This is a genomic window from Pseudomonas sp. TE31087 (assembly GCF_057284075.1).
Map to the genome: position 1 here is coordinate 286,896 of NZ_JBXVNN010000001.1, position 57,516 is coordinate 344,411.

Here is a 57,516-nt window from a genome sequence, read left to right on the forward strand (position 1 = left end):
GGGTTCATCCAGTCAATTCATAGCCAGTCGGCTAACTACCACTTCGCATTTCTTGATCTTGATCTTGATCTTGATCTTGATCTTGATCTTGATCTTGATCTTGATCTTGATCTTGATCTTGATCTTGATCTTGATCTTGATCTTGATCTTGATCTTGATCTTGATCTTGATCTTGATCTTGATCTTGCTTCTAAGTGCACAATAGTTCAGGCGCCGCCAATTGCGACTTCAGTAGGCCGAGCGGAGTTCTTGCGAAGGGAGGTGACGGGCATGGATGCCCGTCAAGCGCTGCGCCCCAGGATGGGGCGTTCAGCGCGATCCTCCCGGGAGCAAGAACGGAGCGAGGGGACCCCGGAGCGAAGCGTAGGGGCCGGATGAATGGAGCGAGGATTTTTTGGTTCCTTTTTGATCCTTCAAAAAGGGACCCGCCGTAAGGGCGGAAAGGTGACTTTGCGTCACCATCGCAAATGAATGCGCATATAACTTTCAAAACTCATGCTCTAAAAGTCAAAGTCAAAGTCAAAGTCAAAGTCAAAGTCAAAGTCAAAGTCAAAGTCAAAGTCAAAGTCAAAGTCAAAGTCGGCTAGTGCTGGTTTTAATAGTTGTAAGTGCATTTATTTGTGATGTCGACGCATAGTCACCTTTTCGCCCTTACGGCGAGTTCCTTTTTGAAGGATCAAAAAGGAACCAAAAAATCCTCGCTCCATTCATCCGGCCCTCCGCTACGCTCCGGGTCCCCTCACTCCGGCCTTGCTCCCGGGAGGACCGCGCTGCAGGGCCCATCCTGGGCCCCAGCGCTTGACGGGCATCCATGCCCGTCACCTCCCTCCGCAAGGCCTGCGTTCGGCCTCCTGAAGTCGCGAAGGTACGGGCGGCGCCTGGGCTGGCGCAGCTGTCGCTAGCTGGGTGTGGCGCTAGACTCTCGATCGGCAACGGCAACGGCAACGGCAACGGCAACGGCAACGGCAACGGCAACGGCGGGCAGCGTCACCACTCTGTGCGTTCGTCGGCGCGCCGACTCAAACATCGATCGTTTCTCTGTCACGCAACTGTATTGTTGACTATCCTGCGATCTGTCCCAGTACACTTCGCAACTGTTACGGTATTCTGCCTCGGCAGTGAGTCGCACAAGAACAACGATCCCGTCCGCGCTTCGAGAACACGCCATGACCAACCTGCTGCTGTACCAGCGTATCGCCCAGCAACTGGCCGACGACATCCGCCGGGGTGTCTACCAGCCGGGCGAACGGGTGCCGTCGGTACGCAAGATGAGTGCCCAGCTCAATGTCAGCCACGCCACCGTGCTGCAGGCCTATGCCAATCTCGAGGACCAGGGCCTGATCCGTGCCCGGCCGCAGTCGGGCTACTATGTCCACCAGACTCCGGCGCTGACGGCGCAGACCCCGGATATCGCCCGGGTCGAGCGCCCCGGGCTGGTCACCCGAGCGAGCATTATCCAGCAGGTACTGGTTGAGGCGCGCCGCGATGGCGTCTTTCCCTTCGGCGCGGCGGTGCCCCATGTTGACTACTTGCCCGTGCGCGCCCTGCACCAGCAGTTGGCCAAGGTGACGCGCTTCCATAGCCCGCGTGCCTTCAGCTACATGTTCAGCCCCGGCTTCGAGCCGCTGCGCCGGCAGATCGCCATCCGCATGCGTGATGCTGGTGTACTGGTCGATCCCCGTGAAGTGGTGGTGACTCATGGTTGCGTCGATGCCCTGCAGATGTCGCTGCGGGTCCTGACCCGGCCGGGCGACCTGATCGCCGCCGAATCGCCTACCTACTATGGGCTGCTGCAGCTGGCGGACCTGCTCGGGCTCAAGGTCATCGAAATCCCCAGCGATCCCTCCACCGGCATCAGCCTGGAGGCCCTGCAACTGGCCGCCAACCAGTGGTCGATCAAGGCCCTGGTGCTGACGGCGCGGTTGAGCAACCCGCTGGGTGGCACCATTCCCGAAGAGCGGCAGAAACAGTTGCTGCGCCTGGCCTCGGATTTCGACATCCAGATTGTCGAGGATGATATCTACGGCGAGCTGATGTTCGAGCAAGGGCGCACCAAGTCGCTCAAGGCGTTCGATCGGCTGGACCGGGTGATCTACTGTTCGAGCTTCTCCAAGACCTTGTCGCCGGGGGTGCGGGTCGGCTGGATGATCGCCGGGCGCTATCAGGACGAGATCCAGCGACTGCAGACCTTCACCACCCACTCGGCGTGCAGCGTCACGCAGATGGCGGTGGCCGCCTACCTGGAGAATGGTGGCTACGATCGGCATTTGCGCTTCATCCGACAGGAATACCGCAAGAACCTCAGCGCTTACCAGCTGGCGGTGCAGCAGCACTTCCCGGAAGGCACGCAGATGACCCGGCCAACCGGTGGCTTCATTCTCTGGGTCAGTCTGCCGGGGCGGGTCAATACCCAGGAACTGCATGTGCGGGCGCTGGAGCAGGGCATCAGCATCGCCCCCGGGCTGATCTTCAGCAATACCGAGCAGTTCAACCACTGTATCCGGCTCAATTGCGGCATTCCCTGGAATCGCGAGGCCGAGCGTGCGGTGATGACGCTGGGGCTGCTGGCCCAGCAATTGTGCCGGGAATCGAACGGCATGCTGTTGTAGGCTTGTCAGACGAGTCGGGAACAGGGAGCATACGCGTTTTACAGCTTGCGCTCCTGGTACCCATGAACCTGCTTCGTCCTCTCGTCATCGCCCTGTGTCTCGCCTTGTCCTGGCTGTCGGTCGGTGCGGTGCAGGCTGCCGAACCGGCGGCCAAGGCGCAGGGTGTGCACAAGCCAGTGAACAAGGCATCCACCAAGGCCCCTGCCAAACCGCAGGCCAAGCCGGTAACCAAGGCGAAGCCCAAACCCAAACCGAAGGCCAGGGCTGTCAGCAAGGCCGTCGCCAAGCCGCTGCCCCAGCCGAAGATCGACCTGAGCCTGCCCAAGGACATGGTCAAGCATCTCGAGCCGGATCTTGGCGACGGGCCGGTGGTGCGCAAGCCGCTGCTGCCCTCGATGTTCCCCACCAAGCCCGAATCCGACAGCAGTCCGTTCCAGCTCAACGGCCGGCTGATCAGCAACGAAATGCAGTTGCAGTTGCGCAACGACAGTCGGCGGGATGTGGAAGGCGCGGCCATCGAATTCGAATTCCGCAACTGACTGCCGGGTCACGGCTGATTTCATCCGTCCGGCAATTTCAAACATATGTTTGAGCGGTTAGTATCCAGGGACGTTCGTCCCGTTTTGCTCCTGGGAGTCCTGTTGTCATGAAATGCCGCGAGGGCTGTGGTGCCTGCTGCATCGCCCCGTCCATCAGTTCGCCGATCCCCGGTATGCCGCAGGGCAAGCCGGCCGGCGAACGCTGCCTGCACCTGAATGTCGAAAACCTCTGTGCGCTGTTCGGCAAGCCCGAGCGGCCGCAGGTGTGTGGCGGCTTCAAGGCGGAAGCGGACATCTGTGGCAACGATCGTGACGAGGCCATCCGCATCATCGGGTGGCTGGAGCAGATGACGGCGGCGTGACAGGTTGGATCTTCGACAACAAGGAACAAGATGATGAGATCGATCAAAGGTATTGCACTGCTGTGTGGCATGGGCGTCCTGCTGGCACCGACGGCCTGGGCCGAGAACTGGCAGGTGGCCAAGGACGAGGAGGGGATCAAGGTTTCCCTCAGCGAGGTGGCCGGCTCGAAGTACAAGGCCTATCGCGGCGTGACTGTGATCAAGGCGCCGCTGGCCAAGGTCAAGGCGCTGCAGGAAGACGTGGCGGGGGCCTGTGCCTGGATCCACGAGTGCAAGTCGCAGAAGCTGCTCAAGAGCGAAGGTGACCAGAGCTGGACCTACACCCAGTTCAACACGCCCTGGCCGGTGACCCCGCGGGATTCGATCCTGCATGTGACCACGGTCCAGGAGGTTGATGGCAGTCTGACCCGCAAGCTTAAGGAAGAGCCGACGTATCTGCCGGAGGAAAAGGGCTTCGTGCGTGTCGCCCAGGTGGAAGGCTTCTGGAAGCTGGTGCCCAAGGGTGACAGCACTGAGGTGACCTACCAGGTGCACACCGAGCCGGGTGGCAGCGTGCCGTCGTGGCTGGCCAACAAGTTCGTGGTCGATGCGCCGTTCAATACCCTGAAGGGATTGAAGGAGCGCGCCGAGAAGAACTAAAGGCTGGCGTGTTCCCTGTGTAGGAGCGGCCTTGTGTCGCGAAAGGGCCGCGCAGCGGCCCCAGGATCTCGAGTCGGTCTCAAGATCGTCGGGGCCGCTGCGCGGCCCTTTCGCGACACAAGGCCGCTCCTACAGAGAAGCGGATCGTGTACCGGAACAATAAAAAAGGCTGCCCGAGGGCAGCCTTTTTGCGTTCAGCCAAGAGGCTTACTTGCGGTCCTTCAGCTCAACGATGTCGCGCTGCTCGTAGCCGGTGTACAGCTGGCGCGGACGGCCGATCTTGTACGGGCTGGAGAGCATTTCCTTCCAGTGCGAGATCCAGCCCACGGTGCGTGCCAGGGCGAAGATCACGGTGAACATGCTGGTCGGAATGCCGATGGCCTTGAGGATGATGCCCGAGTAGAAGTCGACGTTCGGGTACAGTGAGCGCTCGACGAAGTACGGATCGGTCAGGGCGATCTCTTCCAGGCGCATGGCCAGTTCGAGTTGCGGATCGTTCTTGATGCCGAGTTCGCTGAGGACTTCGTCGCAGGTCTGCTTCATCACGGTGGCGCGCGGGTCGCGGTTCTTGTACACGCGGTGACCGAAGCCCATGAGCTTGAACGGGTCGTTCTTGTCCTTGGCCTTGGCGATGAACTTGTCGATGTTCGAGACATCGCCGATTTCATCGAGCATGGTCAGTACCGCTTCGTTCGCACCGCCGTGGGCCGGGCCCCACAGTGCGGCGATGCCGGCGGCGATACAGGCGAACGGGTTGGCGCCCGAGGAGCCCGCCAGGCGCACGGTGGAGGTGGAGGCGTTCTGCTCGTGGTCGGCGTGGAGGATGAAGATCCGGTCCATTGCCTTGGCCAGCACCGGGCTGATCGGTTTGATCTCGCACGGGGTGTTGAACATCATGTGCAGGAAGTTCTCCGCGTACGACAGGTCGTTGCGCGGGTACATCATGGGCTGGCCCATGGAGTACTTGTAGACCATCGCGGCCAGGGTCGGCATCTTGGCGACCAGGCGCACCGCGGAGATTTCGCGGTGCTGCGGGTTATTGATGTCCAGCGAGTCGTGATAGAACGCCGACAGGGCGCCGACCACACCGCACATCACCGCCATCGGGTGGGCGTCGCGGCGGAAGCCGTTGAAGAACGACTTCAACTGCTCGTGAACCATGGTGTGGTTCTTCACGGTGCTGACGAACTGGGCCTTCTGCTCGGCATTCGGCAGTTCGCCGTTGAGCAGCAGGTAGCAGGTCTCGAGGTAGTCCGACTGTTCGGCGAGCTGTTCGATCGGGTAGCCGCGGTGCAGCAGGATGCCCTTGTCGCCGTCAATATAGGTGATCTTCGACTCGCACGAGGCGGTCGCCATGAAGCCGGGGTCGAAGGTGAAGTGGCCGGATGCCCCCAACCCGCGGACGTCGATAACATCGGGACCAACGGTGCCGGTTAAAATGGGCAGCTCGACGGGGGCAGCGCCCTCGATGATCAACTGCGCTTTTTTGTCAGCCATGTGGCCTCCTATTAATGCTTGAAATCATCAGACAGACCCCCCACGCAGGGCCCGCACCACTATAGAGGGATAAATTCGAATGTCAATTTGCCTAAAGGCTGGTTGAAACGCCCCTTGAAGCCTGGTTTTTCACGAAATTCTCGCCCGTTTACGCCTTTTGTTCACTAAAGGCAATGCGCTATTTGGGCGAGCCCCTCACGTTGTCATAAGCAGCCTAACTGTCTATACTCGGCAGCCGACTCCCAGGGGCTTTCAAGCCCGCCCTGCTGGGTGTCGTCGCTCTCCTGGGTGGTGGGTACCTGACCAGTACACTTACCAACAACTTTGCCCTGTTAGCTAGGGGCTCTTCAGTGTGAAAAAAGCCGTGAAAAGCCAACGACCTGTAAACCTAGACCTAAGGACCATCAAACTCCCGATCACCGCGTACACGTCCATTCTTCACCGTATCTCCGGCGTCATCCTGTTCCTCGGCCTTGCCATCATGCTTTACGCACTGGGCAAGTCGCTGGGTAGCGAGGAAGGCTTTGCCGAGGTGAAGGCGTGTCTGACCAGTCCGCTGGCCAAACTGGTGACCTGGGGCCTGCTGTCCGGCCTGCTGTATCACCTCGTGGCAGGTGTGCGCCACCTGATCATGGACATGGGCATCGGTGAGACGCTGGAAGGCGGCAAGCTGGGCTCGAAAATCGTGATCGTCATCTCCGTGGTGCTGATCGTTCTGGCAGGAGTTTGGGTATGGTAACTAACGTCACGAACCTGTCGCGTTCGGGCCTCTACGACTGGATGGCGCAGCGCGTCTCGGCGGTCGTTCTCGCGGCTTACTTCATCTTCCTGATCGGCTACCTCGCCGCCCACCCGGGCATCGACTACGCCCAGTGGCACGCTCTGTTCACCAACAACGCGATGCGCATCTTCAGTCTGCTGGCCCTCGTTGCCCTGGGCGCCCACGCCTGGGTCGGCATGTGGACCATTGCCACCGACTACCTGACGCCGATGGCGTTCGGCAAGTCGGCGACTGCGATTCGTTTCCTGTTCCAGGCGGTATGCGGCGTAGCGATGTTCGCTTACTTCGTCTGGGGTGTGCAGATTCTCTGGGGTATCTGATTCATGGCTAACATTCCTACGATTTCCTTCGACGCCATCATTATCGGTGGCGGCGGCGCTGGCATGCGCGCAGCGCTGCAGCTGGCTCAAGGCGGCCACAAGACTGCCGTAGTCACCAAGGTGTTCCCGACCCGTTCGCACACCGTTTCCGCCCAGGGCGGCATCACCTGCGCCATCGCTTCGGCCGACCCGAATGACGACTGGCGCTGGCACATGTACGACACCGTCAAGGGTTCCGACTACATCGGTGACCAGGACGCGATCGAATACATGTGTCAGGAAGGCCCGGCCGCGGTCTTCGAGCTGGACCACATGGGTCTGCCGTTCTCGCGTACCGAGACCGGTCGCATCTATCAGCGTCCGTTCGGTGGCCAGTCCAAGGACTTCGGTAAAGGTGGCCAGGCCGCCCGTACCTGCGCCGCTTCCGACCGTACCGGTCACGCGCTGCTGCACACCCTGTACCAGGGCAACCTGAAGGCAGGCACCACCTTCCTCAACGAGTACTACGCCGTCGACCTGGTGAAGAACCAGGACGGCGCCTTCGTCGGTGTGATCGCGATCTGCATCGAAACCGGCGAAACCATGTACATCAAGTCCAAGGCCACCGTGCTGGCGACTGGTGGTGCGGGCCGTATCTACGCCTCCACCACCAACGCCCTGATCAATACCGGCGACGGTATCGGCATGGCGCTGCGTGCCGGTGTACCGGTGCAGGACATCGAGATGTGGCAGTTCCACCCGACCGGCATCGCCGGCGCCGGTGTACTGGTAACCGAAGGTTGCCGTGGTGAAGGTGGCTACCTGATCAACGCCCACGGCGAGCGCTTCATGGAGCGTTATGCGCCGAACGCGAAAGACCTGGCTGGCCGCGACGTGGTTGCCCGTTCCATGGTCAAAGAGATCATCGCCGGCAACGGCGTGGGCCCGAACAAGGACCACGTGCTGCTGAAGCTGGATCACCTGGGCGAGGAAGTGCTGCACAGCCGCCTGCCAGGTATCTGCGAGCTGTCCAAGACCTTCGCCCACGTCGACCCTGTGGTCGCGCCGGTCCCGGTCGTTCCGACCTGCCACTACATGATGGGCGGCGTTGCCACCAACATTCATGGCCAGGCCATCACCATGGACGCCGAAGGCAAGGACCACATCATTCCGGGCCTGTTCGCGGTCGGTGAAGTGGCGTGCGTATCGGTCCATGGCGCCAACCGCCTGGGCGGCAACTCGCTGCTCGACCTGGTGGTGTTCGGCCGTGCCGCCGGCCTGCACCTGGAAAAGGCGCTGACCGAAGGCGTCGAGTACCGCGATGCCAGCGACACCGACGTCGATGTTGCCCTGAACCGCCTGAACAAGCTCAATGAGCGTACCAGCGGTGAAGACGTGGCAAGCCTGAAGCGCGAACTGCAGAGCTGCATGCAGAACTACTTCGGTGTATTCCGTACCGGCGAATACATGCAGAAGGGTATCGAGCAGCTGGCTGGCCTGCGTGACCGCATCGCCAACGTCAAGATCAACGACAAGTCCCAGGCCTTCAACACCGCGCGTATCGAAGCGCTGGAGCTGCAGAACCTGCTGGAAGTCGCCGAAGCGACCGCCATTGCCGCTGAAGCCCGTAAAGAGTCCCGCGGCGCGCACGCCCGTGAAGACTTCGAAGACCGTGACGACGAGAACTGGCTGTGCCACACCCTGTACTACCCGGGTGAGAAGCGCGTTGCCAAGCGTGGCGTCAACTTTGCGCCGAAGACAGTTCCTGCCTTCGAACCAAAAGTCCGGACTTACTAAGGGTGGCTGCTATGTTGAAAGTCGAAGTTTATCGTTACAACCCCGACACCGACTCGGCGCCCAAGATGGAGTCGTTCGACGTCGATACCGGCGGCAAGGACCTGATGGTTCTGGACGTGCTGGCGCTGATCAAGGAAAAGGACGAGGGCTTCTCGTACCGTCGCTCCTGCCGTGAAGGCGTGTGCGGTTCCGATGGCATGAACATGAACGGCAAGAACGGCCTGGCCTGCATCACCCCGCTGTCGGGTGTGGTCAAGGGCAACAAGCTGGTCCTGCGTCCGCTGCCTGGCCTGCCGGTCATTCGTGACCTGGTGGTCGATATGAGCATCTTCTACAAGCAGTACGAGAAGGTGAAGCCTTTCCTGCAGAACGACACGCCGGCCCCGGCCATCGAGCGTCTGCAGTCGCCGGAAGATCGCGACAAGCTGGACGGTCTGTACGAGTGCATCCTGTGCGCCTGCTGCTCGACCTCCTGCCCGTCGTTCTGGTGGAACCCGGACAAGTTCCTGGGCCCCGCCGCACTGCTGCAGGCCTACCGCTTCCTGGCCGACAGCCGTGACACCAAGACTCAGGAGCGCCTGGCGTCCCTGGATGACCCGTTCAGCGTATTCCGCTGCCGCGGGATCATGAACTGCGTGAACGTTTGCCCGAAAGGTCTGAATCCGACCAAGGCAATCGGCCACGTACGTAACATGCTGCTGCAAAGCGGCACCTGATTCAAAGCGTTGTACCTGCAGTAAGCCGAGGTGCGGGTGGTGAGCCCGCACTGAGGTAAAACCCGAGCAAGGGCCCAAAAAGCCCGCGCTCATTACCTATGAAGATATGAGACCAGCAGGGGCTTCCGGGCTGGTACCCGGAAAATCAGCAGGATCCAGGTGGCGTGGTTCAGTCGCTGTGTTCGGACTTTTCCAGGTTTGCTGTGGCTCTCGCCGATCAGTCCCCTAACCGAGGGTGACCAAGCATGCAAGAAAGCGTGATGCAGCGCATGTGGGATAGCGCCCACCTTTCAGGTGGTAACGCTGCATATGTGGAAGAGCTTTATGAGCTCTACCTGCACGACCCTAACGCTGTGCCAGAAGAGTGGCGCACTTACTTCCAGAAGTTGCCCGCCGACGGCAGCACCGCTACCGATGTATCGCACTCGACGATCCGCGACCATTTCGTACTGCTGGCAAAGAACCAGCGCCGCGCCCAACCGGTATCCGCCGGGAGCGTGAGCAGTGAACACGAGAAGAAGCAGGTTGAAGTGCTGCGACTGATCCAGGCCTATCGTATGCGCGGCCATCAGGCTGCCAAGCTCGACCCGTTGGGGTTGTGGCAGCGTCCTGCGCCCGTAGACCTGTCGATCAATCACTACGGCTTGACCAATGCCGATCTTGATACGACCTTCCGTGCCGGCGACCTGTTCATCGGCAAAGAGGAAGCGAGCCTACGCGAAATCTTCGAAGCGCTGCAGAAGACATATTGTCGCACCATTGGCGCCGAGTTCACCCACATCGTCGATTCCGAGCAGCGCAGCTGGTTCCAGCAGCGCCTGGAAAGCGTACGTGGCCGTCCGGAATTCTCCGCCGACGTGCAGGCTCACCTGCTCGAGCGCGTCACGGCCGGTGAGGGCCTGGAGAAGTACCTGGGCACCAAGTACCCGGGCACCAAGCGCTTCGGCCTCGAGGGTGGCGAAAGCCTGATCCCGATGCTGGACGAAATGATCCAGCGCTCCGGCTCCTACGGCACCAAGGAAGTCGTGATCGGCATGGCCCACCGTGGCCGCCTGAACGTGCTCGTCAACACCTTCGGCAAGAACCCGCGCGAGCTGTTCGACGAGTTCGAAGGCAAGAAGATGAACGAGCTGGGCTCCGGTGACGTGAAGTATCACCAGGGCTTCTCCTCCAACGTGATGACTCCCGGTGGCGAAGTCCACCTGGCCATGGCGTTCAACCCCTCCCACCTGGAAATCGTCTCGCCAGTGGTGGAGGGTTCGGTTCGCGCCCGCCAGGATCGCCGCAACGACACCGTTGGCGACAAGGTTCTGCCGATCTCCATCCACGGTGACGCAGCATTCGCCGGCCAGGGTGTGGTCATGGAAACCTTCCAGATGTCGCAGACCCGCGGTTTCAAGACCGGCGGCACCGTGCACATCGTGATCAACAACCAGGTCGGTTTCACCATCAGCAACCCGCTGGACGCGCGCTCCACCGAGTACGCCACCGACGTTGCCAAGATGATCCAGGCGCCGATCCTGCACGTGAACGGCGACGATCCGGAAGCGGTGATGTTCGTCACCCAGCTGGCCATCGACTACCGCATGCAGTTCAAGCGTGACGTGGTCATCGACCTGGTCTGCTACCGTCGTCGCGGCCACAACGAGGCCGACGAGCCGAACGGCACCCAGCCTTTGATGTACCAGCAGATCAGCAAGCAGCGCACCACCCGTGAGCTGTACGCCGAGCAGCTGATCAGCGCCGGTCGCATCGACGCCGAGCGCGCCCAGGCCAAGATCGACGAGTACCGCAACGCCCTGGACAATGGCCTGCACGTGGTCAAGAGCCTGGTCAAGGAGCCGAACCGCGAGCTGTTCGTCGACTGGCGTCCGTACCTGGGCCATGCCTGGACCGCGCGTCACGACACCCGCTTCGACCTCAAGACCCTGCAGGAGCTGTCGGCCAAGCTGCTCGAGCTGCCTGAAGGTTTCGTCGTCCAGCGCCAGGTCGCGAAGATCTACGAAGATCGCCAGAAGATGCAGGCCGGTGGCTTGCCGATCAACTGGGGTTATGCAGAGACCATGGCCTACGCCACCCTGCAGTTCGAAGGTCACCCGATCCGCATGACCGGCCAGGACATCGGCCGTGGTACCTTCTCGCACCGTCACGCGGTGCTGCACAACCAGAAGGACGCCAGCACCTACGTGCCGCTGAAGAACCTGTTCCCGGGCCAGCCGCGTTTCGACCTGTACGACTCCTTCCTCTCGGAAGAAGCGGTACTGGCCTTCGAATACGGCTACTCGACCACCACGCCGAACGCGCTGGTGATCTGGGAAGCCCAGTTCGGCGACTTCGCCAACGGTGCGCAAGTGGTGATCGACCAGTTCATCACCAGTGGCGAGCACAAGTGGGGCCGCCTGTGCGGTCTGACCATGCTGCTGCCGCACGGCTATGAAGGCCAGGGTCCGGAGCACTCCTCCGCGCGTCTGGAGCGCTACCTGCAGCTGTGCGCCGAGCACAACATCCAGGTTTGCGTGCCAACCACCCCGGCACAGATCTACCACCTGCTGCGTCGCCAGGTCATCCGTCCGCTGCGCAAGCCGCTGGTCGTGCTGACGCCGAAGTCGCTGCTGCGCCACAAGCTGGCCATCTCGACCCTGGAAGACCTGGCCGATGGCTCGTTCCAGACCGTGATCCCGGAAATCGACACCCTGGATCCTGCCAAGGTCGAGCGCCTGGTCCTGTGCGGTGGCAAGGTCTACTACGATCTGCTGGAAAAACGCCGTGCCGAAGGCCGCGAAGATATCGCCATCGTGCGTATCGAGCAGCTGTATCCGTTCCCTGAGGACGACCTGGTCGAGATCCTCGCGCCTTACACCAACCTCAAGCATGCAGTGTGGTGTCAGGAAGAGCCGATGAACCAGGGCGCCTGGTACAGCAGCCAGCACCACATGCGCCGTATCCTGGGCCGCCACAACAAGGCGCTGGTCCTGGAATACGCCGGTCGCGACGCTTCTGCCGCGCCAGCTTGTGGTTACGCATCGAAGCACGCCGAACAGCAGGAAAAACTGCTGCAAGACGCCTTCACTGTCTAACGCCTTCGCGCACCTGAAACCGAATTTAAGGAAACACAGATAATGGCTATCGAGATCAAAGCCCCAACCTTCCCGGAATCGGTTGCCGATGGCACCGTTGCCACCTGGCACAAGCAGCCGGGCGACGCCGTCAAGCGTGACGAGCTGATCGTCGACATCGAGACCGACAAGGTCGTCCTGGAAGTCCTGGCCACCGCCGACGGCGTGCTGGGCGCCATCGTCAAGGGCGAGGGCGACACCGTCCTGTCCGACGAAGTCCTGGGCTCGATCGTTGAAGGTGGCGCCGCCGCCGCAGCTCCGGCTGCCGCGCCTGCCGCTGCTGCGCCGGCCGCCGCTGCCGCCGACGCTGGCGAAGACGACCCGGTTGCCGCTCCAGCCGCGCGCAAGCTGGCTGAAGAGAACGGCATCGACCTGGCTACCGTTGCCGGCACCGGCAAGGGCGGTCGCATCACCAAGGAAGACGTCGTCGCCGCCGTCGCCAACAAGAAGTCGGCCCCTGCCGCTGCACCGGCTGCCAAGCCGGCCGCTGCTGCCGCTGCCCCGGTCGTCGTCGCCGCTGGCGACCGTACCGAGAAGCGCGTGCCGATGACCCGCCTGCGCGCCAAGATCGCCGAGCGTCTGGTCGAAGCCCAGTCGAACATGGCCATGCTGACCACCTTCAACGAAGTCGACATGACCGAAGTCATGGCCCTGCGTTCGAAGTACAAGGACCTGTTCGAGAAGACCCACAACGGCGTGCGCCTGGGCTTCATGTCGTTCTTCGTCAAGGCTGCCACCGAGGCGCTGAAGCGCTTCCCGGCGGTCAACGCCTCGATTGACGGCAACGACATCGTCTACCACGGCTTTGCTGACGTCGGCGTCGCCGTCTCCAGCGACCGTGGCCTGGTGGTACCGGTGCTGCGCAACGCCGAATCGATGTCGCTGGCCGAGATCGAGAACGGCATCGCCACCTTCGGCAAGAAAGCCCGTGACGGCAAACTGTCGATCGAAGAGATGACTGGCGGTACCTTCACCATCACCAACGGTGGTACCTTCGGCTCGATGATGTCGACCCCGATCGTCAACCCGCCGCAGGCCGCGATCCTGGGTATGCACAACATCATCCAGCGCCCGATGGCCATCAATGGCCAAGTGGTGATCCGCCCGATGATGTACCTGGCGCTGTCCTACGACCACCGCCTGATCGACGGCAAGGAAGCGGTAACCTTCCTGGTGACCATCAAGAACCTGCTGGAAGATCCGTCTCGCCTGCTGCTGGACATCTAATCAACTAGCTGCGCGCCGCCGGCCCCGCTCTTCGCAAGAGGCGGGGCCGTGCGGTACGCGGCCTGTAGCTTGTAGCTGATAAGGAATCTTTTATGACCCAGAAATTCGACGTAGTGGTGATTGGTGCAGGTCCTGGCGGCTATGTTGCCGCCATCAAGGCTGCCCAACTCGGTCTGAAGACTGCCTGTATCGAGAAATACACCGACGCCGAGGGCAAGCTGGCCCTGGGCGGCACCTGCCTGAACGTGGGTTGCATTCCGTCCAAGGCGCTGCTGGACAGCTCCTGGAAGTACAAGGAAGCCAAAGAGAGCTTTAACGTGCACGGTATCTCCACTGGCGAAGTGAAGATGGACGTTGCCGCGATGGTTGGCCGCAAGGCCGGTATCGTCAAGAACCTGACCGGTGGCGTCGCCACCCTGTTCAAGGCCAACGGCGTCACTTCGATCCAGGGCCACGGCAAGCTGCTGGCCGGCAAGAAAGTCGAAGTCACCAAGGCTGACGGCACCACCGAAGTCATCGAAGCCGAGAACGTGATCCTGGCTTCGGGTTCGCGCCCGATCGACATTCCGCCGGCCCCGGTCGACCAGAACGTCATCGTCGACTCCACCGGCGCCCTGGAATTCCAGAGCGTACCGAAGCGCCTGGGCGTCATCGGTGCCGGCGTCATCGGCCTGGAGCTGGGCTCGGTATGGGCTCGCCTGGGTGCCGAAGTCACCGTCCTGGAAGCCCTGGACACCTTCCTGATGGCTGCCGACACCGCCGTGTCGAAAGAAGCCCAGAAGACCCTGACCAAGCAAGGCCTGGACATCAAGCTGGGTGCTCGCGTCACCGGCTCGAAAGTCAACGGCAACGAAGTCGAAGTCACCTATACCAATGCCGAAGGCGAGCAGAAGATCACCTTCGACAAGCTGATCGTCGCGGTCGGCCGTCGTCCGGTGACCACCGACCTGCTGGCTGCCGACAGCGGCGTGACCATCGACGAGCGTGGCTACATCTTCGTCGACGATCACTGCGCCACCAGCGTTCCGGGCGTCTACGCCATCGGTGACGTGGTGCGCGGCATGATGCTGGCGCACAAGGCCTCGGAAGAGGGCATCATGGTCGTCGAGCGCATCAAGGGCCACAAAGCCCAGATGAACTACGACCTGATCCCGTCGGTCATCTACACCCACCCGGAAATCGCGTGGGTCGGCAAGACCGAACAGGCGTTGAAAGCCGAAGGCGTTGAGGTTAACGTGGGCACCTTCCCGTTCGCGGCCAGCGGCCGTGCGATGGCGGCCAACGACACCGGTGGTTTCGTCAAGGTCATTGCCGATGCCAAGACCGACCGCGTACTGGGCGTTCACGTGATCGGCCCATCGGCTGCCGAGCTGGTTCAGCAAGGCGCGATCGCAATGGAATTCGGCACCAGTGCCGAGGACCTGGGCATGATGGTCTTCAGCCATCCGACCCTGTCCGAAGCGTTGCATGAAGCAGCGCTGGCGGTGAATGGCGGTGCCATTCACGTCGCCAACCGTAAGAAGCGTTAATTATAAGAAACCACGGCGGGCTGCCCGTCGTGGGTCTTGCGTGCAAGACTCACCGCGGAACGTCCGCCGGACCGGATCACATGGGAAAACCCGGGGTCAACGGTCACAGGTGGTGCGGCGCCAGTAATGGCGCAGCGCCGAAGCGCAGTACCTAACGAAGACGGTAAAAAGCATGAATCTTCACGAGTATCAGGGTAAGCAGCTGTTCGCTGAATACGGCCTGCCAGTTTCCAAGGGTTTCGCAGTCGACACCCCTGAAGCTGCAGCAGAAGCCTGCGACAAGATCGGCGGTTCCGAGTGGGTTGTAAAAGCCCAGGTTCACGCGGGTGGTCGCGGTAAAGCGGGCGGCGTCAAGCTGGTTCGCAGCAAGGAAGACGCCAAGGCGTTCGCTGCCCAGTGGCTTGGCAAGAACCTGGTTACCTACCAGACCGACGCCAATGGTCAGCCAGTTTCCAAGATCCTGGTCGAATCCTGCACTGACATCGCCAAAGAGCTGTACCTGGGCGCTGTAGTCGATCGTTCGAGCCGCCGCATCGTGTTCATGGCTTCCACCGAAGGTGGCGTGGACATCGAGAAAGTCGCTCACGACACTCCTGAGAAGATCCTCAAGGCCACCATCGATCCGCTGGTCGGCGCTCAGCCGTTCCAGGGTCGCGAGCTGGCGTTCCAGCTGGGCCTGGAAGGCAAGCAAGTTCAGCAGTTCGCCAAGATCTTCGTAGGCCTGGCCAAGCTGTTCAAGGATCACGATCTGGCCCTGCTGGAAGTGAACCCGCTGGTGATCAAGGCCGACGGCGATCTGCACTGCCTCGATGCCAAGATCAACATCGACGCCAACGCCATGTACCGTCAGCCGAAGCTGAAGACCTTCCACGACCCGTCGCAGGACGACGCCCGTGAAGCCCACGCCGCCAAGTTCGAACTGAACTACGTTGCCCTTGAAGGCAACATCGGCTGCATGGTCAACGGTGCCGGCCTGGCCATGGGTACCATGGACATCGTCAACCTGCACGGCGGCAAGCCAGCCAACTTCCTCGACGTAGGCGGCGGCGCTACCAAAGAGCGCGTTACCGAAGCGTTCAAGATCATCCTGTCCGACAGCAATGTCGCGGCCGTCCTGGTCAACATCTTCGGCGGCATCGTTCGCTGCGACATGATTGCCGAAGGCATCATCGGCGCTGTGAAAGAAGTCGGCGTCAAGGTTCCGGTTGTCGTTCGCCTCGAAGGCAACAACGCCGAACTGGGCGCTAAAGTACTGGCAGAAAGCGGTTTGAACATCATTGCGGCAACCAGCCTGACCGACGCTGCTCAACAAGTTGTCAAAGCTGCGGAGGGCAAGTAATGAGCGTCCTGATCAATAAAGACACCAAAGTCATCTGCCAGGGCTTCACCGGCTCGCAGGGTACTTTCCACTCCGAACAAGCCATCGCCTACGGCACCAAGATGGTCGGCGGCGTCACCCCGGGCAAGGGTGGCACCACCCACCTGGGCCTGCCGGTGTTCAACACCGTGAAAGAAGCTGTAGAAGCCACCGGCGCTGACGCGTCGGTCATCTACGTACCGGCTCCTTTCTGCAAGGACTCGATCCTGGAAGCCGCCTTCGGTGGCATCAAGCTGATCGTCTGCATCACCGAGGGTATTCCTACCCTCGACATGCTGGATGCCAAGGTCAAGTGCGACGAGCTGGGCGTGACCCTGATCGGCCCGAACTGCCCAGGCGTGATCACTCCGGGCGAGTGCAAGATCGGCATCATGCCGGGTCACATCCACCTGCCAGGCAAGGTCGGTATCGTTTCGCGTTCCGGCACCCTGACCTACGAAGCTGTGAAGCAGACCACCGACGCCGGCTTCGGCCAGTCGACCTGCGTCGGCATCGGCGGTGACCCGATCCCGGGCTCCAACTTCATCGACATCCTGAAGCTGTTCCAGGAAGATCCGAAGACCGAAGCGATCGTCATGATCGGTGAGATCGGCGGTTCCGCTGAAGAAGAAGCCGCGGCCTACATCAAGGCCAACGTGACCAAGCCTGTCGTTTCCTACATCGCCGGTGTTACCGCACCTGCGGGCAAGCGCATGGGCCACGCTGGCGCCATCATCTCTGGTGGCAAGGGTACTGCGGACGAGAAGTTCGCCGCCCTGCAGGACGCCGGTGTGAAAACCGTGCGTTCCCTGGCTGACATCGGCAAGGCCCTGGCCGAGCTGACTGGCTGGGAAGTCAAGAAGTAAGTAACACGCAGTACCCCCCACGCGCACAAAGGCCACCTTCGGGTGGCCTTTGTCGTTGTTGCGGCTGTGCCGGCCTCTTCGCGGGTAAACCCGCTCCCACAGGGCATCACACAATCCCTGTGGGAGCGGGTTTACCCGCGAAGAGGCCGGAACAGGTGATGAGGAAAATTCGATCACCTCAATCAGGATTTTCAACCAGACATCTACTCAAATGAGCAATAAATTGTCGCCTAACACGTTCAACCAGACGACAAACACATACGCACATCGGACAAGCAGCACTGTGCCAGTGCGTTTGTCAGGCAAAACAGGTAGGCTACGCGTTCACTCTGTGCCCGTACCCCAAAAGGGAACGACACGCTAAACGGGTCTGGCTCACCAAGCCGGGCAGCATTTCCCTTCATCCTATGGGAAATCCCCTCCGACTCCCGATTTCAGCAGTGTGGTATTTCCTTAAATGAAAGTGTTAAAAGGCCAGGATATCCTGGCACTTGGCTTTATGACGTTCGCGCTGTTCGTCGGCGCCGGCAACATCATCTTCCCGCCCATCGTCGGCCTGCAATCCGGCCCGAACGTATGGATGGCCGCACTCGGCTTCCTGGTCACCGCCGTAGGTCTGCCGGTCATCACCGTCATCGCCCTGGCCAAGGTCGGTGGCGGCATGGACGCCCTGAGCAGCCCAATCGGCAAGTTCTTCGGTGGCCTGCTGGCGGCCGTGTGCTACCTCTCGGTCGGCCCGCTGTTCGCCACTCCGCGTACCGCGACCGTGTCGTTCGAAGTGGGCGTTGCACCGCTGACCGGCGAGAGCCCGACGGCGCTGCTTATCTACAGCATCGTGTACTTCGCCGTGGTGCTGGCCGTGTCCATGTACCCGGGCAAGCTGCTCGACACCGTGGGCCGTTTCCTCGCGCCGTTGAAGATCATCGCCCTGGCGGTGCTGGGCATCGCGGCCTTCGCCCTGCCGGCCGGCACCATTGGCGAGGCCCAGCCTGCCTACGCCGCCGCTGCGTTCTCCAAAGGGTTCTCCGATGGCTACCTGACCATGGACACCCTGGGCGCCCTGGTCTTCGGTATCGTCATCGTCAACGCCATCCGCTCACGTGGCGTCGAGTCGCCGAAGCTGATCACCCGCTATGCCATCATCGCCGGCCTGATTGCCGGTGTCGGCCTGGTGCTGGTGTATGTCAGCCTGTTCCGCCTCGGCGCGGGCAGCCATGACATCGCCGCCGACGCCACCAACGGCGCGATGGTCCTGCATGCCTACGTGCAGCACACCTTCGGTTCCCTGGGCAGCGGCTTCCTCGCCGTGCTGATCGCCCTGGCCTGCCTGGTGACCGCCGTTGGCCTGACCTGCGCCTGCGCCGAGTATTTCAGCCAGATCCTGCCGCTGTCGTACCGCACCCTGGTGGTGATCCTGGCCGGCTTCTCGCTGGTGATCTCCAACCTGGGCCTGACCAAGCTGATCATGTTCTCGATTCCCGTGCTGACGGCGATCTACCCGCCGTGCATCGTGGTCGTGGGCCTGAGCTTCGTGAAGGACCTGTGGAATTCGCCAACCCGCATCCTGGCCCCGGTCATGCTGGTGTCGCTGGTGTTCGGCGTTGTCGATGCGATCAAGGGCAGCAGCTTTGCCCACGTACTGCCTGACGCCTTGGCCCATCTGCCGTTCAGCAACGAAGGCATGGCCTGGCTGGTGCCTTCGGTGGTCACCCTGGCCGCCGCCGTGGTCTTCGACCGCATGTTGGGCAAGCCGCGCGAGGCGCTGGCCTGATGGATTGAAACCTGAAGGGCAGGGCGCTGGCCACAAGCCGAAGGGCGCCTGACCAAGGTGGATATCGAAACCCCGCTTCCTGTGAAGGAGCGGGGTTTTTTATTGCCTGTGCCGGCCCTTTCGCGGGTAAACCCGCTCCCACAGGCACCGTGTGATCCCTGTGGGAGCGGGTTTACCCGCGAAGAGGCCAGTGCAGGAAAAGCCAAAAATGGCGCACATGTGTCTTATGGCGAATCCGGACGTCGAAAACCGGTCTGTTTCTCTTTCACGGGATTCCTGCATGAGCTTCATCCAAAACAACCTGGGCAACCTCCTGGCCGCCTGCTGGTTCGCCATCTGCTGGGGCGGCTACACCCGCTACGCCATCTGGAAAGGCCGCGACACGGCGTGCCTGGCCAGCGTGCTGCACCTGTACCGCGAAGACTGGATGCGCCGCATGCTGCTGCGCGACAACCGCATCGCCGATGCCAGCGTGATCGGCAACCTGGAGCGCAACGCGTCGTTCTTCGCCTCCAGTACCCTGATCATCCTCGCCGGTATCCTCACCGTGCTTGGCGCGTCGGATCGCGCGCTGTCGCTGCTGGCCGACCTGCCATTGGTACAGCAGGCCTCGCAAGGGATGTCCGAAATCAAGCTGCTGTGCCTGGCAACGGTATTCGTCTACGCCTTCTTTACCTTCAGCTGGTGCATGCGCCAATACAACTTCGCCGCGGTGCTGGTGGGCTCGGCCCCGATGATCGGCGAGCGTCTGGTCAACGAACTCGAACGCAAGGCTTTCGCGTCGAGGGCGGCGCGGGTGCTGTCGCTGGCCGCCAACCAGTTCAACCTGGGGTTGCGTTCGTATTACTTCGGCATGGCCATGTTGAGCTGGTTCATCAGCCCCTGGTTGTTCATGGTCATGAGCGTCGGCGTTGTATTCATCCTGTATCGCCGCGAGTTCCATTCCCATGTGCTGGAAGTGATGGTGTTCACACCGACCGAAAGTGTGTCGGTAGAGCCAGGCAAGGACACTTCCGGTATTGCCGGCTGAAGCCTTTCAGCGTTAAACGCAGGTACAAAAAAACCCGACATTGTCGGGTTTTTTTGTACTGCGCGATTACTGCTTGGCAGGTTCGGCAGGTGCAGTGGTCGGCGCTGGGGTAGTCGGCGCGGCTTCCTCGGCGGCCTTCTGCTGCGCTTCGGCCTGATCTTTGGCGGCTTCGGCGTTTTCCTTGGCGGCTTCGTTCATCTTATCCTGAGCTTCGCCCATCTTCTCTTGGGCTTGCTCGGCGTGTTGCTGTGCGTCCTGGGCTTTGTCTTCGCTCGCTTTATCGCAAGCAGCCAGGCCCATGGCAGCGGCCAGCATCAGAGCAAAAGCAAAAGGTTTACGCATGGGGTGTTTCTCCTGGGTGGAATAACTTTACTTGTACCTTCGAGTTCGCCGGGTACGAATAAGTTCCACAAAGGTTACAGATATATAACTGCCCGACCTATATAGACTTTTTATCCATTTTATGCAGCGAGGGACAATGAACGAGACGCCGTTGATGGCGATGGCCGAGCGTTTTCTCTCGGCGCTGAAACATTGCCAGGTATTGCAGATGCGCGTGCACCACGCCGATGCCGACGGCATGACGCTGGTGCTGCCCTGGTCGCCGGCGATTGTCGGCAATCCACAGAACGGCGCGGTGCATGGCGGCGTGCTGACCACGCTGATGGACACCACCTGCGGCATGGCCACGCTCTGCGCGCTGCCCCGTTTCGAAGTGTGCCCGACCCTGGACCTGCGCATCGACTACATGCACCCGGCCGAGGCGGGCAAGGATATCTACGGTTACGCCCAGTGCTACCGGGTAACCCGGGATGTCATCTTTACCCGTGGCACCGCCTACCAGGATGACTCTGCGCAACCGATCTGCCAGGTGGTCGGCACCTTCATGCGCCTGGGGCAGGACGTCAAGGGTGGTATCCGCTTCGGCAACAGCCTCAAGGAGGGCCGCGCGTGATTCCTGCCGATATCCGTCAACAGCTGAACCAGGCCCATGCCCGCGGCGACTACCAGCCCCTGCTGGCGTTGATCCCGTATGCCGGGCTGATCGGCATCGAATGCGAGCGCCAGGGCGACGACCTGCTGTTCCGCCTGCCGGCCAACCCAGACAACATCGGCAATCCGTTGCTGCCGGCGATCCATGGTGGCGTCATCGCCGGGTTCATGGAGCTGTCCGCGGCGCTCTACCTGCTGATCTACAGCGAGAGCGCGAGTATTCCGAAGATCATCGATTTCTCCATCGACTACCTGCGCGCCGGGCATTTTCGCGACACCTATGCCCAGTGCCAGCTGTGGCGCCAGGGGCGGCGGGTGACCAACGTGGCGATCACCGCCTGGCAGGGCGATCGCGACACGCCGATCGCCACGGCGCGCGCGCATTTCAAGATCGAACCGGAAAAGCCCTTGAAATAGTCGGGGCTGCCCCCATCTGTTGGACATCCGCCATCAAAAGCAGGCCAGACGGCCGCCAGGCGCCAACAACCAACAGATTGGAGTTTTGAAGACCATGAGTGTGGAGACTCAAAAACAAACCCTGGGCTTCCAGACCGAGGTAAAGCAGCTGCTGCACCTCATGATCCATTCCCTGTATTCGAACAAGGAGATCTTCCTGCGCGAGCTGGTCTCCAACGCCTCCGACGCCGTCGACAAGCTGCGTTTCGAGGCCCTGGCCAAGCCTGAGCTACTCGAAGGCGGCGCCGAGCTGAAGATCCGCGTGAGCTTCGACAAGGCCGCCAATACCGTGACCCTCGAGGACAACGGTATCGGCATGAGCCGCGAAGACGTCATCGCCCACCTGGGCACCATCGCCAAGTCCGGCACTGCCGACTTCATGAAGAACCTCACCGGTGACCAGAAGAAGGACTCGCACCTGATCGGTCAGTTCGGCGTGGGCTTCTACTCCGCGTTCATCGTCGCCGACAAGGTTGATGTGTTCAGCCGTCGCGCCGGGCTGCCGGCCGCCGAAGGCGTGCACTGGTCGTCCAAGGGCGAGGGCGACTTCGAAGTTGCCACGGTCGACAAGCCAGAGCGCGGCACCCGCATTGTCCTGCACCTGAAGAAGGGCGAGGACGAGTTCGCCGATGGCTGGCGCCTGCGCAACATCATCAAGAAATACTCCGATCACATCGCCTTGCCGATCGAGCTGCCGAAAGAGCAGGCAGCGGCCGCCGAAGGTGAAGAACAGCCGGCGCAGGAGTGGGAAACCGTCAACCGCGCCAGCGCCCTGTGGACCCGCCCGCGTACCGAGATCAAGGACGAGGAATACCAGGAGTTCTACAAGCACATCGGCCATGACTTCGAAAACCCGCTGGCCTGGACCCACAACAAGGTCGAAGGCAAGCTCGAATACAACTCGTTGCTGTACGTGCCGGCCCGCGCGCCGTTCGACCTGTACCAGCGCGAAGCGCCACGTGGCCTGAAGCTGTACGTGCAGCGCGTGTTCATCATGGACCAGGCCGAGTCGTTCCTGCCGCTGTACCTGCGCTTCATCAAGGGCGTGGTCGACTCCAACGACCTGTCGCTGAACGTTTCCCGCGAGATCCTGCAGAAGGATCCGATCATCGATTCGATGAAGACCGCGCTGACCAAGCGCGTGCTGGACATGCTGGAGAAGCTGGCGAAGAACGAGCCCGAGCAGTACAAGGGCTTCTGGAAGAACTTCGGCCAGGTGCTGAAGGAAGGCCCGGCCGAGGACTTCGCCAACAAGGAGAAGATCGCCAGCCTGCTGCGCTTTGCCTCCACCCATGACGACAGCGGCGAGCAGAGCGTTGCCCTGGCCGACTACCTGGCCCGCGCCAAGGAAGGCCAGGACAAGATCTACTTCCTCACCGGCGAGTCCTACGCCCAGGTCAAGAACAGCCCGCACCTGGAAGTCTTCCGCAAGAAAGGCATCGAAGTGCTGCTGCTGACCGATCGCATCGACGAATGGCTGATGAGCTACCTCAGCGAGTTCGATGGCAAGGCCTTCGTCGACGTCGCCCGTGGCGACCTGGACCTGGGCAAGCTGGACTCCGAAGAGGACAAGAAGGCCCAGGAAGAAGTCGCCAAGGACAAGGAAGGCCTGGTCGAGCGCCTCAAGGGCGCGCTGGGTGACAGCGTGGCGGAGGTGCGTGTCTCGCACCGCCTGACCGACTCGCCGGCAATCCTGGCCATCGGCGAACAGGACCTGGGCCTGCAGATGCGCCAGATCCTCGAAGCCAGCGGGCAGAAGGTGCCGGAGTCCAAGCCGATCTTCGAGTTCAACCCGACCCACCCGCTGATCGAGAAGCTCGATGGCGAGCAGAGCGAAGATCGCTTCGCCGAGCTTTCGCACATCCTGTTCGACCAGGCGGCCCTGGCGGCCGGCGACAGCCTGAAGGATCCGGCGGCCTATGTGCGTCGCCTCAACAAGCTGCTGGTCGAGCTGTCCGCTTGATCTGACGCAGACAAAGCCCGCTTCGGCGGGCTTTTTCATTTCTGGCGGGGGCAAGCCCGCTCCCACGAATACATCTATCATGTGCTGACCCGTGAAGCCCAAGGAGAGCTGAATGAGCAAGGTCATCGTCGAATCGCTGGTCTATCACCTGTCAGGCAAAGCTTACGAAAGCCGTCTGGTTTACACCCAGGGCGCGCTGCCGCAGCCGGGGCTGGTGATGGCGCCGAACTGGATGGGTATCGGCGAGGGCGCCGAACGTATCGCCAGGGAAGTGGCCGAGCAAGGCTATGTGGTGCTGATCGCCGACCTGTACGGCCAGTCGGTACGTCCGTCCAATGCCGACGAGGCGGGCGCGGCGATGATGCCGCTGAAGAACGATCGCGCCGAGCTGCGCAAGCGCATGCAGGAGGCGCTGGCGCAACTGGTGGGGCAATCGAAGGCCTTGCTGGAGCCCGGCAAGGTGGCTACCTTCGGCTTCTGCTTCGGCGGCTGTTGTGCCCTGGAGCTGGCCCGCACCGGTGCCGACCTGAAGGCCGCTGTTTCATTCCATGGCACCCTGGATACGCCAAACCCCGAGGATGCCAAGCGTATCAAAGGCTCGGTGCTGGTCCTTCATGGCGCCTCCGACCCGCTGGTGCCCAAAGAGCAGCTACCGGCCTTTGAGGAGGAGATGAACGCCGCTAAAGTCGACTGGCAGTTGCTCAGCTACGGCGGTGCGGTGCACTCGTTCACCGACCCGAATGCCAATGTCCCGGGCAAGATGCAGTATGACCGGCGTACGTCGGAGCGGGCGTTCCGCGCGATGCATAACCTGCTCAAGGAAGTGTTCCAGCGCTGATACCGCAGGGGGACGCTTCGCGGCACAAGGCCGCTCCTACAGGGGGATGCGTATTTCTGTAGGAGCGGCCTTGTGCCGCGAAAGGGCTGCAAAGCAGCCCCAATTCAGCGGGGTAACTCGATTCTCGAAGTTTCCCCCAAGCACCGTCGGCCAATCCCCCGCAGCCCACTTGGCCCGCGCTCGCTCGATCAGTTCCGGATCACTGGCCACGAAATTCCAGTTCATCCGCCGCGGCCCATCCAGCGCCGCACCACCGATCAGCACCAGCTGGCACGCTTCTTCGGCGTACAGCACCACATCTTCGCCCTCCGGCAGCACGACCAGGCTGCAGGCCTCCGCGCGCTCGTCGTTGAGCGACAGTTCACCGTCCAGCACATACAGGGCGCGTTGCTCATGCTCGGCTGGGACTGTCAGCGTCGTGGCCGATTGCATGTGCACGTGGGCATACAGGGTAGGGGAGAGCACCGGCACTGGCGACTCCAGGCAAAAACCATAGCCGGCAATCATGCGGATCTGCACGCCGAGGCTGTCACTGACCGGCAGGCTCGCCGCCGGATGATGGCTGTAGCTCGGCTTGCCCTGCTCGTGCTCGCGAGGCGACGCCAGCCAGACCTGCAGCCCGTGCAGTCTTGAACCCTTGGCCAGCAGATCGGCTGGCGTGCGCTCGACATGCGCCACACCCGCCCCGGCAGTCATCCAACTGACGTCCCCGGGGCCCACGCGCTGGTCCGAACCCAGGCTGTCCTTGTGCTGGATTTCACCCTCGAACAGGTAGGTGAGGGTGGACAGGCCGATATGCGGATGCTGACGAATGTCCATGCCATGGCCCGGCGCGTAGTCGGTTTCCAGCATATGGTCGAAGAACACGAATGGGCCGACGCTGCGGCACTGCGCCGAGGGCAGCGGGCGCAGGATCGGCTGGCCCTCGACCGATTCGGCGCGTGGGCGGATGACCAGGGGACTGCTCATGGCGACACTCCTTGAGGGATGCCTGCAAGCATAGCGTTTCGCCGCCCGTGGCTGAACCGTCGCGGGCGCTGCCCGGTCTACTCTTGCGGGACCGGCAAAGGAGGCTCCGATGATCGCCCGCACACTGGCTTGCCTGCTGCTGAGCACAGGCCTGTTCGACACCGCGCAGGCCCGCGACTACCGCTACAGCGACGCGCACCTGCACTACGTGGACTTTTTCCAGGAAACCGAGGGCATGCCGGCGCTGCTCAAGGCCATGGATGCAGCTGGGGTTGAACAGTCGATGATTTCCGGCATCCCGGTGGCGAAGAAGTGGCATGAGGACGAGCCCAAGCGCCCGCGCTATTACGCCGGAGATGACGCCGACGCCTACTGGTACAGCGCCACCGACCTGTACGTCGCCGACGCGTTGCAGAAGCTGCCAGCGCAGCAACGCCGTCGCTTCCACCCGTTCCTCACCGGCTTCAATCCGGTGGACAAGAACGCCGTCAACCATATCGAGCGCATGCTCGAGCTTTATCCGGGGCTGTGGCAGGGCATCGGCGAAGTATTCACCCGCCACGACGACCTCACCGCCTTGACCAGCGGCGATACGCCGCGGGCCAACAACGAAGCCATGACCCGCATCTATCACCTGGCCGCCGAGCGCGATTTGCCGGTGCTGCTGCATTCGAACATCACCTCCAAGCGCGAGCGCAACCCGCTGTACCTGGCCGAGATCGAAGAGCCGCTGCGTAACCACCCGCATACCCGCTTCATCTGGGCCCACGCCGGCAGCAGCCTGGAGATCCACCGCCACCAGGAACAGATGGATTTTCTCCTGCCGGTGCTGACCCGACTGCTGGAGGACTACCCGAACCTGTATGTCGACCTGTCCTGGAGCGTCCTCAAGCCCTACCTGCTCGACTCGCAGGGTGTGCCGCGCCAGGACTGGGTGACGTTGGTGAAGCGCTTCCCGCAGCGTTTCGTACTCGGCTCCGACCTGGTGGGGCGGTTTGACAGCCTGGGTGAGCAGATGCACGGTTTCAACCCCTTCCTCGATGCCTTGCCGGCAGCGGTGGCGGAGCAGGTGAGTCGGACTAATTTTGTCAATCTGCTGCCAAAAGCGGCGAAGTAGCGCGTTTTAGCAGTAGATAGCTTTTTGATATCGCCTTTTCGTCTTACGCAATTTCCAGGCGGCCCGATACCTTCATTAAGCGACGGAACAACGCTTTTGGGAGGGATCCTGGAAATGAGCCTGAGACGCTTGAATATCGCCCCGCGCGCGGGCCTGGGTTTCGGCATCATGGCGCTGCTGGTGGTGGCGCTGGGCAGCTTCGCGCTGCAGCAGATGACCAGCATGCGCCAGCAGTCCGAGCAGGTCGACAACAACTGGCTGCCGAGCGTGATCTCGGTGGGCCGCATGACCCAGGACATGCTGCGCATCCGCGCCTTGACCCTGCGCCTGCTGGTCAACACCGACCCGGCGGCCCAGCAGCAGAATCGTGCCCGCATCGAAGAGATCAAGGGCGGCCTGAGCAAGGCCCAGAACCATTACGATGGGTTGATCGTGCTGCCTGAGGAGCGGACCTTGTTCGACCGCTACCAGGTCCTCGAGCGCCAGTACATGATCTTGCAGGGGCAGGTGGTGCAGTTGGCCACCGATGGGCACGTCCAGGCGGCGGCGGCGCTGGTCAACGGCGAGATGAACCAGCTTGCCGACCAGATGACCGCCACGCTCAACGAGCTGATCGAGCTGAACAACCACCAGGCCAACTCCGCCACCGACCTGGCCGAGGCCGTGTACAACGGCGCGAAGGTCTGGGTCGGCGTGCTGCTGGTGATCGCCCTGAGCCTCACCGTGGTGCTCGCCCTGGCCCTGACCCGTAGCATCGTGCGGCCGCTCGGGCAGTCGCTGAAGGTCGCCGAGACGGTCGCGACGGGCGATCTCACACCGCAGATCACCGTGCAGGGCGATGATGAGCCGGCGCGCCTGCTGGCGGCGCTCAAGAGCATGCAGCAGAGCCTGCGCGAGACCATCGGGCGAATTTCCGACTCGGCCAGCCAGCTGGCCTCGGCCTCCGAGGAGCTGAGCGCGGTCACCGAGGACGCCACCCGCGGCCTGCAGCAGCAGAGCATGGAAATCGAGCAGGCGGCGACCGCGGTGAACCAGATGACGGCGGCGGTGGAGGAGGTGGCGAGCAATGCGGTGGCCACCTCGGAGGCTTCCCGCGAATCCGACCAGATTGCCCGTCGCGGGCGTGAGCAGGTGCAGGCCACGGTCACCGCCATCGAGGCGCTGGCCAATGGCGTGGCGGGCAATGCCGAAGAGGTGGGGCAACTGGCCCAGCAGGTACACGACATCAGCAAAGTGCTGGATGTGATCGGCTCGATCGCCGAGCAGACCAACCTGCTGGCGCTCAACGCCGCCATCGAGGCGGCGCGGGCCGGCGAGGCCGGGCGCGGGTTCGCGGTGGTCGCCGACGAGGTGCGGGCGCTGGCCCATCGCACGCAGTCCTCGACCCAGGAGATCGAGCAGATGATCGTCGCCATCCGCAGCGGCGCCGAGCGGGCCGTGCAGGGCATGCAGCACAGCGACGCCCAGGCCCGTTCGACCCTGGATGGCGCCCATGCCGCCGGCCAGGCGCTGGAGGCGATCGCCGCGGCCATCGGCCAGATCAACGAGCGCAACCTGGTGATCGCCAGTGCCTCGGAGCAGCAGGCCCAGGTGGCGCGGGAGGTGGACCGCAACCTGACCACCATCCGCGATTTGGCGCATCAGTCCTCGGCGGGGGCCGAGGAAACGTCCGCCGCCAGTCAGGCGCTGTCGCGGTTGGCGGTGGACCTGAACACCCTGGTGCAGCGGTTTTCTGTCTGACGCTCATCGCCTCTGTAGGAGCGGCCTTGTGTCGCGAAAGGGGTGCGAAGCGGCCCCAGGGTATCAGCTTCACCGCCGAGATTGCTGGGGCCGCTGTGCGGCCCTTTCGCGACACAAGGCCGCTCCTACAGGGGGAGAAGTTGGGCTGAAGCACAAACAAAAACGCCCGGACCAAGGTCCGGGCGTTCTCGTTCAGCAGATCAAGCGATCACTTGCCAGTCCAGCGCTTGAGCACCAGGGTGGCGTTGGTGCCGCCGAAGCCGAAGCTGTTGCTCATGACCGTGTCGATCTTGGCGTTCTCTTCGGTCTTGCGCAGTACCGGCAGGTCGGCGACCTCCGGGTCCAGCTCGTCGATGTTGGCGGAGCCGGCGATGAAGTTGTTCTCCATCATCAGCAGGCAGTAGATCGCCTCGTGCACGCCCGCGGCGCCCAGCGAGTGGCCCGACAGGCTCTTGGTCGAGCTGATCTTCGGTGCCTTGTCGCCGAACACTTCACGCACGCCCTTCATTTCGGCGACGTCGCCGACCGGGGTGGAGGTGCCGTGGGTGTTCAGGTAGTCGATCGGGGTGTCGACGGTGGACAGCGCCTGCTGCATGCAGCGGATCGCGCCTTCGCCGCTTGGGGCGACCATGTCGTAGCCGTCGGAAGTGGCGCCGTAGCCGACGATCTCGGCGTAGATCTTGGCGCCACGGGCCAGGGCGTGCTCGAGCTCCTCGACCACCACCATGCCGCCGCCGCCGGCGATGACGAAGCCGTCACGGTCAGCATCGTAGGCGCGCGAGGCCAGTTCCGGGGTTTCGTTGCGCTTGGTCGACAGGGCGCCCATGGCGTCGAACAGGAACGACTGGCTCCAGTGCTCTTCCTCACCGCCGCCGGCGAAGACGATGTCCTGCTTGCCCCACTGGATCTGCTCCAGGGCGGTGCCGATGCAGTGCGCGGAGGTGGCGCAGGCCGACGAGATCGAGTAGTTGATGCCCTTGATCTTGAACGGAGTGGCCAGGCACGCCGACACGGTGCTGCCCATGGTGCGGGTGACGCGGTATGGGCCGACGCGCTTGACGCCTTTTTCGCGCAGGGTGTCCAGGGCTTCCATCTGGTTCAGGGTGGAAGCGCCGCCGGAGCCGGCAACCAGGCCGGTACGCGGGTTGGAAACCTGCTCTTCGGTCAGGCCCGAGTCCTTGATCGCGTCCTGCATCGCCAGGTAGGCGTAGGCCGCGGCGTGGCCGACGAAGCGATAGACCTTGCGGTCGATCAGCTCTTCGAGGTTGAGGTCGATGGAACCGGAAACCTGGCTACGCAGCCCCATTTCCTTGTATTCCGGGTTGTAACGGATACCCGGACGGCTGTTGCGCAGGTTTTCGGTGACGGTAGCTTTGTCATTGCCCAGGCACGATACGATGCCCAGACCAGTGATCACGACGCGGCGCATGCGAATAACCCTTAGAAATTGTCAGTGGAGGTGAACACGCCGACCCGCAGGCCTTCGGCGGTGTAGATCTCGCGACCGTCGACGCTGACCGAGCCATCGGCGATGGCCATGTTCAGCTTGCCCTTCAGGACGCGCTTGATATGAATGTTGTAGGTGACTTTCTTGGCGGTAGGCAACACCTGGCCGAAGAATTTCACCTCGCCCGAACCCAGGGCGCGACCACGGCCCGGCAGGCCCTGCCAGCCGAGGAAGAAACCGACCAGCTGCCACATGGCGTCCAGGCCCAGGCAGCCCGGCATCACCGGATCGCCTTCGAAGTGGCAGGCGAAGAACCACAGGTCCGGATTGATATCCAGCTCGGCGACCAATTCACCTTTGCCGAACTTGCCGCCTTCCTCGCTGATATGGGTGATGCGATCGACCATCAGCATGTTCGGGGCGGGCAGTTGCGCATTACCGGGGCCGAACAGCTCACCGCGACTGCAGCGCAGCAGGTCTTCCCGAGTAAAGGCGTGTTGTTTGGTCATGCGAGCTCCTCAATAACCCCCTGCGGCAGGGGATGAATCTTCCCGGCCGGCCCGAAGCACTTGGCATTCGAGGCGGCAGCCTACAGGTAGACTATTGCGTTGTGGTGAAAGTCACAGCGCACCTGGCAAAAGAAGTACAGGTGTGCACTGAAATGTTATTTTCCGGCCCTGAGGCGGTCCTGTCCAGTCCTTAAGACTGCCGCACTTTAGCATTTATCGCCAGTCGCGGCTGTCCGACCCGGCAACCAGCGCTGCAGGATGCGCTGCAGATCCGTGCGTTTGAACGGCTTGCTCAGGTAATCGTTCATGCCGGCGGCCAGGCAGCGTTCGCGGTCGCCCTGCAGCGCGCTGGCGGTCAGGGCGATGATCGGCAGGCCCTCGGTGCGCGGCAACTGGCGGATGCGCCGGGTCGCCTCGTAGCCGTCGACATTCGGCAGGCGGCAGTCCATCAGCACGGCGGCAAAGCGTTGCTGGCCGACCAGGTCGACCGCCTGGGCACCGTCCATGGCCAGGCTCACCTCGAAGCCAAGGCTGCGCAGCATCGCCTCGATGACGCTCTGGTTGACCGGGTTGTCTTCCACCAGCAGGACTCGCCCGCTGCCTTCGCCCATCGTGCTGGCCTGGGGCGTCGCGCCGGGCAAGGTGGCAGGAGCGCTGGCCAAGGCCAGCGGCATTTCCAGGGTGAAGGTCGAGCCCAGCCCCTCGCGGCTCTCGCCGCGCAACTGGCCGCCCATGCGCTCGGCCAGGGTGCGGGCGATCGACAGGCCCAGGCCGGTGCCGCCGTAGCGCCGGGAAATGGTGTTGTCGGCCTGCTGGAAGGCCACGAACATCATCTCCAGGCGGTTGTTGTCGATGCCGATGCCGGTGTCGCGCACGGTGCAGGTCAGCCAGATCAGCTGGCGGTCGAGTACCTGCCAGCGGGCCTCGATGGCCACCTCGCCCCGCTCGGTGAACTTCAGCGCATTGCCTACCAGGTTCAGCAGGATCTGGCGGATGCGCGTCGGATCACCCACCACCTGCAGCGAGTTCATGCCCGCTGGCAGCTGCAGTCGCAGGTCCAGGTTGCGCTGCTGGGCGCTGTGCTGGAACGACAGCACGCTGCTGGTGATCAGCTCGCCGAGGTTGAAGTCGATATGTTCCAGCTCCAGGGTGGTGCGCTCGATCCGCGAGAAATCGAGGATGTCGTTGATCACTTTGAGCAGGTGGCCGGTGGATTCGCTGGCCACCGCTGTGTAGTCGGCCTGCTCGCTGGTCAGCTCGGTGGTCTCCAGCAGTTGCAGCATGCCCAGCACGCCGTTCATGGGCGTGCGCAGTTCGTGGCTCATCATCGCCAGGAAGTCCGACTTGGCGCGGTTGGCCTGCTCGGCTTCCTCGCGGGCCTGGATCAGTTGGCTCATGGCCTGCTGCTGTTCATGGGCAGCCTGGTCGAGGGCGCTGGCCAGGTTGTTGATGTGCCGGGCCAGGTGGCCCAGCTCGCTGTCGTCGACCACCGGCAGCGGCGCGTTGAAGTCGCCCTGCTGGATCGCCCGGACCGCGTGGCCCATGTCGCTGATCGGCTTGGACAGGCTGGTGGCCAGGCGCCGGGCCAGCAGGAAGGTGAACAGCAGGGCGAACAGGGCGAGGATCGCGGCCTTGATCACGATCTCCTGCTGGCGCTGACTGAAGGCGTCGTCGGACATGCCGACGATTACCCGACCCAGATAGTCGTCGCCAATGTTCGGCGCAGGCGCCTTGCCCTGCAGGAAGTCGTTGTCCAGGCGGATCTGCTGCAGGCGGATCGGTGCCTGGAACACCTCGACGCGTTGGGCGCGGCTGTGGCTTTCGTCGGGTTGCTCGACGTACACCAGGATATGGTTGCGGCTGTCCTGCACCTCGAGGAAACGCACGTGGGGAATGCTCAGGGTGGCGCGCATCAGGCTCTCTAGTACTTCATTGTTGCCCGAGATCACGCCGTACTCCGAGGCCGGCGCCAGCTGGTTGGCGATCAGTTGCCCGGTGTGGTTGAGTTCCTGGCGCAGGTCCTGGATCCGCACGAAGGTAAAGAAGCTGATCAGCAGCAGCGTCAGCAACAGGGCCGGGCCCAGGCTGATGATCTGAGTGCGGGTGTGGATGTCCCAGCTCAGGCGCTTGCTCATGGGGTGGAGGTTCCTTCGGCAAGGGCCAGGGCGGCGGCGACCGGGTCGATCGCCTCCAGGCCCAGGGCGCGGGCCACCTGCTGGTTGCCGCTGACACCGAAGTGCGCGGGGTAGAGGCTGCGCGGCCAGCGGGCCGGTGGCAGGTCGAGCAGTTGCCCGAGCACCGCCAGCCAGTCGTCCTGGTCGCTATAGGTGCTGGCCAGGGCGCCGGCGCGGACGAATCCGACGTTCGGCCCGATCAGTGCCATCTGCCGGCCATAGCTGCTGAGCAGCACGTTCTTGGCCGACTTGGAGTTGTACAGGTCGGGATCGTCCAGGCCGAGCAGTACGTCGCTGTTGCCCAGCAGGTCTTGCAGGGGACGGCTGTCGCGCAGGTCGGGCCAGTCCTGGGCGACGATTTCCAGGCCCAGTACACTGGCGGCCTGGCGCAACTCGTCGAGCAGGAAACGGCTGTGTTCGCCATAGAGCACGCCGATACGCCGCGCCTGCGGCAACAGGTAGCGGGCCAGGCGCAGCTGCCGGGCCAGGGGCGGATCGCTCCACAGCAGGGTCAGGTAGGCAGGGCGCAAGGTGCCCAGACGCTGTTCGATCTGGACCCGGCTGACCCGCAACGCCAGCGCCGCCGGCCCTACGGATTCAGCCAGGCGCCACTCCAGGGCCGAGGTGTCGAGGAGGATCAGGCGGGTGTCGGCCTTGAGCTTGGCCGGGCTTGGCAGCTGCTCGACGGTCTGGAACCGCACCTGGTCGTTGGGACGACGTTTTTCCAGGGCCGTGACGAAGCTGCGGATGCCGGGCTGGTCCTCGGCGCCGACCAGCAGGATTTCGCTGGCGGACAGCGATCCCAGGGGCCAGAGGCACAGCAGCAACAGGCGCAGCAGACGGACCATCAGAATTCCAGCTCCGCACTGACGCTCAGGCGGTGGCGGCTGTCGTAACGGTTCTGTTCCAGGGTGATCGGCTCGTCATCCAGGCGCTGCTGCCACAGCGCGGCCAGCTCCAGGTTGCTGCCTTGCACTTTGAAACGCTTGGCCAGGCGCAGGTCGACCCGTTCGTAACGGTAACCATTGAGGGCGTCGTCACCGTAGTAGAAGAGGGCGCTGGACCAGCCTTCGCCCCAATCGCGCAGCCAGCCGGCCGAACCGCTGTTGCGGGCGCTCAGGCGCCGGTCGTTGGGGTTGCTGGCCCAGGCGTCGACGTAGGCGTAGGTCAGACGCAGGCGGTCGCGCTGGGTGGCGTGCCAGTCGAACTGCGCCTCGCTGCCGCTGAAGCGGGCCTTGTTGGCGTTGCTGGCGATGTACTGGTTGTTCTTCAACGGTTCGCTGATCATCCCGGTGATCTCGTCGTAGAACAGTTTCACGTCCATGCTCAGGTCGAGGTCGGTGAAATAGCCGTTGTAGCCAAGCTCACGCGAGCGCATGCGCTCCTGGTCGAGGTTGCCCGGGCCGCGGGTCTTGACGAAATATTCGCCGTTCTGCAGGCCGTAGCGGTTGGGCGTGAGGTTCTTGACGGTGTAGCTCCAGTTGACATTGTTTTCGAACATGTCCGGCGAACGGATCGCCTCGGAATACACGGCGCGCAGGCCATGGCGCGGGGTGATCAGGTAGTTCACCGCCACCCGCGGGGTGAGCGAGTTGCCCGACAGCTGCGATTGCTCGTGCATCGCCCCGCCCTGGACGATCCAGTGCTCGTCGATGCGCCATTCGAGCTGGCCGAACAGGCGCCAGGTCTGGTCGTCGATGCTGCCGTTGAAGTAGGTCTGCGAGTCGGCCTTGTCGTAGCGGTAGTTCATGCCGGTGACCAGGCGCAGGCTGTCGGTCAGGCTCAGGGTGTCCTGGATTTCCAGGTCGTAGCGGGTCTCGCGGGTGCTTTGGTCGACGTCGCCGCAGATCGTGTTGCGGCCACCGTTGGCCCATTGGTCTTGTACCTGGCCCATCAACGAACCGAGCTCGGGGTTGCTGGTGGTGGGCAGGTTGCCGGTAAACAGATTGCGCGCGACCTTCTCGGCGAAGTTCGGGTCGAGCTGCCACAGGCGGGTCAGCTCCGGGCTGAAGGCGATCGCCGCATCGCAGGCGCGCCACACCTGCTGGCGGTCGAAGTGCTGGGCCGAGCCCTGCACATACAGGCTGTGCTCGGGGTTCAGGTCGAGGTTCCAGCGCACCGAGCCTGCGTAGTCCTTGGCGTTGACGTCGGCGTTGTCGCCGGCCCGGTAGTTGCCGAACACCGGCTGGTAGGTATAGGGCCGCTGGTTGCTGCCTTCCTTGGCCGCCAGTTGCCATTCCAGGGTCTGGTTCGGCGCCAGGGTGTGGCTGGCGTTGAGGTTGACGCGGTTGAGCCGGCGGCTGTCGCGGTAATCGCGACCGAACTGGTCGTGGTCGAAGCCATCGTCCTGCTGGCCGGAGAGCGACAGGCGCAGGTCGCCGCTGTCCCAGCCAAAGCCCTGGCTCGCGTAGTAATCGTTGATGCCATCCTGGCCACGGGTCAGCTTGACCCGCGAGCCGTGGCTGTCGGCCGGGTTGCGGGTGAGGATGTTGACCACCGCCATCAGCGCGTTGGCGCCGTAGCTGACGGTGTTGGGGCCGCGGAACACCTCGATGCGCTCGATGTCCTCGATCGCCACCGGGATATCGCTCCAGTCCACCGTGGCCAGGCCCGCGCGGTACACCGAGCGGCCGTCGATCAGCACCTGCATGCGCCGGGCGTCGCTGACATTGCTGCCATGGTAGTTGACCGTCGGCTGGTTGCCGGCGCCATAGCCGATCATCATCCCCGGCACCAGGCGCAGCAGTTCGGGGATATCGCGGGCGCCGCTGGCACGGATCAGCTCGTTGTCGAGCACGGTCATGCTGCCCGGGACCGCCGCCGGGGATTGTTTCAGGCGCGTGGCGGTCAGAACCTGCGGCAGGTCTTGGTTGTCGATGAACAGGTCGTCGGCCACGGCCGGGCCGCCCAGCAAGGCAGTCAACAAAATCAGGCGTGGATAGGGAGGCGTGCCAGGGAACACGAAACGGCCTTGTTTCAGAAATGAATCAGGCATGTTAACCGACCGTACGGCTTTTGCCAGTGATTGGCGGATGGCCTATTGCCGCATCGCACCCCCTGAACTTTCTCTATTGTGTTCGGGTGCGTGGGAGCGGGCTTGCCCCGCGATGCATACGCACTGGTTCTGTCGCATCGGCACCGTATAATGCCCCGGTCGCCACTTACTTTATTGGTTAACGGATTGGATATGACTGAACAGCAACCTGTTGCGGTTCTTGGAGGCGGCAGCTTCGGCACCGCCGTGGCGAACCTCCTGGCCGAGAACGGCCATCCGGTGCGGCAGTGGATGCGCGACCCGGCGCAGGCCGAGGCGATGCGCGTCGATCGCGAAAACCCGCGCTACCTCAAGGGCATCCGCCTGCACGACGGCGTCGAACCGGTCAACGACCTGCTCGCCACCCTGCAGGGCAGCGCGCTGATCTTCGTCGCCTTGCCCTCCAGCGCCTTGCGCAGCGTGCTCGCCCCCCATGCCGAGCTGCTGCGCGGCAAGGGCCTGGTCAGCCTGACCAAGGGCATCGAGGCGCACACCTTCAAGCTGATGAGCCAGATCCTCGAAGAGATCGCCCCCCAGGCGCGCATCGGCGTGCTGTCGGGCCCCAACCTGGCCCGCGAGATCGCCGAGCATGCGCTGACCGCCACCGTGGTCGCCAGCGAGGACGAGGCGCTGTGCCAGCAGGTGCAGGCCGTGCTGCATGGCCGTACCTTCCGCGTCTACGCCAGTGCCGACCGTTTCGGCGTCGAACTGGGCGGCGCGCTGAAGAACGTCTACGCCATCATCGCCGGCATGGCCGTGGCCTTGGGGATGGGCGAGAACACCAAGAGCATGCTGATCACCCGCGCCCTGGCCGAGATGACCCGCTTTGCCGTGAGCCAGGGCGCCAACCCCATGACCTTCCTGGGGCTGGCCGGGGTCGGCGACCTGATCGTCACCTGTTCCTCGCCCAAGAGCCGCAATTACCAGGTCGGCCACGCCCTGGGCCAGGGCCTGAGCCTGGAACAGGCGGTCAGCCGCCTGGGCGAAGTGGCCGAGGGCGTCAACACGCTCAAGGTGCTCAAGGCCAAGTCCCAGGAAGTGGGCGTGTACATGCCGCTGGTGGCGGGCCTGCACGCGATCCTGTTCGAAGGACGCACGCTCAACCAGGTGATCGAGCACCTGATGCGCGCCGAACCCAAGACCGATGTCGATTTCATTTCCACCAGCGGTTTCAACTGAAGGAGCGACCCATGAACGATACTCCCGAGCGCGCCCAGCGCGAGTCGATCATCCTGCGGGTGCTGTGGATGCTGGTATTCCTGGTGGCCTGGCAACTGGCCGAGCTGCTGCTTGGCGGCCTGGTGCTGGTGCAACTGATCTACCGGCTGATCTACGGCGCGCCCAGCGCCAGCCTGATGAACTTCGGCGACAGCCTCAGTCAGTACCTGGCACAGATCGGCCGCTTCGGCACCTTCCACTCCGACCAGAAGCCCTGGCCGTTCGCCGACTGGCCGACGCCGCGCGCCCCGGAAGGCGAGGCGCCGCATGCCATCACCCCGGCAGCGCACCCGGTGCGTGACGAGGAGCCCAAGCTGTGAAGCTCTGGGTGCTACGCCACGGCGAGGCGGAACCCCGGGCCAACAGCGATGCCGAGCGACGCCTGACCGCCCATGGTCGCGAACAGGTATTGCGCAGCGCCGCGCACCTGCTCGGCCAGCCGTTGCAGGCGATCATCGCCAGCCCCTACGTGCGCGCCCAGCAGACCGCCGCCCTGGTGCACGGGGCGCTGGGTTTTGCCGAGCCGGTGCGCACGGTGCCCTGGCTGACGCCGGACAGCGACGTGCAGCAGGTGATCGGCGAAGTCGAGCGCCTGGGGTTCGAGCACGTTTTACTGGTCAGTCACCAGCCGCTGGTGGGAACCCTGGTCGGCCTGCTCGAGCACGGCCACGGCCAGCAGCCGGCGCCGCTGAGTACGGCCAGCCTGGCGGAGCTGGAAGGGGATTGGCCGCTGGCCGGCCTGATGACCCTGTGTAGCCTGCGTCATTCCGGCTGAGCCCTCAGCCCTTTCAAGGTTTTGCGATTTTTTGGATATGACCGCTCCAACTCAGGATTGCCGGGGTCGCTTTGCGACCCTTTCCGGCCGGTCCGACGCCTCGGCAAGGCCGCTCCTACAGGAGCACGCGGTCGCCTGTAGGAGCGGCCTTGTGCCGCGAAAGGGCTGCAAAGCAGCCCGGCAAGTCCAAGCCGGACGCCAAGTATCAAGACCTTGAAAGGGCTGGGCTGAGCCCTGGCAACTGGCATTTCTGTCAGTTGCCAGCCGGGAGGCGGCCCAAGTAGCGTGGCGCGGTGAATGATTCATGGGGCCGACAGGCACAGGGAGTGATGAGTGAGCCGTTATCGCATGGCGCTGGTGCGCTCGGTCGACCCGCAGTGGCTGCTCGACAAGCTGACGGACGATGGTCGGCTGGATTTCGCCGAGTATCGCCTGATGCAGGACATCGCCGATGCCAAGCTTGATGAGCTGATACGCCGGTTCGAAGGCCAGCATGAGTTCGAGCAACTGCGCCAGGCCAGCATCCGCATGGCGCACCTGCTGCAGACCAGCTGCCTGGCCCTGCGCCGGCTGGCTGACAATGAGAACGACTGCAGCCTGGGCCGCCAGGCCCTGGAGTGGCAACTGGGCTACATGCAAGCCTGCCTGCACCGTTCGCTGGCCAGCCTCGAGCGCTGCTGAATGACCTGATCGCCACCGGCGATGACCTTTCCGAACGTTGCCGCCAGGGTCCGGCTTGCCGACAATGGGCTATCCATCCCTCGTGCAGAGCAGGCGGCCATGTCGCAGCAGATCTTCTTCGCCCACGCCAACGGCTTCCCCTCGGCCACCTACGGCAAGCTGTTTGCCGCCCTGGGGCCGGACTACGAGGTGCATCACCTGGCGCAGCACGCCCACGACCCGCGTTTTCCGGTCAACGACAACTGGCAGAACCTGGTGGACGAACTGCTGCATCACCTCGAGCAGCAGGATGCGCCGGTCTGGGGTGTCGGCCATTCGCTGGGCGGCGTGCTGCACCTGCATGCGGCGCTGCGCCGCCCGGAGTTTTACCGTGGGGTGGTGATGCTCGACTCGCCGGTGCTGACCCGTGCCGATGAATGGCTGATCCAGGCCGCCAAGCGCCTGGGCTTCATCGACCGCATCACCCCGGCCGGGCGCACCCTGGGCCGGCGCGAGGCATTTCCCGACCGCGACAGCGCCCGCCGCTACTTCGCCGGCAAGACCCTGTTCCGCCACTTCGACCCGGACTGCCTGGAAGCCTACCTGGAACATGGCCTGGAGCAGGGCGAGGAGGGCCTGCGCCTGCGCTTCGACCCGGCCACCGAGATCAGCATCTACCGCAGCATTCCCCATGTCAGCCCGGCCCGGCCACGCCAGTTGCAGGTGCCGCTGGCGATGGTACGCGGCGCCCAGAGCCGGGTGATCCGCAAACACCACGCCCTGGCCGTGCGCGCCATGGCCAAGGGCGAGTACCACAGCCTGCCGGGCGGGCACATGTTTCCGCTGGAGCGGCCCACCGACACCGCTGGCCTGATCAAGGGCCTGTTCGACCGCTGGAGCCAGGCATGAGCGCCCAGGTCGAGGAGATCCGCCTGACGCTGGGCCATATCGAGCTGGCCGCGCACCTGTTCGGCCCGGCCGACGGCCTGCCGGTGATCGCCCTGCATGGCTGGCTGGACAACGCCAACAGCTTCGCTCGCCTGGCGCCGCAACTGAAGGGGCTGCGTATCGTCGCCCTGGACCTGGCCGGGCATGGCTACTCCGAGCATCGTCCGGTCGGCGCCGGCTATGCCCTGGCGGACTACGCCCATGACGTGCTGCGGGTTGCCGAACAACTGGGCTGGAAGCGCTTCGGTCTGCTCGGTCATTCGTTGGGCGCAATCATCTCGGTACAGCTGGCCGGGGCCTTGCCCGAGCGGGTCAGCCACCTGGCGCTGATCGACGGGGTGATTCCGCCGACGCTCAGCGAACAGGACGCTGCCGAGCGCTTGGGGCTGGCGCTGCAGGCGCAACTGCGCCTGGAGGGCAAGCGCAAATCGGTGTACGCGACCCTGGAGGCGGGCGTCGAGGCGCGCATGAAGGGCATGGTCGCGGTCAGCCGCGAAGCTGCCGAACTGCTGGCCCAGCGCGGCCTGATGCCGGTGCCCGGCGGCTACAGCTGGCGCAGCGACAGCCGCCTCACCTTGCCCTCGCCAACCCGCCTGAACCAGGACCAGGCCATGGCCTTCGTCAAACGCATCGCCTGCCCGGCCTGCCTGGTGGTGGCCGCCGACGGCATGCTGGCGCGCCACACGGAATTGCTGGAGCAGCTACCCTTCGAGCGGGTGACCCTGCCGGGCGGCCACCACTTGCACCTGAACGACGCCGAGGGCGCGGCCCTTGTCGCAGACTGTTTCAATCGCTTCTTTGGCATTCCTTGACTTGCACCGGACAAGTGTCGAGGCTTGGCGGGTTGAAAGGGAGACAACCATGTACATGCCAGACATCCACGCGCCTTGCCCCGCCACCTGTGAGGGCGGTCGATGAGCGCACCTGTTTTCGTTCGCGGCGCCATTGCCGCCTGCTTCGCCATCGCCAGCCCCCTGTTGTGGGCCGGCAGCCTGCCGGTACCGCCTGACGCCAAGGTGGTCGACCAGCGCCCGGCGGTGGAGCAGGAGCGGGTCTACCCCATGGGACCGCTGCGCAAGATCAGCGGCCGCCTGCGGGTCGACGACAAGGTCGAGAGCCGTGGCCAGGTCAGCTCGGTGACCTATGAGCTGCCGGTCGAGCGCAGCGCCCGCGAAGCTTTCACCAGCGCCCGCGAGGCCCTGCAGCAGGAGGGCGGCTATCCACTGTTCTGGTGCCAGGGCCGCGATTGCGGCGAGGCCAGCCTGTGGGCCAACGACGTGTTCGCCAATGCCCGGCTCAATGGCGGTGACGAGCAGCAAGCGTTCATCCTGCTGCGTCGCTCAGCCGAGGAAGCCGACACCCTGGTGGCGCTGTACAGCGTGACTCGCGGCAACCGCCGTGCTTATCTGCATGTCGAGGAGTTCGTCGCCGGCAGCCCGCTGGGCGAGCTGCTGCCCACTGCCGCCACGGTGCTGCGCGAACTGCGCGATACCGGCAAGCTCGACTACCCTGATCTGGCCGAGCCCCAGGCTACCTGGGCAACGTTGCTGGCGCGTAGCCTGAACCTCGACAGCACCCTGCGCGTCAGCCTCAGCGGCAAGGGCGCCGAGGCCTGGCGCGAGCAGCTGGTCAAGGCCGGCGTGCGCAGCGCGCGGCTGGAGGTCGGTGACGCCCCGACCGAGGGCCTGCACCTGGAACTGATCCGTTGAGTGAGCGCCACCATGGCCAACAATGACCGCCTGTTGATCCAGATCCTGCTGCTGACCCTGCTGGGGGCCGCGCTGTGGGTGATGGCACCGTTCATCTCGGCGCTGCTGTGGGGCGCCATCCTGGCCTTTGCCAGCTGGCCGCTGATGCGCCTGCTGACCCGTGTGCTGGGTGGGCGCGAAACCCTCGCCGCGAGCCTGCTGACCACGGTGTGGATCCTGCTGGTGGCGCTGCCGCTGGTGTGGCTGGGTTTCAACCTGGCCGACCATGTGCGCGATGCCACCGCGTTCATTCGCGACGTGCAGGTCGATGGCCTGCCGGACGCGCCCGCCTGGGTGGCGGGCATTCCGTTCGTCGGTGAGCGCCTGGTGAGCTGGTGGGAGTCGTTCGACCAGCAGGGCGCGGCCTTGCTGGCCTCGGCCAAGCCGTACCTGGGCCAGGTCGGCAACTGGCTGCTGGCACGCAGTGCGCAGATTGGCGGCGGGGTGCTGGAGCTGACCCTGAGCCTGGTGTTCGTGTTCTTCTTCTACCGCGACGGGCCGCGCCTGGCGGCCTTCGTCCATCGTCTGCTGCAACGGCTGGTGGGCGAGCGCGCCGAGTACTACGTCGACCTGGTGGCCGGTACCGTGCAGCGGGTGGTCAACGGCGTGATCGGTACCGCCGCGGCCCAGGCCCTGCTGGCGCTGATCGGTTTCCTGATCGCCGGCGTGCCGGGGGCCATCGTGCTGGGCCTGGTGACCTTCATGCTCAGCCTGATTCCCATGGGTCCGCCGCTGGCCTGGATCCCCGCCACCGCCTGGCTGGTATGGAAGGGTGACTACGGCATGGCGGTATTCCTGGGGGTGTGGGGCACGTTCATCATCAGTGGCGTGGACAACGTGCTCAAACCCTACCTTATCAGCCGGGGCGGCAACCTGCCACTGGTGATCGTGCTGCTGGGGGTGTTCGGCGGCCTGATTGCGTTCGGCTTCATCGGCCTGTTCATTGGGCCGACGTTGCTGGCGGTGGGGTACAGCCTGCTGCTGGACTGGAGCCGCAATTCGGTGCAGCAGACGCCGCAAAGTTAAGTGGTGGGCTGCAACCGATAGTGGACCAGGTGGACTTGGCTGCGTCCCAACCGCGTGGGGACGCAAGATGAAGCAAGGCCTCAAGTCGCGTCCGTGTGGCTGACCATGCCCTCGATCTCCGCCGCAATTGTCGGCCAGCACTTCCGGAACCACTTGCGCGGTGAGTACTTCTTCGAAATGCGGCTGCCGCCAAGAGGTTGTCCGGGCTTTGCTCTGCGGATATGCAAATACCCTTGGCGGCAAGTCTGCGCCGCCAGTGAGGGTGTTAGGGTCTGTACGAAATGTGTCTGCGCGAAGGCCAGACAAGGCGAAACGGGGGGAGGAAGCGAAGTGTATTGGAGTACATGAGCATTCCGAACCCCGTTACAACGCAGTAAGGGCGAGTGCAGATACATTTCGTACAGAGCCTAGGGTGAAACGATCCAATGCCTATTGCAATCACACCAAGCTGAAAGAGTATGCCACTAAGTGCTGCGTGCTTCAGGCTTGCTCCGCTCTGTCGCGTCAGTATTGGCAGCCAGTTCGTTGGCAAATAGATAATGACCAGCCCCGTGAAAGTGGTCAGCCACATCACGCGCGTGCCGCCTTGGCCATTGCGTAGGGTCTACTTGGGGGCAGCGTCTTGCATATGCTGCCTGCACCGGCGTTGCGCACAACTTGATGGCAAGCCTGGCTTCACAAATATAACGGGGATTTTTTTTGGACCTGCGGGGCCGATGATCGCAACGTGAGTGTCAGTGTCAAGATAAACAATAGACAAAGAAAGCCGACAAGGTCTTTGGTTTTTATTGGAGTTTTCTTCCGTTGTAAGTCTGTTCTGTATTGTCATGCAGAAGTTTCTGCGTAAGGGGTGTGTTGTTATATTCGTATGTAACATTGTTTTTCTTGGTGGTATTTATGTGTTTTATTTTTTGTTTTTCTGCGTATGCTTCGTGTGCTGTCAACATTCTGGCAATTAAAGGTTTGAGGGTAATATGAAGAGGTTTGTCAAAGCCGCTGCGGCTACTGTTGTTATTTCTGCTGTTGCTCTTTTGTCGGGCTGTGCTGGTCAAGTTTACAACGAGGCCAAGAACTGCTCGTACAACTACCTGTTGCACCCGGCGCTCTCCGTTTCGAAGGTTGTCGGTGGCTGCGGTCCAGTGGGTAAATTGTCCCAGTAATCGAAGTGATTTTCGCGCCGGCATCCTCATTGAGCGGGCCACCTACTGTTTGACCCAAACCTCGGCCAAGGATCCGGTCGAGGTTTTTGGGTCCGAAGCCTCAGTCTTTACGCATTCTTTATGCCCCGCCCCCAGCCCTGATCTCGCCCCTTTACGCCCCTCCTTCGGACAATTTCCCCAAAGCGGCCCTCACGCCGCACCAAGGGGAGATTCACTCATGTACATGCTCGACGGGCTGTCACTGCTATTGGCGGTGGCGTTGGCGGTTTACCTGCTGGTGGCGCTGCTGCGCGCCGACCGCGGCTAAGGGGCGACCATGCACAGTTACGATTACCTGCTGCTGCTGGCGTTCTTCGCCATCGTGCTGCTGCCGGCGCCCTGGCTCGGTCGCTTTTACTACAAGGTGATGGAAGGCCAGCGCACCTGGCTGACGCCGCTCCTCGGCCCGGTGGAGCGGGGCTGCTACCGCGTGGCCGGCGTGCGCGCCGACCAGGAGCAGAGCTGGAAGCAGTACACCCTGGCCCTGCTGGCTTTCAACCTGGTCGGTTTTTTGATGGTGTTCGGTGTCCTGCAACTGCAGGGCAGCCTGCCGCTCAACCCGCAGCACCTGCCGGGCCAGGAATGGTCGCTGGCGTTCAACACTGCGGTCAGTTTCATGACCAACACCAACTGGCAGGCCTACAGCGGTGAAGCCTCGGTCAGCTACCTGAGCCAGATGATCGGCCTGACCGTGCAGAACTTCGTCAGCGCCGCCACCGGCCTTGCCGTGCTGGTCGCCCTGTGCCGGGGTATCGCCCGTCGCTCGGCCACCACCCTGGGCAACTTCTGGGTCGACCTGACCCGCGCCACCCTCTACGGCCTGCTGCCGCTGTGCCTGGTGCTGGCGCTGCTGCTGGTCTGGCAGGGCGTGCCGCAGACCTTCGCCGACTACGTCCATGCCGTGACCCTGCAAGGCACCGACCAGACCATACCGCTGGGCCCGGCCGCCAGCCAGATTGCGATCAAGCAGCTGGGTACCAATGGCGGTGGTTTCTTCGGCGTCAACTCGGCGCACCCGTTCGAGAACCCCACGGCCTGGAGCAACCTGTTCGAGGTGGCTTCGATCATCCTGATCCCGGTGGCCCTGGTGTTCACCTTCGGCCATTACGTCAAGGACCTGCGCCAGAGCCGCGCGATCATCGCCTGCATGCTGGCGCTGTTCCTGATCGGTGGCAGCACCGCGCTGTGGTCGGAGCACCAGCCCAACCCGGCCCTGCAAAGCGCCCAGGTGCAGCAGAGCGCGCCGCTTGAAGGCAAGGAGAGCCGCTTCGGCACCACCGGCTCCGTGTTGTGGACGGTGACCACCACCTCGGCCTCCAACGGTTCGGTCAACGCCATGCACGACAGCCTCAATCCGATTACCGGCATGGTGGCGATGGTCAACATGATGCTCGGCGAAGTGATCTTCGGCGGCGTCGGCGCTGGCCTCTACGGCATGCTGCTGTTCGTGCTGATCGCCGTATTCCTGGCCGGCCTGATGATCGGCCGCACCCCGGAGTACCTGGGCAAGAAACTCCAGGCCCGTGAAGTGCAACTGCTGGTGGCGAGCCTGCTGGTGATGCCGGTGGGCGTGCTGATCCTCGGCGCCATCGCCGCCAGCCTGCCGGGGCCGGCCGGCGCGGTGACCAACCCCGGCGCCCACGGTTTCAGCCAGCTGCTCTACGCCTACACCTCCGGCACCGCCAACAACGGCTCGGCCTTCGCTGGCTTCGGCGCCAACACGGTGTACCACAACGTGATGATCGGCCTGGCCATGCTGATCGGCCGCTTCGGCTACATCCTGCCGGTGCTGGCCCTGGCCGGCAGCCTGGCGGCGAAGAAGAGCGCGCCGCAAGGCCTCAACAGCTTCCCCACCCACGGCCCGCTGTTCACCACGCTGCTGCTGGTGACCATCCTGCTGGTCGGTGGTCTGACCTTCCTGCCGACCCTGGCCCTGGGGCCGATTGCCGAACACCTGAGCCTGGGTTTCTGAGGAATACACAATGAACATGCCCATTCCCGAAGTGAAGGCGCGTCAAGGCGCCAAGGACCAGACCCGCTTCAGCGCGTTGTGGCGTCCGGCGCTGGTACAGGCTTTCGTCAAGCTCGACCCGCGCCAGCTCAAGCGCGCCCCGGTGATGCTGGTGGTGGCCCTCACCGCCGTGCTCACCACCGTGCTGTGCCTGGTGCCCGGCAGCGGCGTGAGTACCGGTGTGGCAGTGCAGATCGCCGTCTGGCTGTGGTTCACCGTGCTGTTTGCCAACTTCGCCGAAGCCCTGGCCGAGGGCCGCGGCAAGGCCCGCGCCGACAGCCTCAAGGCCGGCAGCCAGGGCCTGACCGCCAAGCGCCGCAAGAGCGACGGCAGCTTCGAGAGCGTGGCCGCCACCCAGCTGCGCAAGGACGATGTGGTGCGCGTCGTGGCCGGCGAGATGATCCCCGGCGACGGCGAGGTGCTCGAAGGCATCGCCGCGGTCAACGAGTCGGCGATCACCGGCGAGTCCGCCCCGGTGATCCGCGAGTCCGGCGGCGACCGCTCGGCGGTCACCGGCAACACCCGTCTGGTCTCCGACTGGCTGCTGATCCGCATCACCAGCAACCCGGGCGAGTCGACCCTGGACCGCATGATCGCCCTGGTCGAAGGCGCCAAGCGCCAGAAAACCCCCAACGAGATTGCCCTGGACATCCTGCTGATCGGCCTGACCCTGATCTTCCTGATCGTGGTGGTCACCCTGCAGCCGTTCGCCCGCTTCGCCGGTGGCGAGCTGCCGCTGATCTTCCTCGCCGCGCTGCTGGTGACCTTGATCCCCACCACCATCGGCGGCCTGCTGTCGGCCATCGGCATCGCCGGCATGGACCGCCTGGTGCGCCTGAACGTGATCGCCCGCTCCGGCCGTGCGGTGGAAGCAGCCGGCGACGTGCACACCCTGATGCTCGACAAGACTGGCACCATCACCTTCGGCAACCGCCGCTGCAGCGCCCTGCACGCCGCCTCCGGGGTGACCGCCAAGGAGCTGGGGGAGGGCGCCTTGCTCGCCTCGCTGGCCGACGACACCGCCGAGGGCAAGTCGATCGTCGAGTACTTGCGCCAGTTGCACGATTTCGCCGAGCCTTTGACCGAGCAGTACGCAGCCATCGCGTTCAGCGCCGAGACCCGTCTGTCGGGCATCGATTTCCAGCAGCGCCGCTACCGCAAGGGCGCCGTCGACGCGGTGCTGGCCTTCTGTGGCCTGCAACGCCTGGAACTGCCCGCCGCCCTGGCCCGTGAAGTGGAACGCATCGCCCAGAGTGGTGGCACCCCGCTGCTGGTGTGCGTCGACAAGCACCTGCTCGGTGTGATCCACCTCAAGGACGTGGTCAAGCCCGGCATCCGTGAACGCTTCGCCGAACTGCGCAAGCTCGGTATCCGCACCGTGATGGTTACCGGCGACAACCCGCTGACCGCCGCCGCCATCGCCGCCGAGGCCGGCGTGGACGACGTGCTGGCCGAAGCCACCCCCGAGAAGAAGCTGGCGCGCATCCGCCAGGAGCAGAACGACGGCCGTCTGGTCGCCATGTGCGGTGATGGCGCCAACGACGCCCCGGCGCTGGCTCAGGCCGATGTGGGCATGGCCATGAACGACGGCACCCAGGCCGCCCGCGAGGCCGCCAACATGGTCGACCTGGACAGCGACCCGACCAAGCTGCTGGACGTGGTGCAGGTGGGCAAGGAGCTGCTGGTTACCCGCGGTGCGCTGACCACCTTCTCCATCGCCAACGACGTGGCCAAGTACTTCGCCATCCTGCCGGCGCTGTTCGCCGCCATCTACCCGCAGCTGGGCGTGCTCAACCTGATGCACCTGGCCAGCCCGCAGAGCGCGATCCTCTCGGCCATCGTGTTCAACGCGCTGATCATCATCGTGCTGATCCCCCTGGCCCTGCGCGGGGTGCGGGTGCAGGCCGCCAGCGCCGCCCACCTGCTGCGCCGCAACCTGCTGATCTACGGGCTGGGGGGCATCGTCGTGCCGTTCGCCGGGATCAAGCTGATCGACATGCTGCTCACTGCGCTGCACCTGGTCTGAGGAGACTGACATGACCGCTTATGTACGCCCGGCCCTGAGCCTGGTCCTGCTGATGACCGTGGTCACCGGCGCGCTGTATCCCCTGGCGGTGACCGGTATTGCCCAGGTCGCCTTCCCTGACCAGGCCAATGGCAGCCTGGTGCACGACGAGCGCGGTGAGGTGCGTGGCTCGGCGCTGATTGCCCAGGAGTTCAAGGGCGACGCCTGGTTCCAGTCGCGGCCTTCGGCGGGTGCCTATGCCACCGTGGCCAGCGGCGCCAGCAACCTGGCGCCGAGCAATCCGGCGCTGGCCGAGCGGGTCAGGACCGATGCCGCCGCGCAATATCAGGCACAGCAGGGGCCGGTGCCCCAGGCGCTGCTGACCACCTCGGGCAGTGGGCTGGACCCGCACCTGCCGCCAGCGGCGATCGCCTACCAGCTGCCGCGCGTGGCGGCGGCGCGGCAGGTCTCGGAGGAGCGCTTGCAAGCGCTGGTGAATGAGGCCACCCTGCGACCACTGGTCGGGCCACCGGTGGTGAATGTGCTGGCGCTGAACCAGGCGCTTGAGCGCCTGGCACCGAGCCATTGAAGTCGGGGCCGCTGTGCGGCCCTTCGCGGGTAAACCCGCTCCCACAGGTACTGCGCTGACCTTCAGAGTTGTGCCGAACCTGTGGGAGCGGGTTTACCCGCGAAGGCCTGCGTAGCAGGCCAAAATTGGTAATTAGTGAAGGATGAAGCATGAGTGACTCCGCCCGCGCCGACGCGTTGTTGGCGGGCCTGCCCCGGGAAGGCCGGGGCAGGCTCAAGGTATTTCTCGGCGCCGCGCCCGGGGTCGGCAAGACCTTTTCCATGCTGCAGGCCGCCCACGCCCAGCAACGCCAGGGCGTGCGCGTGGTGGCCGGGGTGGTCGAGACCCACGGCCGCGCCGAGACCGAGGCCCTGCTCGGCGGCCTGGCTCAGCAACCGCTGTTGCGCAGCGAATACCGCGGCGTGATGCTTGAGGAAATGGACCTCGACGGCCTGCTCAAGGCCGCGCCACCTCTGGTGCTGGTCGACGAACTGGCCCACACCAACGCCCCCGGCAGCCGCCACGCCAAGCGCTGGCAGGACGTGCAGGAGCTGCTCGCCGCCGGCATCGATGTGTACACCACGGTCAATGTCCAGCACCTGGAAAGCCTCAACGACAAGGTCCGCGACATTACCGGCGTGCAGGTGCGCGAGACCTTGCCCGACTGGGTGCTGCAGGAAGCCTTCGAGCTGGTACTGATCGACCTGCCGCCCCGCGAGTTGCTCGAGCGCCTGCGCGAGGGCAAGGTCTACGTGCCCGAGCAGGCGCGGGCGGCCATCGAGGCCTATTTCTCCCAGACCAACCTCACCGCCCTGCGCGAGCTGGCCATGCAGACCGCCGCCGCCCAGGTCGATGCCGACCTGGCCAGCGGCTACCGCCAGCGCGGCCAGGAAGCCCCGGCCTTGCGTGGGCGCCTGCTGGTGGGCATCGATGGCGACGACCAGGCCGAACGACTGGTGCGCCACGCCTGCCGCGTGGCCCAGCGCCGGCATCTGCCGTGGAGCGTGGTGCATGTGGACAACGGCCGCCTGCGCGACGAGACCGCCCGCCATCGCCTGCAGGCCGCCCAGCAACTGGCCGAGCGCCTGGGCGGCGAAGTGGTGCTGCTACGTGCCGGTGAAGTGGCCCGTACGCTGATCCAGCACGCCGCCGAGCGTCGCGCCAGTCTGGTACTGGTAGGGCAGTCCCGCGACCTGCTGCGTCGGCGCTTCTTCGGCGCCGGTGTCGCTGCCCGTTTATTGCGCGAGAGCCACGGCCTGGAGATCAACGTCCTCGACCGCGACGCCCAGCCGCAAGCGGCGCGGGCGGCGGTCAAGCGTGTGTGGGTGTGGCGTCACTACCTGCTGGCGCTGTTCGCCACCGTGCTGGCCACCGGCCTGGCCTGGGCCGTGTCGAGCATGCTGGCGTTGCCCAACATCTCCCTGGTGTTCCTCGCCGCCGTGCTGCTGGTGGCGGTGCGCAGCAGCCTGGGCCCGGCGCTGGCCTGCGCGGCGTTGTCGTTCCTGACCTACGACTTCCTGTTCATCCCGCCGAACTTCTCCTTCGCTATCCAGCGCGAGGAGGATGTGCTGACCCTGGTGTTCTTCCTGTTGATGGCGGCGCTCACTGGCAACCTGGCCGCCCGCCAGCGCCGCCAGCTGCAGGCCCTGCGCGAGACCCAGGCTCAGACCAACCAGCTGCTCGACCTGTCGCGACGCCTGACCGTGGCCACCGACCGCCAGGCCGTGTTCAGCGCCGCCGGCCAGCATATGGACGGCTGGCAGGACGTGCAGGTGTGCCTGCTGGAGCGCAGTGCCGATGGCTTGCTGCAAGTCGCCAGCGGCGGCAAACATCCCTTCACCGACAACGAGCGCGCCGCCGCCGAATGGGCCTGGCAGCACGGGCAGGCCGCAGGCTTTGGCAGCGATACCTTGCCTCACGGTCGTTGGTGGTGGTGGCCGTTGGCCGTGGAAGAGCAACCCCTGGCGCTGCTCGGCATACGTCCCCGCGATGGCGAGCCGCTGAGTGCCCAGCGCCGCCGCCTGCTGAAGGCCCTGGCACAACCCCTGGCCCAGGCCCTGGCCCGCGCACGCCTCGGCGAGCAACTGGAAGCCGCGCGCCTGCACGGCGAAACCGAGCAACTGCGCAGCGCCTTGCTCGCCTCGGTATCTCACGACCTGCGCACCCCGCTGACGTCCATGCGCGGCAGCATCGACAGCCTGCTGGCCCTGGGCGACGCGATTCCCCCGGACGACCGCCGCGAACTGCTCGAAGGCACCCGCAACGAAGCCGAGCGCCTGGATCGCTACATCCAGAACCTGCTGGACATGACCCGCCTGGGCCACGGCACCCTCAAGCTGGCCCGCGACTGGGTGGCCCCGGCCGACATCGTCGGCAGTGCCCTCAATCGCCTGCGCGTGGTGCTGGCGCCCCTGCGCGTGCACACCGAAGTGCCGCCGGAGCTGCCGCTGCTGTTCGTGCACGCGGCGTTGATCGAGCAGGCGCTGATCAACGTGCTGGAGAACGCCGCCCGTTTCTCCCCGCCGCAGGGCCGCCTGGAGCTGCAGGTCTCGGTGCGCGACGAGCAGCTGTGCTTCGCTGTCGCCGACGAAGGCCCAGGCATTCCCCCGGACGAGCGCGAAAAGATCTTCGACATGTTCTACACCGCTGCCCGCGGCGACCGGGGCGGGCAGGGCACCGGTCTGGGCCTGGCGATCTGCCAGGGCATGATCGGCGCCCATGGCGGCCGCATCCTGGTCGATGATGGCATCGATGGCCACGGCACCTGCATCACTCTATGCTTGCCGCTGCCGACCCAACCCGATACTGAAAGTGAAGCCCCATGAGCCAAGCCGCCACTCTGCTGGTCATCGACGACGAGCCGCAGATCCGCAAGTTCCTGCGCATCAGCCTGGCGTCCCAGGGCTACAAGGTGCTTGAGGCCGCTACCGGCAGCGAGGGCCTGGCCCAGGCCGCGCTGAACAAGCCTGACCTGGTGGTGCTCGACCTGGGCCTGCCGGACATGGACGGCCAGCAGGTGCTGCGCGAGCTGCGTGAGTGGAGCGCAGTGCCGGTGATGGTGCTGTCGGTGCGCGCCAGTGAGGTGCAGAAGGTCGATGCACTGGATGGCGGGGCCAACGACTACGTGACCAAACCGTTCGGCATCCAGGAATTCCTCGCCCGGGTGCGGGCCTTGCTGCGCCAGGCGCCGCAGGTCGGTAGCGCGACGTCTGCCGCGAGCTTCGGGCCATTGGTAGTGGACTTCGCCTTTCGCAAGGTGACCCTGGATGGCGTGGAAGTGGCGCTGACGCGCAAGGAGTATGCGCTGCTGGCGCAACTGGCCGGGCACCCGGGGCGGGTGATCACCCAGCAGCAGCTGCTCAAGGACATCTGGGGGCCGACCCATGTGGACGACACCCACTACCTGCGCATCGTGGTGGGGCACCTGCGGCAGAAGCTGGGCGACGATCCCACCGCGCCACGCTTTATCATCACCGAGGCCGGTGTGGGGTATCGGTTGGTGGCGCCCTGACGCGCAAGTGCGGAGCGTGGGTTTTTAGCTGTCGGCCCGGCTACGGGTGTCGATCTGGAACAGCAGCGCGTCATGTAGGGTCATGATCACCTCCTCGAGGTTCGCGGCCAGTGGTTCCAGTTCCTCGGTCGAGGCCCCTGACCGGCAGGCGTCCTCGAACGCCTCGCAGTGCCGCACGATCTCGTTTGCGCAGACGATCTTGGCAGCCCCCTTGATCTTGTGCGCGATATCCTTGAGATCATTGCGATCACCGTCGAGTTTGGCGTGCAGTTCAGAAATGTCTTTCTCGTTTTCCAGGATCAGCTCGTGTAGCAGTTCATTTGTGATGAAGTCCACCGGGGCGGGTTGCCTGCTATCGCTGCACGGCTTGGAGCAGGTGACGCTGTGCTTGATGGGGTCGAGTTTCTCGGCCAAGTCGACCAGACGGGTGGGTTTGAACAGACAGTCGTTCATGCCTGCCACCAAGCAGCGCTCGCGTTCATCGGCCTGGGCATTGGCAGTAAAGCCGAACACCATGCAGCGGGGACGCTGCTGGGCCGTTTCGGCCGCGCGGATGGCACGCACCAGGTCATAGCCGGTCATCTCGGGCATGTTGCAATCGGTGATCACCGCGTCCACCCGATGCGCATTCCACAGGGCGAAGGCGTGTGCACAGGTGCTGGCTTGCAGTACGCGGTGGCCCAGGTAGCTGAGCTGGCGGTCGAGCAGAGTCAGGTTCGCAGGGTGGTCGTCGACGATCAGTACGGTCAGGGCCCGCTTGGGTTTCTCGGTGAGCAGGTCGGACACCTGTGGAATCGGCGGAAGCTGCTCAAGGGTCGGCAAGACCAGGCGAATTGTGACACAGGTGCCCTGGTCAGGTTCGCTGCTGAGCGTCAGCCTGCCACCCATCAGTTCGGCCAGGGTCTTGCAGATCGACAACCCCAGCCCGGTACCTTGCTTGCGAGTGCTCTGGCTATCGTCCACCTGCACGAAGGGCGCGAAGATGCGTTGCTGGTCGGTGACGTGGATGCCGACGCCAGTGTCGCTGACACTCAGTTCCACCGTCAGATGATTGTTCGGCGCGTCGGGCAGTGAAACGGCCTGCAGGCGAATCAGCACACTGCCTTTGTCGGTGAACTTGATGGCGTTGGCCACCAGGTTGGAGAGAATCTGTTTGAAGCGCACCGTGTCGACCAGCACATCGGTCTGAATCGCCGGGTCCAATTCCAGCTTGATGGCCAGGCCTTTCTGCCGGGCGAGTCCCTCGAACACCCGGAATACCGAAGTGGCGATGGTGCTCAGGTTGCCGCGCGAGGGCGCCAGGGCCAGATGCCCGGACTCGACCTTGATCACATCGAGGATGTTGCCGATCAACTCAAGCAGGCCATTGGCCGAGTCGTAGGCGACTTCGATGGCAAATCGGTCCAGCTTGCCCTGGTCTGCTTGTTTCAATGACATTTCCAGCATACCGATCACGGCGTTCAGCGGCGTCCTGATCTCGTGGCTCATTGTGGCCAGGAAGGTGGTCTTGGCCTTGTTGGCGATGTCGGCCTGTTCCTTGGCGGCCAACAGGCTGATTTCCAGGACCTTGCGCGCGGTGATGTCGACCCAGCCACCGACGATACCCTGGATCTCACCCTGGTTGTCTCGATAAGGCAGGATCCAGTGGTAGATATCCCGCGTCTGCCCGCTGTCCTTCAAGCGTATGCGTCGGTCTGCGATGATCCGCGCGCCTTCGCTGATGACCCGTGCGTAATCCTGCAGGTAGCGTTCTTCTTCGTCGAGTGTCGCGGAGGGGGCCTGGTCGAGGTTGTTGCCGATGACCTCGTGGCGCTGCACCGACAACGCCTCGAGGTAGGAGGTATTGCAATGCAACAGGATGCCTGCCTTGTCCCTGATATAGATGGGGTTGGGCGTACCATCGATGAGGCTGCTCATGAAACCCAGTTGATCGCCGAGGGCCCGTTCGGCCTCTTTGCGCTTGATGATCTGGCGTCGCAGATGCAGACCCCAGCCGAGAGAGACGGCCAGCAGCAAGCTGATGATCGATCCCAGCTGCAGCAGCATCGTCTTGTTGCGTATCCAGAACGACGGCCCGTCACGAGGGCCGTCGGTCCAGTGATCGTTGATCGCGTCGATCTTCTGGGCAGGTGTGGCGAGCAACGCCTTGTCGAGGATAGACGCAAGGATGTCGTTGTCGTGCAGGCTGGCGAATGAAACGGTCTCGGAGGTATCACCGACCACCGAGGCGATACGCAGTGCGTCGAAACCATTGCGTATCTTGTATTGCGCCGAAACCAGCACGTCGATGGCGGCATCGGCCTTGCCGTTCTCCACCCGTTTGAACGCCTCGCCGATCGTGTTGACCTTGACCAGCCTCACGTTCGGGATGTCCTTGAGAATGCGCGTGCTGGCTCGGCTGTCTTGGATTGTCGCCAGCCTCTTGCCGGCCAGGGATGACACCGAGGAAATGCTGGGGTCGTCCTTGCGCGCCACCAGCACCAGCGTACTGACCAGGTAGGGCCGTGAGAACGACACTTTCGGGTTCTGTACCAAGTCAGGGTTCAGCGCGCCCACCAGGTCGAATTCACGCCGCGCCAGGGCATCTACAAGCTGCTGCTCGGTCATCCCTTTGCTCGGCAACAACTCGAAGGACAGGCCCGATTGGGCACTGATCACATTGAGCAGATCGTTGACGATGCCTTCGACCTGGTCCTGCTTGAGCGCCTTGGACAAGGGTGGGTCATCGGCGTCGACCATGACGCGCACCTTCGGGTGGGTCGCTATCCACTCCAGTTCGGTTTGCGAAAACTGGACACGCTGGGCGCCGAAGATATAGCTGCCGTTGACATCCCAGCGTCGGATGATGGGCATGCTGTCGCTGGGCGTGATCGAGAGCAGGGCGGTGTCCACCAGGCGCTTCAAGGGGGCGTCGGTGTTCTTCATCGCAAAGGCGAAGTTCGCCACGTGGATGGCCGAGAAGTTGGCGGCGCGCAAATGCCTGAACGAACTGTTGCCCGCCCAATGCCCGGTGCTGACCAGATCGCCCAGGTAGGCGTCGGCCTGGCCGAAGGCTACCGCACCGATGCCGCTCGCTGTCGAGGGGAACAGTTGCACGGTGGCCTCCGGGTAGAATTCATGTACTGCGCTCACCGGGAGGTAATGGTTCAACATGGCGATCCGCTTGCCTGCCAGGCGGGTGTTGACAGAGGCTTCCTCGCCCACTCGGGTCAGCAGTACGGGCTGATCGTCCAGGTACGGAATACTCAGTTGCAATGCGGGGTCGGCCGCCTCGAAGCTGTTCGCGCTGCCCAGCAGGTCGATCTCGCCGTGCTTGAGTGCTTCGATTGCACGAGCCCGCGAGGGGAACTGGCGTATTTGCACGGCGACGTCAAGGATCTTTCCGATCAGGCTTGCATACTCGGCGGTTATCCCGTCGTACATCTGACCATTGATGCTGATGTCCAGAGGTGGATAGTCCGGCGCGGACACCCCAATGCTCAGTACGGTCTTATGGTTCAGCCACCCTCGGTCTTCGTCGCTCAGGGCAACGGTAGAGGAGGTATAGGCGCGTTCGACCAGTTTCAGAGGTCTGACGGCCAGACGCTGCTCCTCGCCGAAGCTGAAGGTGCTGACAGCCAGGCAGCCGACCAAGGCCACCTGCAGGCGAAGAAGGGAGGGCACCGATGTCATGCGATCAGGTCTCGCCGGGCGATGTCGAGCAGGTCCACGAAGGTATTGACCTGCAGTTTGTCCATAATTCTGTGCTTGTAGCTGCTGATGGTCTTGTTGCTGAGCATCATGGCATCGGCGATTTCCTTGTTGGTCGCGCCTGCCGCCAGTTGCCTGAGTACTTCGATCTCGCGCCCGGTCAGGCAATTGATGCCTTTCCTTTCCTTCGGCGTCGTGACCACGCTGCTCAATGGCAGGTTGGGGAAGTACGAATAGCCGGCTTTGATGGCTGCCAGGGCACCGCTGAATTCACTCAGGTCACCGGCCTTGCAGACGAAGCCCGCCGCGCCTGCCCACATGCAGCGCGGGGAAAACACAGCGGCCGGTTGCGAGGTGAAGACCAGCGTCTTGGTCAGGCTGCCTTGCAGTTTCAGGCGTTGGATGACGGCGAGGCCGTCGATCTCGGGGATGCCGATATCGAGGATCAACAGGTCGGGCATCAGTTCACGGGTAAGCTGGATCGCCTCTTTACCGTTGCTGGCCTCGCCGACGACGGTGTAACCGCTGTTTTGCAGGACGGTTTTCACAGCCATCCGAATGACGGGGTGATCATCGATGATAATCGCGCGTTGCATGTTGTTACCTCGCTTGAACAAGGATTGTGAGTCAGGATGGGTCTTGGTTGTCGGAAGTCCGTCCGCCGTGTTTCCGACGCTGGTCGCGCCGTCGGCAGCAACCGGCGATCAGGTCGATGGCGCTGCTTGCGGCGGTGGGACCCATGTCTTGTATGAAGTCGCAACTCAATTCGCAAAGTTGCGAAATATCGCGAGGAACAGCGTCAACCACGCCAATGACCGTTATACCCAAGCTGCGGGCGTAGCTCACAATGCTCCAGCTGGCCAGGGTGTGCACATACACCGCAGGAGTGCGTGCAGGACCGGTCGCACATTGCAGCTCGAGGCTGATCGCGCTGATGGGCAGGCGAGACATCCAGTCTTTTATCTGGGCAGTTTCGAGGCTGTTGCAGCTCAGGCAGATGCCAAAACCCATACGCCTGAGCTTGAGCAAGCTCAGCTGCGCCGTGGTGGCGTCGGTATTGAGTGCGTCGCTCTGGATCTCGAAAATTATACCAATCGGATTGACGCCATAGCGCAATGCCAGGCCGGCAATCGTGCGCGGCAGGTCGGGGTTGAGGAGCGTTGCTGAAAACACCGTTAGTGTAATTGTTACACGGTGCTGCTCGTCTGTCAGCGTGCGCTGTAAGGAGAACACTTGGCTGGCCGTGCTCACGAACAGCTGGTCGAGGTGCTGAGAAGTATCGAAGTATTTCAAGAAGTCAGACTCCGCCATGAGTGTACGGTCGGCGCGGCGCCACAGGATCTCTGCCCTGGCCCGTACCCGGTCGGTGGCGCCCATGTCCAACTGGGGCCGGTAATGCACGATGAAACGGCGCTGTTTCAGCGCTTTGTCCAGCTCCTCTGGGTCGAAGGCGGCCGAGTGGCCTGTGTAGCGTGCATGCCGACGGTGGATGAGGTACTCCTCGATGAGCGCCTGCCAGGCAGTAGGTGCGGGCGGCGGCGGTACTTCTCCGAACAGGTGCAGCCCCATGCGCCGACCAGTCGCCAGGATGGCGCCCAAGGTATCGACCGGCAGTTGGTCGCTACGGATAATCGCGCAGAAGACCTGCTGCGGGCGCATCCAGCGCATCACTCGCAGGCCGTCCAGGCCGACCAGCAACGAGGCCTCGCACAGCGCCAACGACAATGGGGCCGGCCTGGGCAGCGCAGTCAGCCCTCGAGTGTCGGATCGCTCGACGACACTGCCGAACCCCACATTTCGCAACAGTTCCACGGCATGACGGCGCAGCGCCTGATCGACCACGATGACCCAGGCACTGGCGTGCCCGAGGCTCTGGGTTCTCGCTTTGTTCATCATCCGGTACCTCCTCCGTCACCGATGGGCAGGTCGTCCCGGGCCTGCCTGGTCTTGCTTTACGGTACGTTCGCTTCCAGCTCGATGCGCCCGCTCAGCGTCTTGCGGTCTCGGCTGACCAGCTCATCGAGCGGTAACGTGGTGCTGATCGCCATTTGCACGGTCAACTGGCTGCCGCGGGCCGGTTGACCGGCCTGCATCGGTATCACGCGCTGCCCAGGCAGTACCTGTACACGCGGCGCGCCGGCGTTCGATGCCGCCGGTAGCTGGTCTGTGGCTTGCAGCATCACCGGGCGGCCGTCGAGCAGGGCGTCGAAGACCTGCATATTCAACGCGCCGCGCTCGGCGAAGCGCACGCCATCGGCCTGACGTATGCCACGCAGCATGAGGTTGAGCGGGGACTCGGCGACGCAGTGGAGCTGAACAGTGATCTGGCGGGTGCCGAGCTCGTGCGGCGCGTCGATCGCATGTCCGGGGGCGACTCGGGGGTAGGTGAGGTTGCCTAGCGCGATGCTGGGTTGCGACACCGACAGGGCGCAGGGTTCCGCCTGGGCCAGACCACCCCAGGGCAGGACTGCGCCAAGCAGCAAGCAGGTCAGCCAGAGCGAATGGGCAGTACGAGTGGGAGGGGTGGCGGTCATGTCGGTGTCACCTTTGCGTGAGATCAGAGGGGTGTGCATACGGCCAGGGCTTTCTCGAAATAGGCGTCCAGCTCAGGCTTTTCCGGCAGCATGAAATCGAGGTTGCACAGGCCTCCATTGGCCATGCGCAGCGTCAGGGGTTTTTCGATGTCGTGGTTGGTGATGAAGGCCTTGCCGCCTTCCACGGTCGTGGTGACGAACCGATCGGTTTCGCCGAATACAGGCGCACCTTTGCCCAGTGCCGCGCC

The 57,516-nt window shown here is 63.6% G+C and carries 49 protein-coding genes and 2 pseudogenes (2 of these 51 running past the window's edge); 38 read left to right on the forward strand and 13 right to left on the reverse strand.

Features of this window, described 5'->3' with window-relative positions:
* From ACZ899_RS01220 to ACZ899_RS01240, 5 genes are all read left to right on the forward strand, one after another.
* Window positions 1-378, forward strand: the 3' portion of a protein-coding gene (locus ACZ899_RS01220) for a hypothetical protein (RefSeq protein WP_485627182.1). The gene continues 12 nt to the left of window position 1, outside the view; 378 of the gene's 390 nt are visible here — the last part of the coding sequence; its start codon lies off the left edge, out of view; the stop codon is at window positions 376-378.
* 788 nt (window positions 379-1,166) lie between these two features.
* A complete protein-coding gene (locus ACZ899_RS01225) occupies window positions 1,167-2,609 on the forward strand; it encodes an aminotransferase-like domain-containing protein (protein WP_203651806.1) in 1,443 nt (480 codons plus the stop codon).
* 62 nt (window positions 2,610-2,671) lie between these two features.
* Window positions 2,672-3,148, forward strand: coding sequence for a hypothetical protein (locus ACZ899_RS01230; RefSeq protein ID WP_234560549.1), 477 nt, complete (start codon window positions 2,672-2,674; stop codon window positions 3,146-3,148).
* 107 nt (window positions 3,149-3,255) lie between these two features.
* Window positions 3,256-3,510 carry a YkgJ family cysteine cluster protein gene (locus ACZ899_RS01235; RefSeq protein ID WP_023628900.1) on the forward strand — a complete coding sequence of 85 codons (255 nt, stop codon included), beginning with the start codon at window positions 3,256-3,258 and terminating at the stop codon, window positions 3,508-3,510.
* A 33-nt stretch (window positions 3,511-3,543) separates the two neighbouring features.
* Entirely contained in the window at window positions 3,544-4,149 is a 606-nt protein-coding gene (locus tag ACZ899_RS01240; RefSeq protein ID WP_234560548.1) for an START domain-containing protein, read from the forward strand.
* 207 nt (window positions 4,150-4,356) lie between these two features.
* Here ACZ899_RS01240 and gltA read toward each other — a convergent pair whose 3' ends face one another.
* The gene (gltA, locus tag ACZ899_RS01245; protein ID WP_203651814.1) at window positions 4,357-5,646 is read right to left on the reverse strand and encodes a citrate synthase; all 1,290 of its coding nucleotides are present in this window, start codon (window positions 5,644-5,646) and stop codon (window positions 4,357-4,359) included.
* Window positions 5,647-5,998: 352 nt separating this feature from the next.
* Between gltA and sdhC the strand changes: the two genes are divergently transcribed.
* From sdhC to ACZ899_RS01300, 11 genes are all read left to right on the forward strand, one after another.
* Entirely contained in the window at window positions 5,999-6,385 is a 387-nt protein-coding gene (sdhC, locus tag ACZ899_RS01250) for a succinate dehydrogenase, cytochrome b556 subunit (RefSeq protein ID WP_011534755.1), read from the forward strand.
* The gene (gene sdhD, locus ACZ899_RS01255) at window positions 6,379-6,747 is read left to right on the forward strand and encodes a succinate dehydrogenase, hydrophobic membrane anchor protein (RefSeq protein ID WP_023628896.1); all 369 of its coding nucleotides are present in this window, start codon (window positions 6,379-6,381) and stop codon (window positions 6,745-6,747) included. Before sdhC ends, sdhD begins: the two co-directional genes overlap by 7 nt.
* A 3-nt stretch (window positions 6,748-6,750) precedes the next feature.
* Entirely contained in the window at window positions 6,751-8,523 is a 1,773-nt protein-coding gene (gene sdhA / locus ACZ899_RS01260; protein ID WP_023628895.1) for a succinate dehydrogenase flavoprotein subunit, read from the forward strand.
* Window positions 8,524-8,534: 11 nt separating this feature from the next.
* Complete coding sequence (locus tag ACZ899_RS01265; RefSeq protein ID WP_012315348.1) at window positions 8,535-9,239, forward strand: succinate dehydrogenase iron-sulfur subunit; 705 nt, start codon at window positions 8,535-8,537, stop codon at window positions 9,237-9,239.
* 245 nt (window positions 9,240-9,484) lie between these two features.
* Window positions 9,485-12,316 (forward strand): 2-oxoglutarate dehydrogenase E1 component, encoded by a 2,832-nt coding sequence (locus tag ACZ899_RS01270; RefSeq protein WP_186734737.1) that lies wholly within the window; start codon window positions 9,485-9,487, stop codon window positions 12,314-12,316.
* A 42-nt stretch (window positions 12,317-12,358) separates the two neighbouring features.
* Window positions 12,359-13,582, forward strand: a complete 1,224-nt coding sequence (gene odhB, locus ACZ899_RS01275) for a 2-oxoglutarate dehydrogenase complex dihydrolipoyllysine-residue succinyltransferase (RefSeq protein WP_110739477.1) — start codon at window positions 12,359-12,361, stop codon at window positions 13,580-13,582.
* A 92-nt stretch (window positions 13,583-13,674) separates the two neighbouring features.
* The gene (gene lpdA / locus ACZ899_RS01280; protein WP_028690460.1) at window positions 13,675-15,111 is read left to right on the forward strand and encodes a dihydrolipoyl dehydrogenase; all 1,437 of its coding nucleotides are present in this window, start codon (window positions 13,675-13,677) and stop codon (window positions 15,109-15,111) included.
* A 172-nt stretch (window positions 15,112-15,283) separates the two neighbouring features.
* The gene (sucC, locus tag ACZ899_RS01285) at window positions 15,284-16,450 is read left to right on the forward strand and encodes an ADP-forming succinate--CoA ligase subunit beta (RefSeq protein WP_023629628.1); all 1,167 of its coding nucleotides are present in this window, start codon (window positions 15,284-15,286) and stop codon (window positions 16,448-16,450) included.
* Window positions 16,450-17,334, forward strand: a complete 885-nt coding sequence (gene sucD, locus ACZ899_RS01290; RefSeq protein WP_004376004.1) for a succinate--CoA ligase subunit alpha — start codon at window positions 16,450-16,452, stop codon at window positions 17,332-17,334. Before sucC ends, sucD begins: the two co-directional genes overlap by 1 nt.
* A 457-nt stretch (window positions 17,335-17,791) precedes the next feature.
* Complete coding sequence (gene brnQ, locus ACZ899_RS01295) at window positions 17,792-19,105, forward strand: branched-chain amino acid transport system II carrier protein (RefSeq protein ID WP_110739479.1); 1,314 nt, start codon at window positions 17,792-17,794, stop codon at window positions 19,103-19,105.
* Window positions 19,106-19,385: 280 nt separating this feature from the next.
* The gene (locus ACZ899_RS01300) at window positions 19,386-20,135 is read left to right on the forward strand and encodes a DUF599 domain-containing protein (RefSeq protein ID WP_203651816.1); all 750 of its coding nucleotides are present in this window, start codon (window positions 19,386-19,388) and stop codon (window positions 20,133-20,135) included.
* 66 nt (window positions 20,136-20,201) lie between these two features.
* Here the strand turns inward: ACZ899_RS01300 and ACZ899_RS01305 are convergent, their stop codons facing one another.
* Window positions 20,202-20,477: a hypothetical protein gene (locus tag ACZ899_RS01305; protein ID WP_050706517.1), complete on the reverse strand. Its 276-nt coding sequence runs from the start codon at window positions 20,475-20,477 to the stop codon at window positions 20,202-20,204.
* A 136-nt stretch (window positions 20,478-20,613) separates the two neighbouring features.
* Between ACZ899_RS01305 and ACZ899_RS01310 the strand changes: the two genes are divergently transcribed.
* From ACZ899_RS01310 to ACZ899_RS01325, 4 genes are all read left to right on the forward strand, one after another.
* Window positions 20,614-21,090 carry a PaaI family thioesterase gene (locus ACZ899_RS01310; protein WP_234560547.1) on the forward strand — a complete coding sequence of 159 codons (477 nt, stop codon included), beginning with the start codon at window positions 20,614-20,616 and terminating at the stop codon, window positions 21,088-21,090.
* Window positions 21,087-21,545: a PaaI family thioesterase gene (locus ACZ899_RS01315; protein WP_050706515.1), complete on the forward strand. Its 459-nt coding sequence runs from the start codon at window positions 21,087-21,089 to the stop codon at window positions 21,543-21,545. Before ACZ899_RS01310 ends, ACZ899_RS01315 begins: the two co-directional genes overlap by 4 nt.
* Before the next feature lie 94 nt (window positions 21,546-21,639).
* Complete coding sequence (gene htpG / locus ACZ899_RS01320) at window positions 21,640-23,547, forward strand: molecular chaperone HtpG (RefSeq protein ID WP_234560546.1); 1,908 nt, start codon at window positions 21,640-21,642, stop codon at window positions 23,545-23,547.
* Window positions 23,548-23,659: 112 nt separating this feature from the next.
* On the forward strand, window positions 23,660-24,385 hold the full coding sequence (locus ACZ899_RS01325; RefSeq protein ID WP_110739484.1) for a dienelactone hydrolase family protein: 726 nt from the start codon (window positions 23,660-23,662) through the stop codon (window positions 24,383-24,385).
* Between the two features lie 104 nt (window positions 24,386-24,489).
* Here the strand turns inward: ACZ899_RS01325 and ACZ899_RS01330 are convergent.
* Window positions 24,490-25,354 (reverse strand): annotated as a pseudogene (locus tag ACZ899_RS01330) (pirin family protein).
* A gap of 109 nt (window positions 25,355-25,463) precedes the next feature.
* Between ACZ899_RS01330 and ACZ899_RS01335 the strand changes: the two are divergent.
* The 3 genes and pseudogenes from ACZ899_RS01335 (at window position 25,464) to ACZ899_RS01345 (ending at window position 28,211) form a co-directional block, all read left to right on the forward strand.
* A complete protein-coding gene (locus ACZ899_RS01335; RefSeq protein WP_232856379.1) occupies window positions 25,464-26,471 on the forward strand; it encodes an amidohydrolase family protein in 1,008 nt (335 codons plus the stop codon).
* A gap of 114 nt (window positions 26,472-26,585) precedes the next feature.
* Window positions 26,586-27,356: pseudogene (locus ACZ899_RS01340) on the forward strand (MCP four helix bundle domain-containing protein); the annotation flags it as partial.
* A 114-nt stretch (window positions 27,357-27,470) separates the two neighbouring features.
* Window positions 27,471-28,211: a methyl-accepting chemotaxis protein gene (locus ACZ899_RS01345; protein ID WP_437181065.1), complete on the forward strand. Its 741-nt coding sequence runs from the start codon at window positions 27,471-27,473 to the stop codon at window positions 28,209-28,211.
* 208 nt (window positions 28,212-28,419) lie between these two features.
* Here ACZ899_RS01345 and fabB read toward each other — a convergent pair whose 3' ends face one another.
* The 5 genes from fabB to ACZ899_RS01370 form a co-directional block, all read right to left on the reverse strand.
* The gene (fabB, locus tag ACZ899_RS01350) at window positions 28,420-29,640 is read right to left on the reverse strand and encodes a beta-ketoacyl-ACP synthase I (RefSeq protein ID WP_050706509.1); all 1,221 of its coding nucleotides are present in this window, start codon (window positions 29,638-29,640) and stop codon (window positions 28,420-28,422) included.
* An 11-nt stretch (window positions 29,641-29,651) separates the two neighbouring features.
* The gene (gene fabA, locus ACZ899_RS01355; protein WP_102684717.1) at window positions 29,652-30,167 is read right to left on the reverse strand and encodes a 3-hydroxyacyl-[acyl-carrier-protein] dehydratase FabA; all 516 of its coding nucleotides are present in this window, start codon (window positions 30,165-30,167) and stop codon (window positions 29,652-29,654) included.
* Window positions 30,168-30,373: 206 nt separating this feature from the next.
* Entirely contained in the window at window positions 30,374-32,302 is a 1,929-nt protein-coding gene (locus tag ACZ899_RS01360; RefSeq protein ID WP_234560545.1) for a response regulator, read from the reverse strand.
* Complete coding sequence (locus tag ACZ899_RS01365; protein WP_234560544.1) at window positions 32,299-33,189, reverse strand: ABC transporter substrate-binding protein; 891 nt, start codon at window positions 33,187-33,189, stop codon at window positions 32,299-32,301. The genes ACZ899_RS01360 and ACZ899_RS01365 overlap by 4 nt, the downstream gene beginning before the upstream one ends.
* Window positions 33,189-35,336 (reverse strand): TonB-dependent receptor plug domain-containing protein, encoded by a 2,148-nt coding sequence (locus tag ACZ899_RS01370; protein ID WP_234560543.1) that lies wholly within the window; start codon window positions 35,334-35,336, stop codon window positions 33,189-33,191. The genes ACZ899_RS01365 and ACZ899_RS01370 overlap by 1 nt, the downstream gene beginning before the upstream one ends.
* A gap of 192 nt (window positions 35,337-35,528) precedes the next feature.
* Here ACZ899_RS01370 and ACZ899_RS01375 point away from each other — a divergent pair, with 192 nt between their 5' ends.
* The 15 genes from ACZ899_RS01375 to ACZ899_RS01445 all read left to right on the forward strand — a co-directional run bounded on the left by ACZ899_RS01375 (window position 35,529) and on the right by ACZ899_RS01445 (window position 51,044).
* Entirely contained in the window at window positions 35,529-36,554 is a 1,026-nt protein-coding gene (locus ACZ899_RS01375; protein ID WP_028690477.1) for an NAD(P)H-dependent glycerol-3-phosphate dehydrogenase, read from the forward strand.
* Window positions 36,555-36,565: 11 nt separating this feature from the next.
* Entirely contained in the window at window positions 36,566-36,913 is a 348-nt protein-coding gene (locus tag ACZ899_RS01380) for a DUF4389 domain-containing protein (RefSeq protein WP_234560542.1), read from the forward strand.
* Window positions 36,910-37,368 (forward strand): phosphohistidine phosphatase SixA, encoded by a 459-nt coding sequence (sixA, locus tag ACZ899_RS01385; RefSeq protein WP_234560541.1) that lies wholly within the window; start codon window positions 36,910-36,912, stop codon window positions 37,366-37,368. Before ACZ899_RS01380 ends, sixA begins: the two co-directional genes overlap by 4 nt.
* A gap of 333 nt (window positions 37,369-37,701) precedes the next feature.
* Window positions 37,702-38,049 (forward strand): hypothetical protein, encoded by a 348-nt coding sequence (locus ACZ899_RS01390; RefSeq protein ID WP_203651830.1) that lies wholly within the window; start codon window positions 37,702-37,704, stop codon window positions 38,047-38,049.
* 99 nt (window positions 38,050-38,148) lie between these two features.
* On the forward strand, window positions 38,149-38,937 hold the full coding sequence (locus ACZ899_RS01395) for an alpha/beta fold hydrolase (RefSeq protein ID WP_234560540.1): 789 nt from the start codon (window positions 38,149-38,151) through the stop codon (window positions 38,935-38,937).
* Complete coding sequence (locus ACZ899_RS01400; protein WP_203651833.1) at window positions 38,934-39,788, forward strand: alpha/beta hydrolase; 855 nt, start codon at window positions 38,934-38,936, stop codon at window positions 39,786-39,788. Before ACZ899_RS01395 ends, ACZ899_RS01400 begins: the two co-directional genes overlap by 4 nt.
* A 102-nt stretch (window positions 39,789-39,890) precedes the next feature.
* Window positions 39,891-40,685: a DUF4892 domain-containing protein gene (locus ACZ899_RS01405; RefSeq protein ID WP_203651834.1), complete on the forward strand. Its 795-nt coding sequence runs from the start codon at window positions 39,891-39,893 to the stop codon at window positions 40,683-40,685.
* 12 nt (window positions 40,686-40,697) lie between these two features.
* A complete protein-coding gene (locus ACZ899_RS01410) occupies window positions 40,698-41,750 on the forward strand; it encodes an AI-2E family transporter (RefSeq protein ID WP_203651835.1) in 1,053 nt (350 codons plus the stop codon).
* 974 nt (window positions 41,751-42,724) lie between these two features.
* Window positions 42,725-42,910, forward strand: a complete 186-nt coding sequence (locus tag ACZ899_RS01415) for a DUF4223 family protein (protein ID WP_203651836.1) — start codon at window positions 42,725-42,727, stop codon at window positions 42,908-42,910.
* A 217-nt stretch (window positions 42,911-43,127) separates the two neighbouring features.
* Window positions 43,128-43,217, forward strand: coding sequence for a K(+)-transporting ATPase subunit F (kdpF, locus tag ACZ899_RS01420; RefSeq protein WP_011534724.1), 90 nt, complete (start codon window positions 43,128-43,130; stop codon window positions 43,215-43,217).
* Window positions 43,218-43,226: 9 nt separating this feature from the next.
* Window positions 43,227-44,921, forward strand: a complete 1,695-nt coding sequence (gene kdpA / locus ACZ899_RS01425; protein WP_234560539.1) for a potassium-transporting ATPase subunit KdpA — start codon at window positions 43,227-43,229, stop codon at window positions 44,919-44,921.
* A 10-nt stretch (window positions 44,922-44,931) separates the two neighbouring features.
* Window positions 44,932-46,986: a potassium-transporting ATPase subunit KdpB gene (gene kdpB / locus ACZ899_RS01430; RefSeq protein WP_232856369.1), complete on the forward strand. Its 2,055-nt coding sequence runs from the start codon at window positions 44,932-44,934 to the stop codon at window positions 46,984-46,986.
* A gap of 10 nt (window positions 46,987-46,996) precedes the next feature.
* A complete protein-coding gene (kdpC, locus tag ACZ899_RS01435) occupies window positions 46,997-47,554 on the forward strand; it encodes a potassium-transporting ATPase subunit KdpC (RefSeq protein WP_234560538.1) in 558 nt (185 codons plus the stop codon).
* Between the two features lie 149 nt (window positions 47,555-47,703).
* The gene (locus tag ACZ899_RS01440; protein ID WP_234560537.1) at window positions 47,704-50,358 is read left to right on the forward strand and encodes a sensor histidine kinase; all 2,655 of its coding nucleotides are present in this window, start codon (window positions 47,704-47,706) and stop codon (window positions 50,356-50,358) included.
* Window positions 50,355-51,044, forward strand: coding sequence for a response regulator (locus ACZ899_RS01445; RefSeq protein WP_234560536.1), 690 nt, complete (start codon window positions 50,355-50,357; stop codon window positions 51,042-51,044). The genes ACZ899_RS01440 and ACZ899_RS01445 overlap by 4 nt, the downstream gene beginning before the upstream one ends.
* A 24-nt stretch (window positions 51,045-51,068) precedes the next feature.
* Here ACZ899_RS01445 and ACZ899_RS01450 read toward each other — a convergent pair whose 3' ends face one another.
* The 5 genes in view from ACZ899_RS01450 to ACZ899_RS01470 are tightly spaced (at most 56 nt apart) and all read right to left on the reverse strand, a layout consistent with a single transcriptional unit that may run on beyond the window.
* Window positions 51,069-54,707 (reverse strand): ATP-binding protein, encoded by a 3,639-nt coding sequence (locus ACZ899_RS01450; protein ID WP_234560535.1) that lies wholly within the window; start codon window positions 54,705-54,707, stop codon window positions 51,069-51,071.
* A 5-nt stretch (window positions 54,708-54,712) separates the two neighbouring features.
* Window positions 54,713-55,330, reverse strand: a complete 618-nt coding sequence (locus ACZ899_RS01455) for a response regulator transcription factor (RefSeq protein ID WP_203652623.1) — start codon at window positions 55,328-55,330, stop codon at window positions 54,713-54,715.
* Between the two features lie 31 nt (window positions 55,331-55,361).
* A complete protein-coding gene (locus ACZ899_RS01460) occupies window positions 55,362-56,630 on the reverse strand; it encodes an EAL domain-containing protein (RefSeq protein ID WP_203651845.1) in 1,269 nt (422 codons plus the stop codon).
* 56 nt (window positions 56,631-56,686) lie between these two features.
* Complete coding sequence (locus tag ACZ899_RS01465; protein WP_234560534.1) at window positions 56,687-57,268, reverse strand: DUF1120 domain-containing protein; 582 nt, start codon at window positions 57,266-57,268, stop codon at window positions 56,687-56,689.
* A 23-nt stretch (window positions 57,269-57,291) separates the two neighbouring features.
* A protein-coding gene (locus ACZ899_RS01470) for a fimbria/pilus outer membrane usher protein (protein WP_234560533.1) crosses the window boundary here: on the reverse strand, window positions 57,292-57,516 show its 3' portion. 2,214 nt of this gene lie beyond the right edge of the window; 225 of the gene's 2,439 nt are visible here — the last part of the coding sequence; its start codon lies off the right edge, out of view; its stop codon occupies window positions 57,292-57,294.

Bases quoted from the DNA above. Each gene is read 5' to 3' on its own strand.
- ACZ899_RS01225 (WP_203651806.1), top strand. From the start codon at position 1,167: ATGACCAACCTGCTGCTGTACCAGCGTATCGCCCAGCAACTGGCCGAC.
- ACZ899_RS01230 (WP_234560549.1), top strand. From the start codon at position 2,672: ATGAACCTGCTTCGTCCTCTCGTCATCGCCCTGTGTCTCGCCTTGTCC.
- ACZ899_RS01235 (WP_023628900.1), top strand. From the start codon at position 3,256: ATGAAATGCCGCGAGGGCTGTGGTGCCTGCTGCATCGCCCCGTCCATC.
- ACZ899_RS01240 (WP_234560548.1), top strand. From the start codon at position 3,544: ATGAGATCGATCAAAGGTATTGCACTGCTGTGTGGCATGGGCGTCCTG.
- gltA (WP_203651814.1), bottom strand. From the start codon at position 5,646: ATGGCTGACAAAAAAGCGCAGTTGATCATCGAGGGCGCTGCCCCCGTC.
- sdhD (WP_023628896.1), top strand. From the start codon at position 6,379: ATGGTAACTAACGTCACGAACCTGTCGCGTTCGGGCCTCTACGACTGG.
- sdhA (WP_023628895.1), top strand. From the start codon at position 6,751: ATGGCTAACATTCCTACGATTTCCTTCGACGCCATCATTATCGGTGGC.
- ACZ899_RS01265 (WP_012315348.1), top strand. From the start codon at position 8,535: ATGTTGAAAGTCGAAGTTTATCGTTACAACCCCGACACCGACTCGGCG.
- ACZ899_RS01270 (WP_186734737.1), top strand. From the start codon at position 9,485: ATGCAAGAAAGCGTGATGCAGCGCATGTGGGATAGCGCCCACCTTTCA.
- odhB (WP_110739477.1), top strand. From the start codon at position 12,359: ATGGCTATCGAGATCAAAGCCCCAACCTTCCCGGAATCGGTTGCCGAT.
- lpdA (WP_028690460.1), top strand. From the start codon at position 13,675: ATGACCCAGAAATTCGACGTAGTGGTGATTGGTGCAGGTCCTGGCGGC.
- sucC (WP_023629628.1), top strand. From the start codon at position 15,284: ATGAATCTTCACGAGTATCAGGGTAAGCAGCTGTTCGCTGAATACGGC.
- sucD (WP_004376004.1), top strand. From the start codon at position 16,450: ATGAGCGTCCTGATCAATAAAGACACCAAAGTCATCTGCCAGGGCTTC.
- brnQ (WP_110739479.1), top strand. From the start codon at position 17,792: ATGAAAGTGTTAAAAGGCCAGGATATCCTGGCACTTGGCTTTATGACG.
- ACZ899_RS01300 (WP_203651816.1), top strand. From the start codon at position 19,386: ATGAGCTTCATCCAAAACAACCTGGGCAACCTCCTGGCCGCCTGCTGG.
- ACZ899_RS01305 (WP_050706517.1), bottom strand. From the start codon at position 20,477: ATGCGTAAACCTTTTGCTTTTGCTCTGATGCTGGCCGCTGCCATGGGC.
- ACZ899_RS01310 (WP_234560547.1), top strand. From the start codon at position 20,614: ATGAACGAGACGCCGTTGATGGCGATGGCCGAGCGTTTTCTCTCGGCG.
- htpG (WP_234560546.1), top strand. From the start codon at position 21,640: ATGAGTGTGGAGACTCAAAAACAAACCCTGGGCTTCCAGACCGAGGTA.
- ACZ899_RS01325 (WP_110739484.1), top strand. From the start codon at position 23,660: ATGAGCAAGGTCATCGTCGAATCGCTGGTCTATCACCTGTCAGGCAAA.
- ACZ899_RS01335 (WP_232856379.1), top strand. From the start codon at position 25,464: ATGATCGCCCGCACACTGGCTTGCCTGCTGCTGAGCACAGGCCTGTTC.
- ACZ899_RS01345 (WP_437181065.1), top strand. From the start codon at position 27,471: ATGGAAATCGAGCAGGCGGCGACCGCGGTGAACCAGATGACGGCGGCG.
- fabB (WP_050706509.1), bottom strand. From the start codon at position 29,640: ATGCGCCGCGTCGTGATCACTGGTCTGGGCATCGTATCGTGCCTGGGC.
- fabA (WP_102684717.1), bottom strand. From the start codon at position 30,167: ATGACCAAACAACACGCCTTTACTCGGGAAGACCTGCTGCGCTGCAGT.
- ACZ899_RS01360 (WP_234560545.1), bottom strand. From the start codon at position 32,302: ATGAGCAAGCGCCTGAGCTGGGACATCCACACCCGCACTCAGATCATC.
- ACZ899_RS01365 (WP_234560544.1), bottom strand. From the start codon at position 33,189: ATGGTCCGTCTGCTGCGCCTGTTGCTGCTGTGCCTCTGGCCCCTGGGA.
- ACZ899_RS01370 (WP_234560543.1), bottom strand. From the start codon at position 35,336: ATGCCTGATTCATTTCTGAAACAAGGCCGTTTCGTGTTCCCTGGCACG.
- ACZ899_RS01375 (WP_028690477.1), top strand. From the start codon at position 35,529: ATGACTGAACAGCAACCTGTTGCGGTTCTTGGAGGCGGCAGCTTCGGC.
- ACZ899_RS01380 (WP_234560542.1), top strand. From the start codon at position 36,566: ATGAACGATACTCCCGAGCGCGCCCAGCGCGAGTCGATCATCCTGCGG.
- ACZ899_RS01395 (WP_234560540.1), top strand. From the start codon at position 38,149: ATGTCGCAGCAGATCTTCTTCGCCCACGCCAACGGCTTCCCCTCGGCC.
- ACZ899_RS01400 (WP_203651833.1), top strand. From the start codon at position 38,934: ATGAGCGCCCAGGTCGAGGAGATCCGCCTGACGCTGGGCCATATCGAG.
- ACZ899_RS01405 (WP_203651834.1), top strand. From the start codon at position 39,891: ATGAGCGCACCTGTTTTCGTTCGCGGCGCCATTGCCGCCTGCTTCGCC.
- ACZ899_RS01410 (WP_203651835.1), top strand. From the start codon at position 40,698: ATGGCCAACAATGACCGCCTGTTGATCCAGATCCTGCTGCTGACCCTG.
- ACZ899_RS01415 (WP_203651836.1), top strand. From the start codon at position 42,725: ATGAAGAGGTTTGTCAAAGCCGCTGCGGCTACTGTTGTTATTTCTGCT.
- kdpF (WP_011534724.1), top strand. From the start codon at position 43,128: ATGTACATGCTCGACGGGCTGTCACTGCTATTGGCGGTGGCGTTGGCG.
- kdpA (WP_234560539.1), top strand. From the start codon at position 43,227: ATGCACAGTTACGATTACCTGCTGCTGCTGGCGTTCTTCGCCATCGTG.
- kdpB (WP_232856369.1), top strand. From the start codon at position 44,932: ATGAACATGCCCATTCCCGAAGTGAAGGCGCGTCAAGGCGCCAAGGAC.
- kdpC (WP_234560538.1), top strand. From the start codon at position 46,997: ATGACCGCTTATGTACGCCCGGCCCTGAGCCTGGTCCTGCTGATGACC.
- ACZ899_RS01440 (WP_234560537.1), top strand. From the start codon at position 47,704: ATGAGTGACTCCGCCCGCGCCGACGCGTTGTTGGCGGGCCTGCCCCGG.
- ACZ899_RS01445 (WP_234560536.1), top strand. From the start codon at position 50,355: ATGAGCCAAGCCGCCACTCTGCTGGTCATCGACGACGAGCCGCAGATC.
- ACZ899_RS01455 (WP_203652623.1), bottom strand. From the start codon at position 55,330: ATGCAACGCGCGATTATCATCGATGATCACCCCGTCATTCGGATGGCT.
- ACZ899_RS01460 (WP_203651845.1), bottom strand. From the start codon at position 56,630: ATGATGAACAAAGCGAGAACCCAGAGCCTCGGGCACGCCAGTGCCTGG.
- ACZ899_RS01465 (WP_234560534.1), bottom strand. From the start codon at position 57,268: ATGACCGCCACCCCTCCCACTCGTACTGCCCATTCGCTCTGGCTGACC.